53 protein-coding genes, 1 tRNA gene and 1 pseudogene (1 of these 55 cut by a window edge) are annotated in these 55,603 nt (G+C 71.7%); 32 read left to right on the top strand and 23 right to left on the bottom strand.

Translation table 11 applies throughout. From position 1 onward, the window contains the following. The 5 genes in view from AB4091_RS20365 to purF are tightly spaced (at most 26 nt apart) and all read left to right on the top strand, a layout consistent with a single transcriptional unit that may run on beyond the window. Positions 1-52: the end of a sterol carrier family protein gene (locus AB4091_RS20365; protein ID WP_442294439.1), read on the top strand. Its footprint begins 329 nt before the window's first position; 52 of the gene's 381 nt are visible here — the last part of the coding sequence; its start codon lies beyond the left edge, outside the window; it ends in the stop codon at positions 50-52. Next, positions 49-297 (top strand): hypothetical protein, encoded by a 249-nt coding sequence (locus AB4091_RS20360; RefSeq protein WP_442294437.1) that lies wholly within the window; start codon positions 49-51, stop codon positions 295-297. The genes AB4091_RS20365 and AB4091_RS20360 overlap by 4 nt, the downstream gene beginning before the upstream one ends. Continuing rightward, positions 294-1,478: a CaiB/BaiF CoA transferase family protein gene (locus AB4091_RS20355; RefSeq protein WP_442294435.1), complete on the top strand. Its 1,185-nt coding sequence runs from the start codon at positions 294-296 to the stop codon at positions 1,476-1,478. The genes AB4091_RS20360 and AB4091_RS20355 overlap by 4 nt, the downstream gene beginning before the upstream one ends. Further along, positions 1,475-2,062: an RNA 2',3'-cyclic phosphodiesterase gene (gene thpR / locus AB4091_RS20350; protein WP_442294433.1), complete on the top strand. Its 588-nt coding sequence runs from the start codon at positions 1,475-1,477 to the stop codon at positions 2,060-2,062. Before AB4091_RS20355 ends, thpR begins: the two co-directional genes overlap by 4 nt. A 26-nt stretch (positions 2,063-2,088) precedes the next feature. Continuing rightward, the gene (gene purF / locus AB4091_RS20345; RefSeq protein ID WP_442294431.1) at positions 2,089-3,651 is read left to right on the top strand and encodes an amidophosphoribosyltransferase; all 1,563 of its coding nucleotides are present in this window, start codon (positions 2,089-2,091) and stop codon (positions 3,649-3,651) included. A 46-nt stretch (positions 3,652-3,697) separates the two neighbouring features. On the opposite strand, the gene AB4091_RS20340 is transcribed toward purF, so the two are convergent. Continuing rightward, positions 3,698-4,636, bottom strand: coding sequence for a hypothetical protein (locus tag AB4091_RS20340; RefSeq protein ID WP_442294429.1), 939 nt, complete (start codon positions 4,634-4,636; stop codon positions 3,698-3,700). A gap of 206 nt (positions 4,637-4,842) precedes the next feature. Between AB4091_RS20340 and purM the strand changes: the two genes are divergently transcribed. After that, positions 4,843-5,973, top strand: coding sequence for a phosphoribosylformylglycinamidine cyclo-ligase (gene purM / locus AB4091_RS20335; protein ID WP_442294427.1), 1,131 nt, complete (start codon positions 4,843-4,845; stop codon positions 5,971-5,973). Between the two features lie 281 nt (positions 5,974-6,254). Here purM and AB4091_RS20330 read toward each other — a convergent pair whose 3' ends face one another. After that, positions 6,255-6,449 carry a DUF3073 domain-containing protein gene (locus tag AB4091_RS20330; RefSeq protein WP_442294425.1) on the bottom strand — a complete coding sequence of 65 codons (195 nt, stop codon included), beginning with the start codon at positions 6,447-6,449 and terminating at the stop codon, positions 6,255-6,257. 407 nt (positions 6,450-6,856) lie between these two features. Here AB4091_RS20330 and AB4091_RS20325 point away from each other — a divergent pair, with 407 nt between their 5' ends. Beyond that, positions 6,857-7,048, top strand: coding sequence for a BldC family transcriptional regulator (locus AB4091_RS20325; RefSeq protein WP_045191048.1), 192 nt, complete (start codon positions 6,857-6,859; stop codon positions 7,046-7,048). A gap of 105 nt (positions 7,049-7,153) precedes the next feature. After that, positions 7,154-7,594 (top strand): VOC family protein, encoded by a 441-nt coding sequence (locus AB4091_RS20320; RefSeq protein ID WP_442294423.1) that lies wholly within the window; start codon positions 7,154-7,156, stop codon positions 7,592-7,594. Positions 7,595-7,630: 36 nt separating this feature from the next. On the opposite strand, the gene AB4091_RS20315 is transcribed toward AB4091_RS20320, so the two are convergent. Further along, positions 7,631-8,290, bottom strand: a complete 660-nt coding sequence (locus tag AB4091_RS20315; RefSeq protein WP_442294421.1) for a nucleotidyltransferase domain-containing protein — start codon at positions 8,288-8,290, stop codon at positions 7,631-7,633. A gap of 72 nt (positions 8,291-8,362) precedes the next feature. Then, a complete protein-coding gene (locus AB4091_RS20310) occupies positions 8,363-10,045 on the bottom strand; it encodes a PucR family transcriptional regulator (protein ID WP_442294419.1) in 1,683 nt (560 codons plus the stop codon). Between the two features lie 137 nt (positions 10,046-10,182). Between AB4091_RS20310 and AB4091_RS20305 the strand changes: the two genes are divergently transcribed. After that, positions 10,183-11,451: an NAD(P)/FAD-dependent oxidoreductase gene (locus AB4091_RS20305; RefSeq protein WP_442294417.1), complete on the top strand. Its 1,269-nt coding sequence runs from the start codon at positions 10,183-10,185 to the stop codon at positions 11,449-11,451. 216 nt (positions 11,452-11,667) lie between these two features. Here the strand turns inward: AB4091_RS20305 and AB4091_RS20300 are convergent, their stop codons facing one another. Continuing rightward, a complete protein-coding gene (locus AB4091_RS20300; protein WP_442294415.1) occupies positions 11,668-12,432 on the bottom strand; it encodes a hypothetical protein in 765 nt (254 codons plus the stop codon). Beyond that, on the bottom strand, positions 12,429-12,971 hold the full coding sequence (locus AB4091_RS20295; protein ID WP_442294413.1) for a sigma-70 family RNA polymerase sigma factor: 543 nt from the start codon (positions 12,969-12,971) through the stop codon (positions 12,429-12,431). The genes AB4091_RS20300 and AB4091_RS20295 overlap by 4 nt, the downstream gene beginning before the upstream one ends. A 130-nt stretch (positions 12,972-13,101) precedes the next feature. On the opposite strand from AB4091_RS20295, the gene AB4091_RS20290 reads away from it, so the two are divergent. Next, complete coding sequence (locus AB4091_RS20290) at positions 13,102-13,641, top strand: hypothetical protein (RefSeq protein WP_442294411.1); 540 nt, start codon at positions 13,102-13,104, stop codon at positions 13,639-13,641. Between the two features lie 70 nt (positions 13,642-13,711). Here AB4091_RS20290 and AB4091_RS20285 read toward each other — a convergent pair whose 3' ends face one another. From AB4091_RS20285 to AB4091_RS20240, 10 genes are all read right to left on the bottom strand, one after another. Then, entirely contained in the window at positions 13,712-15,481 is a 1,770-nt protein-coding gene (locus AB4091_RS20285) for an alpha-amylase family glycosyl hydrolase (RefSeq protein WP_442294409.1), read from the bottom strand. 83 nt (positions 15,482-15,564) lie between these two features. Further along, positions 15,565-16,512, bottom strand: a complete 948-nt coding sequence (locus AB4091_RS20280; RefSeq protein WP_442294407.1) for an N-acetylglucosamine kinase — start codon at positions 16,510-16,512, stop codon at positions 15,565-15,567. Positions 16,513-16,525: 13 nt separating this feature from the next. Next, positions 16,526-17,434 (bottom strand): carbohydrate ABC transporter permease, encoded by a 909-nt coding sequence (locus tag AB4091_RS20275; protein ID WP_442294405.1) that lies wholly within the window; start codon positions 17,432-17,434, stop codon positions 16,526-16,528. Continuing rightward, entirely contained in the window at positions 17,431-18,330 is a 900-nt protein-coding gene (locus AB4091_RS20270) for a carbohydrate ABC transporter permease (protein ID WP_442294403.1), read from the bottom strand. Before AB4091_RS20270 ends, AB4091_RS20275 begins: the two co-directional genes overlap by 4 nt. A gap of 22 nt (positions 18,331-18,352) precedes the next feature. Further along, positions 18,353-19,678 (bottom strand): ABC transporter substrate-binding protein, encoded by a 1,326-nt coding sequence (locus tag AB4091_RS20265; RefSeq protein ID WP_442294401.1) that lies wholly within the window; start codon positions 19,676-19,678, stop codon positions 18,353-18,355. Between the two features lie 82 nt (positions 19,679-19,760). Beyond that, on the bottom strand, positions 19,761-20,702 hold the full coding sequence (locus AB4091_RS20260) for an N-acetylmuramic acid 6-phosphate etherase (RefSeq protein WP_442294399.1): 942 nt from the start codon (positions 20,700-20,702) through the stop codon (positions 19,761-19,763). Between the two features lie 264 nt (positions 20,703-20,966). Continuing rightward, on the bottom strand, positions 20,967-21,866 hold the full coding sequence (locus AB4091_RS20255) for a MurR/RpiR family transcriptional regulator (RefSeq protein ID WP_442294397.1): 900 nt from the start codon (positions 21,864-21,866) through the stop codon (positions 20,967-20,969). A 4-nt stretch (positions 21,867-21,870) separates the two neighbouring features. Next, positions 21,871-23,613, bottom strand: coding sequence for a serine hydrolase (locus AB4091_RS20250; RefSeq protein WP_442294395.1), 1,743 nt, complete (start codon positions 23,611-23,613; stop codon positions 21,871-21,873). A 36-nt stretch (positions 23,614-23,649) separates the two neighbouring features. Beyond that, a complete protein-coding gene (locus AB4091_RS20245) occupies positions 23,650-24,162 on the bottom strand; it encodes a hypothetical protein (protein WP_442294393.1) in 513 nt (170 codons plus the stop codon). Positions 24,163-24,350: 188 nt separating this feature from the next. After that, positions 24,351-25,928, bottom strand: coding sequence for an ATP-dependent DNA ligase (locus AB4091_RS20240; RefSeq protein ID WP_442294391.1), 1,578 nt, complete (start codon positions 25,926-25,928; stop codon positions 24,351-24,353). Positions 25,929-26,050: 122 nt separating this feature from the next. Here AB4091_RS20240 and AB4091_RS20235 point away from each other — a divergent pair, with 122 nt between their 5' ends. The 9 genes from AB4091_RS20235 (at position 26,051) to AB4091_RS20195 (ending at position 37,347) form a co-directional block, all read left to right on the top strand. Beyond that, on the top strand, positions 26,051-27,058 hold the full coding sequence (locus tag AB4091_RS20235) for an alpha/beta hydrolase (protein WP_442294389.1): 1,008 nt from the start codon (positions 26,051-26,053) through the stop codon (positions 27,056-27,058). Positions 27,059-27,232: 174 nt separating this feature from the next. Next, complete coding sequence (locus AB4091_RS20230; protein ID WP_442294387.1) at positions 27,233-28,030, top strand: SDR family NAD(P)-dependent oxidoreductase; 798 nt, start codon at positions 27,233-27,235, stop codon at positions 28,028-28,030. After that, positions 28,027-28,809, top strand: coding sequence for a 3-oxoacyl-ACP reductase FabG (gene fabG, locus AB4091_RS20225; protein WP_442294385.1), 783 nt, complete (start codon positions 28,027-28,029; stop codon positions 28,807-28,809). The genes AB4091_RS20230 and fabG overlap by 4 nt, the downstream gene beginning before the upstream one ends. Before the next feature lies 1 nt (position 28,810). Continuing rightward, positions 28,811-29,884: a phosphotransferase family protein gene (locus AB4091_RS20220; protein ID WP_442294383.1), complete on the top strand. Its 1,074-nt coding sequence runs from the start codon at positions 28,811-28,813 to the stop codon at positions 29,882-29,884. 5 nt (positions 29,885-29,889) lie between these two features. Then, positions 29,890-31,110: an acyl-CoA dehydrogenase family protein gene (locus tag AB4091_RS20215; RefSeq protein ID WP_442294381.1), complete on the top strand. Its 1,221-nt coding sequence runs from the start codon at positions 29,890-29,892 to the stop codon at positions 31,108-31,110. A 79-nt stretch (positions 31,111-31,189) separates the two neighbouring features. Next, complete coding sequence (locus AB4091_RS20210; protein WP_442294379.1) at positions 31,190-32,359, top strand: acyl-CoA dehydrogenase family protein; 1,170 nt, start codon at positions 31,190-31,192, stop codon at positions 32,357-32,359. Between the two features lie 38 nt (positions 32,360-32,397). Then, a complete protein-coding gene (locus tag AB4091_RS20205; protein ID WP_442294377.1) occupies positions 32,398-32,811 on the top strand; it encodes a nitroreductase family deazaflavin-dependent oxidoreductase in 414 nt (137 codons plus the stop codon). A 197-nt stretch (positions 32,812-33,008) separates the two neighbouring features. Continuing rightward, entirely contained in the window at positions 33,009-35,495 is a 2,487-nt protein-coding gene (locus tag AB4091_RS20200; RefSeq protein ID WP_442294375.1) for an ATP-binding protein, read from the top strand. Positions 35,496-35,541: 46 nt separating this feature from the next. Further along, complete coding sequence (locus tag AB4091_RS20195; RefSeq protein ID WP_442294373.1) at positions 35,542-37,347, top strand: ATP-binding protein; 1,806 nt, start codon at positions 35,542-35,544, stop codon at positions 37,345-37,347. A 30-nt stretch (positions 37,348-37,377) separates the two neighbouring features. On the opposite strand, the gene AB4091_RS20190 is transcribed toward AB4091_RS20195, so the two are convergent. From AB4091_RS20190 to AB4091_RS20180, 3 genes are all read right to left on the bottom strand, one after another. Continuing rightward, positions 37,378-37,794 (bottom strand): hypothetical protein, encoded by a 417-nt coding sequence (locus AB4091_RS20190; protein WP_442294371.1) that lies wholly within the window; start codon positions 37,792-37,794, stop codon positions 37,378-37,380. 138 nt (positions 37,795-37,932) lie between these two features. Next, positions 37,933-39,585 (bottom strand): CDP-alcohol phosphatidyltransferase, encoded by a 1,653-nt coding sequence (locus tag AB4091_RS20185; RefSeq protein ID WP_442294369.1) that lies wholly within the window; start codon positions 39,583-39,585, stop codon positions 37,933-37,935. Continuing rightward, entirely contained in the window at positions 39,582-40,349 is a 768-nt protein-coding gene (locus AB4091_RS20180; RefSeq protein ID WP_442294367.1) for a CDP-alcohol phosphatidyltransferase family protein, read from the bottom strand. Before AB4091_RS20180 ends, AB4091_RS20185 begins: the two co-directional genes overlap by 4 nt. A gap of 84 nt (positions 40,350-40,433) precedes the next feature. Here AB4091_RS20180 and AB4091_RS20175 point away from each other — a divergent pair, with 84 nt between their 5' ends. From AB4091_RS20175 to AB4091_RS20125, 11 genes are all read left to right on the top strand, one after another. Beyond that, the gene (locus AB4091_RS20175) at positions 40,434-41,426 is read left to right on the top strand and encodes a zinc-dependent alcohol dehydrogenase (RefSeq protein WP_442294365.1); all 993 of its coding nucleotides are present in this window, start codon (positions 40,434-40,436) and stop codon (positions 41,424-41,426) included. 55 nt (positions 41,427-41,481) lie between these two features. Next, on the top strand, positions 41,482-41,853 hold the full coding sequence (locus tag AB4091_RS20170; RefSeq protein ID WP_442294363.1) for a 6-pyruvoyl trahydropterin synthase family protein: 372 nt from the start codon (positions 41,482-41,484) through the stop codon (positions 41,851-41,853). Next, positions 41,850-42,902, top strand: a complete 1,053-nt coding sequence (locus AB4091_RS20165; RefSeq protein ID WP_442294361.1) for a glycosyltransferase family 4 protein — start codon at positions 41,850-41,852, stop codon at positions 42,900-42,902. Before AB4091_RS20170 ends, AB4091_RS20165 begins: the two co-directional genes overlap by 4 nt. Before the next feature lie 73 nt (positions 42,903-42,975). Next, positions 42,976-43,995 carry a lysylphosphatidylglycerol synthase transmembrane domain-containing protein gene (locus tag AB4091_RS20160; protein WP_442294359.1) on the top strand — a complete coding sequence of 340 codons (1,020 nt, stop codon included), beginning with the start codon at positions 42,976-42,978 and terminating at the stop codon, positions 43,993-43,995. Then, entirely contained in the window at positions 43,988-44,707 is a 720-nt protein-coding gene (locus AB4091_RS20155) for a RibD family protein (RefSeq protein WP_442294357.1), read from the top strand. The genes AB4091_RS20160 and AB4091_RS20155 overlap by 8 nt, the downstream gene beginning before the upstream one ends. Continuing rightward, positions 44,700-45,395, top strand: coding sequence for a GTP cyclohydrolase II (locus tag AB4091_RS20150; RefSeq protein ID WP_442294355.1), 696 nt, complete (start codon positions 44,700-44,702; stop codon positions 45,393-45,395). Before AB4091_RS20155 ends, AB4091_RS20150 begins: the two co-directional genes overlap by 8 nt. Positions 45,396-45,598: 203 nt before the next feature. After that, positions 45,599-47,017: a 2-oxoadipate dioxygenase/decarboxylase gene (gene hglS, locus AB4091_RS20145; protein ID WP_442294353.1), complete on the top strand. Its 1,419-nt coding sequence runs from the start codon at positions 45,599-45,601 to the stop codon at positions 47,015-47,017. Continuing rightward, on the top strand, positions 47,014-47,253 hold the full coding sequence (locus AB4091_RS20140; RefSeq protein ID WP_442294351.1) for a glutaredoxin domain-containing protein: 240 nt from the start codon (positions 47,014-47,016) through the stop codon (positions 47,251-47,253). The genes hglS and AB4091_RS20140 overlap by 4 nt, the downstream gene beginning before the upstream one ends. Before the next feature lie 114 nt (positions 47,254-47,367). Then, on the top strand, positions 47,368-47,646 hold the full coding sequence (locus tag AB4091_RS20135; RefSeq protein ID WP_442294349.1) for an alpha/beta fold hydrolase: 279 nt from the start codon (positions 47,368-47,370) through the stop codon (positions 47,644-47,646). A gap of 237 nt (positions 47,647-47,883) precedes the next feature. Beyond that, complete coding sequence (locus AB4091_RS20130) at positions 47,884-49,095, top strand: cysteine desulfurase family protein (RefSeq protein ID WP_442294347.1); 1,212 nt, start codon at positions 47,884-47,886, stop codon at positions 49,093-49,095. Positions 49,096-49,636: 541 nt separating this feature from the next. Further along, positions 49,637-49,789, top strand: coding sequence for a hypothetical protein (locus AB4091_RS20125; protein ID WP_442294345.1), 153 nt, complete (start codon positions 49,637-49,639; stop codon positions 49,787-49,789). A 135-nt stretch (positions 49,790-49,924) separates the two neighbouring features. Here the strand turns inward: AB4091_RS20125 and AB4091_RS20120 are convergent. Then, positions 49,925-49,998, bottom strand: a tRNA-Phe gene (locus AB4091_RS20120). A gap of 262 nt (positions 49,999-50,260) precedes the next feature. On the opposite strand from AB4091_RS20120, the gene AB4091_RS20115 reads away from it, so the two are divergent. After that, positions 50,261-50,827, top strand: a complete 567-nt coding sequence (locus AB4091_RS20115; RefSeq protein WP_442294343.1) for a YceI family protein — start codon at positions 50,261-50,263, stop codon at positions 50,825-50,827. Positions 50,828-50,901: 74 nt separating this feature from the next. Here the strand turns inward: AB4091_RS20115 and AB4091_RS20110 are convergent, their stop codons facing one another. Both AB4091_RS20110 and AB4091_RS20105 read right to left on the bottom strand, forming a co-directional pair. After that, complete coding sequence (locus tag AB4091_RS20110; RefSeq protein WP_442294341.1) at positions 50,902-51,423, bottom strand: hypothetical protein; 522 nt, start codon at positions 51,421-51,423, stop codon at positions 50,902-50,904. Positions 51,424-51,545: 122 nt separating this feature from the next. Then, complete coding sequence (locus AB4091_RS20105; protein WP_442294339.1) at positions 51,546-53,696, bottom strand: MMPL family transporter; 2,151 nt, start codon at positions 53,694-53,696, stop codon at positions 51,546-51,548. A gap of 184 nt (positions 53,697-53,880) precedes the next feature. Between AB4091_RS20105 and AB4091_RS20100 the strand changes: the two genes are divergently transcribed. Then, the gene (locus AB4091_RS20100; protein ID WP_442294337.1) at positions 53,881-55,317 is read left to right on the top strand and encodes a GuaB1 family IMP dehydrogenase-related protein; all 1,437 of its coding nucleotides are present in this window, start codon (positions 53,881-53,883) and stop codon (positions 55,315-55,317) included. Positions 55,318-55,357: 40 nt separating this feature from the next. On the opposite strand, the pseudogene AB4091_RS20095 reads toward AB4091_RS20100, so the two are convergent. Continuing rightward, positions 55,358-55,603: pseudogene (locus tag AB4091_RS20095) on the bottom strand (IS110 family transposase); the annotation flags it as partial.

The following is a 55,603-nucleotide window of genomic DNA, read 5'->3' as shown; positions in this document are numbered from 1 at the left end:
GGCCCACCTCGAGGGCCTGCTGCCGATCACCTCGCTTAGGGTGGGCGCGTGAGCCAGAGCCCGCCCCGCGTCCGTCCCGAGCGCCCCCGCATCCCGAACTTCAAGCGGTTCCTGATCACGGGTGCCGTCCTCGGGTTCGTCATCGGCGCCGTGGTCTCGTTGCGGGGGGAGGGGGTCCAGGGCTACTCCGAGACCACCGGTGCCCTCTACATCGGCGCGCTCGGTGCCCTCCTCGGCACCGGCCTGGCCGGCGTCCTCGGCATCCTGCTCGACCGGTCCGGTCGCGACCGGTCGTGACCGACCCGGCCGGTGACCGCGCCCCGAACGACACGCGGCGAACGGGCCCGCTCGCCGGCGTGCGGGTCGTCGAGCTGGCCGGCATCGGCCCCTCACCGTTCGCGGCGATGCTGCTCGCCGACCTCGGGGCCGACGTGATCCGCATCGACCGGCCCGGCAGCCCCGCGCTGCCCGTGCCCCTCGCTCCCGAGTCGGACGTGCTGCGGCGCGGACGCCCGTCGGTGCTGCTCGACCTCAAGCACCCCGACGGCCTGGCCACGGCCCTCGCCCTCGTCGAGAGGGCCGACGTGCTCGTCGAGGGCTACCGGCCCGGGGTCGCCGAGCGGCTCGGGCTCGGCCCCGACGCGTGTCTCGACCGCAACCCGGCGCTCGTCTACGGCCGGATGACCGGCTGGGGCCAGGACGGCCCGCTCGCCCAGTCCGCCGGGCACGACATCGGCTACGTCGCCATCACCGGCGCCCTGCACGCCATCGGCCGTGCCGGGGGACCGCCCCAGGTGCCGGTCAACCTCGTCGGCGACTTCGGCGGCGGGGCGCTCTACCTCGTCGTCGGCGTCCTCGCGGCGCTGCTCGAAGCCCGCACCAGCGGCCGCGGACAGGTCGTCGACGCCGCCATCGTCGACGGCACGGCGCACCTGTCGTCCCTCGTCGTCAGCCTCGTGTCGTCGGGGCTGTGGTCCGACCAGCGCGGCACCAACCTGCTCGACTCGGGCGCCCCGTTCTACGACGTCTACGAGACGAGCGACGGCGGCTGGATGGCCGTGGGCCCGCTCGAGCCGGCCTTCTACGCCGAGTTCCTGCGCCTGCTCGGCCTCGCCCACACGGCCCCCGACCGCCTCGACCCTCGACAATGGCCGGCGCTGCGTGCACTGCTCGGCGACACCTTCCGTGCCCGCACCCGCGACGAGTGGGTGGCGCTGTTCGAGGGCACCGACGCCTGTGTCGAGCCGGTGCTGTCCTACGCCGAGGCGCCCACCCACCCGCACCTCGCGGCCCGCGGCACCTACGTCGAGCACCACGGCGTGGTGCAGCCCGCGCCGGCGCCACGCTTCTCGCGCACGCCGGTCGCCCTGTCGACACCGCCGTCCATGCCTGGGGCTGACACGCGAGCTGCCCTGAGCGCGTGGGGAATCGGCCACGTTGATGACCTGATCGCGTCAGGCGTCGCGACGCAGCCATGAGGCTGTTCGTCGCCGTCGTGCCCCCCGACGAGGTCCTCGACGACCTCGAGGAGCACGTCACGCCACGTCGCGAGGCAGGCCCCGAGATCCGCTGGACCGACCGCCACCAGTGGCACGTCACGCTCGCGTTCCTCGGTTCCGTGCCCGAGGCCCGGCTCGACGACCTCACCGACGCGCTGGCCCGCTCGGCCGGCCGGCGCGACCCCCTGGTGCTGCAGCTCGCGGGCGCCGGCGCCTTTCCCAACCCGTATGCCGCCCGCGTCCTCTGGGCCGGCGTCGAGCAGGTGCGCGGCGACCTCGGTGCGGTCGCACACGGCATACGCAATGCGGCCGGCTCGGCCGGTGCCACCCCCGACGGCATGCGCTTCCACCCGCACCTCACCCTCGGGCGCTTCCACCGGCCGACCGAGGCCACCCGCTGGATCCGTGCGCTGGACCCGTGGGAGGGGCCGGCGTGGCGTGCCACCGCGCTTGCCCTCGTCGAGTCGCACCTCGGGGAGGGCCGTGGGCGGCGGCCGCGTTACGAGGTGCTGGCCGAGCTGCCCCTGCGAGGGCCGGCGGCCGCTGGACCGCGGTCGGACTGACTGCGTCGCTGTGGGACACTGGCGCGGTGGCACGTGGCGACGGTCGACTAGGTCATGACCTCCTCCCCGGCGAGAAGGGCCCGCAGGACGCCTGTGGGGTCTTCGGCGTCTGGGCCCCCGGAGAGGACGTCGCCAAGCTGACGTACTTCGGGCTCTATGCGCTGCAGCACCGCGGGCAGGAGTCGGCCGGCATCGCCACCGGTGACGGCGAGAAGATCCTCGTCTACAAGGACATGGGGCTCGTGTCGCAGGTGTTCGACGAGACCGCGCTGTCGTCCCTGCGCGGTCACATCGCCATCGGGCACACGCGCTACTCGACCACCGGCGGCTCCACGTGGGAGAACGCCCAGCCGACGCTCGGCGGCACCGGCCACAGCACGCTGGCTCTCGCCCACAACGGCAACCTGATCAACACGGTCGAGCTCAAGGCCCTCGTCGACGAGCACTTCGGCGGCGCCCGCGTCACCGGCGAGCTCGCCCGCGGCAACACCTCCGACACCGCCCTCGTGACGACGCTCCTGTCGGCCGACGAGGACAAGACGCCCGAGCAGGCGGCCCTCGAGCTGCTGCCCAAGCTGCGCGGCGCCTTCTCCTTCGTCTTCATGGACGAGACCACCCTGTATGCCGCCCGCGACCCGTGGGGCGTGCGCCCCCTCGCGCTCGGCCGGCTCGAGCGCGGCTGGGTCGTCGCCTCCGAGACCGCCGCACTGCAGACGATCGGCGCCGCTGTCATCCGCGAGGTCGAGCCCGGCGAGCTCATCGTCATCGACGAGGACGGCCTGCGCTCGCACAAGTTCGCCGAGCCCCAGCCCAAGGGCTGCGTCTTCGAGTACGTCTACCTCGCCCGCCCCGACGCCGTCATCCGCGGCCGGGTGGTGCACGAGGCGCGCGTCGAGATGGGGCGCGTCCTCGCCCGCGAGCACGCCGTCGACGCCGACCTCGTCATCGGCGTTCCCGAGTCGGGCGTGCCTGCGGCTGTTGGCTACTCGCAGGAGTCGGGCATCCCCTTCGGCCAGGGCTTCGTCAAGAACGCCTACGTCGGGCGCACCTTCATCCAGCCGTCGCAGACGTTGCGCCAGCTCGGCATCCGGCTCAAGCTCAACCCGCTCGAGCACACCATCCGCGGCAAGCGCCTCGTCGTCGTCGACGACTCCATCGTGCGCGGCAACACCCAGCGCGCGCAGATCCGCATGCTGCGCGAGGCCGGCGCACTCGAGGTGCACGTGCGCATCAGCTCGCCACCCGTGCAGTGGCCGTGCTTCTACGGCATCGACTTCGCGACGCGGGCCGAGCTCATCGCGACCGGTCTCGGGGTCGAGGAGATCCGCGCCTCGATCGGCGCCGACTCCCTCGGCTACATCTCCGAGGAGGGCATGATCGGCGCGACCAACCAGCCCGCCGACGAGCTCTGCTCGGCCTGCTTCACCGGGAAGTACCCCATCGACCTGCCCGAGGACGGCCGCATCGGCAAGCACGTGCTCGAGACGCTGCCGCTTTCGGTCCGCACCGGCCACGACCGGTCGGTCGACGTCGAGGGCGTCAGCCTCGGTGTCGGAGTCGGCGGCGAGAGCGCCCTCCGACACCCCTGACGCCCACGCGTCCCCTACCCTTCCCCCCGTTCGATGTGTTCGACGGTCACCCATGACCGCGCAACACATCGAATCGGCGGTCGAGGTGGCGGTGACCTGCCTCGACCTGGTCCAGAAAGCGCTCCGGCTCGAGACGCAGGCCGATGACGTCGATGCGCAGCACCCGGTCCCCGGTGAGCACGAGGTCGTTCTGGCGCAGGTTGTCGAGCATGACGTTGAGTCCTTCGCGGTGATGGGCGCCGTCGATCTCGACGACGAGGCCGCAGCAGTCCCAACGGACGTCGAGGTAGACCCGGCCGCGTGCTCCGTGCCGCACGACCTGACGGCTCGGCTCCGGTAGCCCGCGCTGCCGGCACCTCAGCGCGAAGTCCAGCTCGCCGAGCGACTCGACCCCGAACGCGATGTCGCGCACGACAGACCGGATGAAGGCACGGCGGGTGCGGCCCCGAACCGACCGTTGCGCGGCGGCCAACAGGCCGGGGGTCGTGAGCTTCTGTTGCACCGTCATGAGCAGGACCAGCGCAGCCTGTCTGTCCGAGACCGCCCAGTGAGCGGCCCGCACCGCGGCCACGGCGGGTCGCACCCGAGGCACGCCGTCGTCCAGGACCTCGCCGGGCACTCGTCGGATCACCTTGTGGATGGTGACTCCAGAGACGGGGGCCGTGTTGTGGTTGTGCTTGACCGACACGTGCACGCGGTCGTCGGCGTAGCCCGTCAGGCCGGCAGCCTGCAGCGCGGTCGCCCCGTCGATGGCCGCGATCGACTCGCCGACCTCCCAGACCGCACGCCACCGGCGAGCCACGAGATCCAGCAGCGCGGTGTGGACCGCCACGGTCTGCCTGCCGTGCATCTGCCACCGGCCCGACTCGACGGCTCGGCGGACGTGGATCTCACTCAGCCCAGCGGCATACAGCTGTCGGCGAGACGCCACGCCGCCCTGCGCGTCGGCGATGGTGCGAGCGGTGACGAGTCGTTGCCGGTCCATGCGTCGAGGCTGGAGGCCGACAGCGGCGCCGTCACCGGGGCAGGTCGCGGCTGTGGATGACCGCAGTGAAGGCCAAAGACCTGTGGATGCCCGCCCCCGGTTCGATGTATTGCGCGGTCACCGGCGACCGCGCAATACATCGAACCGCGGGGAGGTGGGGTGGACGGGCGTCGGGGAGGCGGCGGGGCGCCGGTAGGCTGGGGCGCGTGAGCGACGCCCCCATCACGTATGCCTCGGCCGGAGTCGACGTCGAGGCTGGTGACAAGGCCGTCGAGCTGATGAAGGCGTCGGTGCGCCGCGCGACCCGGCCCGAGGTGGTCGGTGGACTGGGCGGCTTCGCCGGCATGTTCGACGCGAGCGCCATCGCCCGGATGACCCGCCCGATCCTCGCGACGAGCACCGACGGCGTCGGCACCAAGGTCGCGATCGCGCAGGCCCTCGACATCCACGACACGATCGGCTTCGACCTCGTCGGCATGGTCGTCGACGACATCGTCGTCTGCGGGGCCGAGCCGCTCTTCATGACCGACTACATCGCGACCGGCAAGGTCGTGCCCGAGCGCATCGCTGCGATCGTCGGTGGTATCGCCCGCGCGTGTGAGGAGGCCGGCGTCGCCCTCGTCGGCGGTGAGACCGCCGAGCACCCGGGCCTGCTCGAGCCCGACGAGTACGACGTCGCCGGCGCCGCGACCGGAGTCGTGGAGTATGCCGCCGTGCTGGGTCCCCAGCGTGTCGCCGACGGTGACGTCGTGGTGGCCCTCGCGAGCAGCGGCCTGCACAGCAACGGCTACAGCCTGGTTCGCCGTGTCGTCGAGAGCGCCGGCTGGGGCCTCGACCGGCACGTCGACGACTTCGGCCGCACCCTCGGCGAGGAGCTGCTCGAGCCGACCCGCATCTACACCAAGCCACTGCTCGAGCTCATCGGCGACGACGGCCTCGACGTGCACGCCCTGAGCCACGTGACCGGCGGAGGGCTCGCAGCCAACCTGGCCCGCGTGCTGCCGACGGGCACGTTCGCCCGGGTCGACCGCTCCACGTGGACGCCGCCGGCCGTCTTCCGCACGATCCAGGATCTCGGCCGCGTGCCGCAGGCCGACATCGAGCGCACCCTGAACCAGGGCATCGGCTTCGTCGCGGTGCTGCCCGAGGCGCACGCCGACCGCGCGATCGAGCTGAGCGAGGCGCGCGGCATACGTGCGTGGCGCCTGGGAGAGGTCGCCACCGAGGAGCGGGCGCAGGCAGACGGGCTCGTCGCACGCGACGCGGAGGTCGTGCGCGGAGCCAAGGGCGTCGACGGTGGCGCCGTGCAGGTCGTGGGGGAACACCCCACCGCCTGACCCCGTCGTCGCACACGAGCTCACCTGCGAGGGAAGCTTGGGGGCGGGCCGACCTGTCGGCTCGGTGCGCCGCTCGGCAGATGCCGATGTGCCCCTGCCGTCGGCCGAGCCACCTTGGGCCACAACGACGCTCGGGGGCAGCGCGCATCATTCGATGCCGGGTATGGCTGGGCCCGCCCACCGCGTCGGGTGTGCGGGCTCTACCGTGTCAGCGCAGCACCTATCGCGCGCCGGGTGTGAACACCCGACGCACGAGGTGCAGACGGAAGGGGAGGGCGAGCTCAGCGCTCGCCCGAGACCCACTTCCCGTATTCGTCGTACTCGTCGTCGTCGACGGACTGTGGCTGGCTGGAGACGTCGCGTTGCGACGGCCCGTGCAGCTCACGCTCCAGCGCGCTCAAGTCCGTGTCAGGTGTGTAGTACTTGAGCTGCCGTGCGACCTTGGTCTGCTTGGCTTTGGCTCGGCCGCGCCCCATGGCGTGACCCCCTCGTGCGTCGTGCCGGGACGGCATCGCTCCTCGGAGAGCCGGATGGCTCCTCGATGTCTGCGTAGCGGTCCCGGGAATGTGTGTGTTCTCGTGGGGCTAACGCTACATGAGTGAGGCAAATCCTGCGCCCGCCGGACCCCCGCGCCGAGCTCGCGTTGCGGACCGTCGGGGGACACGCCGGCCAAGAGCCCCGCGAGCGTTCGTCGATCCCCCGTCGAGCCCTCCCCGCGCCCTCGGAACCCCATTACACCCCCAGGTGCGAAAGGGGGACGATTTGACTCTTTTCTGTGATTAACCGCCATTGGGCGAGTCCAGACTTTACTCTTGCTTTACCGAGCCCCGCTTGGGGCGATGCGTGTCGCTGCACCTAGCGACAGGGTGGTGGGGATATGACAATGACGACTCAGGACCGACACGAGACCGAGAAGCTGCTGACTCCTGCCGAGGTTGCGGCGCTCTTCAGAGTGGACCCGAAGACGGTCACTCGCTGGGCCAAGGCAGGCAAGCTGACGTCGATCCGGACCCTTGGTGGGCACCGGAGGTACCGCGAGTCGGAGGTGCGCGACCTTCTGGGTGGCGGCCACTGACGGGTACTGCCGCAGACGCTGGTTGGGGGCATCCAGCGCCACGGACAGGGGAGGGGCACCACGGTGTCCCTCCCCTGACTCTTTTCACCTCGTATCGTGACGGGCATGACGACCCGTCCGGACGTGTCCGCCGTCACGCTCGGGGTGCGCGACGTCGAGATCTCGCGCGCCTTCTACGTCGACGGCCTCGGCTTCCGCCAGGTGCTGCACCTGCCCGGTGAGATCAGCTTCGTGCAGGCCGGCCCGGGACTCCTGCTCGCCCTCTGGGACGTGAACCAGATGCCGAGCGAGTACGGCGACGTGGCGCACGGGGCGGCCGCACCGCCGATGTCGCTGGGTCACAACGTCGAGCGCGCCGAGCAGGTCGAGCGGCTGTATGCCGCCGCGCTCGCTGCCGGGGCCACCTCGGTCACCGCCCCCGCTGTACGCGAGTGGGGCGGGTCGAGTGCCTGCGTGGCCGACCCCGACGGCTTCCGATGGGACTTCGTGCACAACCCGAACTTCACCGTCGACGCCGACGGCACCGTGCACCTCGGCGAGGCCTGAGCCGAGGTCGGTGACCGACGACCAGCCACGCGCGCGTCAGGTCGCGGCGTCGAGCCGGGCCCTCCAAGGGTGCTCGGGGGCGTGGGTGCGCACGAAGTCGGCCAGGAAGTCGCGCTGCCGCGGGCTGAGAAGGGGAAGAGCGGCTGCGAGGTCGTCGTCGTCCTTGGGACGTCCGGTGGCCACCTTGTGGCTCAGTGCGAGCTCGGGTGCGAGGTAGCGCACGCCGTCGCGCTCCCAGGTCACGTCCTCGAGCGGTGCGCTGAACGACGGGTCACGTTTCGACTGCCACCTGCCGTCGAGGTCCTGGTTGACGACGAACTCGCAGGACCACGGGGCGAGCGCGTGCTCGCGCACCCAGACCTGGCCCGCGTGCTCGGGCATGGCTCGGCCGGGCGCGAGGTGGAGCAGCCCCTCGTCGCTCGCGGCCCACAGGTGGAAACGCGGCTCGAGGAAGGTGCGCAGGGCGGGGAGGTCCCGACGGAAGACCGACAGGTCGATGTCCTCGTGCGGCCGCGCCACCCCCGTGAACGCCTCGATGGCCCAGCCGCCGGCCACCCACCAGGGCACGTCGATCCCGTCGAGGACGTCGCGCGCCTGCGCCGGGGTCCACGGCCGCACCGGCCCGTAGATGCGCTCGAACTCCGACCCCGTCACCCAGGTGCGGGTATCGGGTCGCGACGTCGCCTGCTCGCCCATGACGGCCACGCTATCGGGGGTCCGACGATCAGACAGCCCGATGGTCCGAGCCGACTCCGTCGCCCTGCTGCCTCAGTGCCCGAGGGCGCGGAGCTGGAGTCTCAGGGCCAGACGGGTCTCCGGGTCGTGCAGGTCGAGGTCGACGACGTCGGAGAGACGCTGCATGCGGTAGCGCAGGGTGTTGGGGTGCACGTGCAGCCGTGCCGCGGCCTCACGCGGGTCGCCGGGGTGGTCGAGCCAGGCGGCCACGGTCTCGAGGTATGCCGTCTGGTGCGACTCGTCGTGGTCGCGGATCGTGCCCACCGGGCCGAGCAGCTCCTCGGTCCAGATGCCGCCGAGGGCGCGTGCGTTGGTGACGGCCGCCCAGGCCTCCTCCACGGTGGTCGTCGTGCCGGTGACGCGCCCGATGTCGCGCAGGCGCTGCACCTCGGTGGCCTCTCGGCGCGACCGGTCGAGTTCGACTGGGCGAGAGACTCGCCCGCCGGCGCTGGCCGTGGCGCTCGCCGTGACGCCGGCGACCTCCTCGACGACAGCGTGCAGCCACTCCCACGTGCCGGGTGAGGCATCGCCCGGGGCATCGCGCACCAGGGCCAGGGCGACTCCGTCGAAGATGGCGAGCAGCGGCTGGCGCCACGAACGGCGACGCGCGACCGACTCCCAGACGTCGAGCTCGCGCTCGGCGTCCCGAGGTGCTGCGGCGTCGCGGGCGCGGCCCCCGCCGGACTCCCGGGACGACGCCGACCGGCGCACGGGACCTGTGTCACCGTCGGTGCCGTGCGCACCGGAGAGCACCACGACGCGCCACGGGGCGGCCGGGAGCCAGCCCTCCGCGTCGAGGGTGTCACCGCTCAGCAGGGCACGCAGCCGGTCGGCGGAGACCCGGCGGGCCAGGTCGGCCTGCGACCTCATGCGGAGCAGGTGGAGGGCGACGACCGACGCCGTCTGCGCCAGTGAGCCCATGACGCGCTCGTCCGGCTCGTCGTCGACGACGGCCCAGATCGAGCCGAGCCACTCCGTGCCCGCCCGCACCGGCACGACGACGCGGGCCCGCAGCCCCCGCCCCGCCGGGACGAAGAACGGCTCGTCGGACCTGGCCAACCGCCTGAAGACGCCGCGTCCGCGGAGGTTGGCGATGACCTCGTCGGGCACGCGACGCCCGACGATCGTCGACACGCGCGCGGGGTCGGCGACGTCCTGGGTGGAGGAGTAGGCGAGCACCCGGGACTGGGTGTCCTCGATGGTGATCGGGGCGTCGACGAGGGCGGCGCAGGCGTCGGCGAGGGCGAAGAGCTCATCGAGCACCGGCCCCTCGGCGCGGACGGCCGGTCCGCTCGCCGCGCGGTCGAGCACGCCCCGCAGCAGCCAGACGACGTGGGCCCACGAGGCGTGGTCGGCCAGCTCGACGAGGCTGACCCCGAAGCGGGCTGCCGCGGCCCTGACCTGCTGGTGGCGCGCGGCGGCACGGCGCAGCACCACCGCGCCGGTGTCGACGGCGGCGGCGCCCTCGAGCAACGCCGCAGCCTCGGCCGGCCGCTCGACGCCCACCCCGAGGAGCAGGTCGCCGGCCTGACCGAAGACGCCGGAAGCCGGCTCGGCCAGGGTCACGTCGTCGACGGGCGGCCCGCCGGCGTCGACGACGACGGTCAGCAGACCGCCGCCGAGAGCCCCCACCAGCCGGCCGACCGGGAGGCCGACGGGGGTCGTCGACGACGTACGCGTGGCGCTGGCGCGAGAGCGTCGGGGGGCTGACGGCATACCTCATGATGACGCACCTGACTGTGCTGTGCGCACAATCAGGGTGAACAACTCTGTCATCGCGGCACCACGGGGTCGGGCGCCTCGGACGCCACCATGGTCGGAAGGCACCCACCCACCCACAGGAGTCGATCCGCATGCCTGCCGTGAACACCGCTGGTACCCCGGTCCCCGAGCGCATCGCCGTCGTCGGAGCGGGCATGGTCGGTCTCGCGACCGCCTGGTTCCTCCAGGAGCGTGGCGTCGAGGTCACCGTCATCGACCGCGACGGTGTCGCCGCCGGCGCCTCGTGGGGCAACGCGGGCTGGCTGACGCCGGGCATCGCGACGCCGCTGCCCGAGCCGGCCGTGCTCAAGTACGGCCTGCGCGCCGTGCTCAGCCCGAGCTCGCCCGTCTACGTGCCGCCGAGCGCCCGCCCCGACTTCCTGCGCTTCGTCACCGGCTTCACGCGCCACAGCACGATGAAGGCCTGGAAGAAGGCCATGGGCGCTCTCGTGCCCGTCAACGACCTGTCGCTGCAGAGCTTCGACCTGCTCAAGGCCGGCGGCGTCGACGCCGACACCTACGAGGCCAAGTCGTTCACGGCCGCCTACCGCACCGCCGAGGAGCGGACGACGCTGCTCGAGGAGATCGAGCACATCCGCGCGCAGGGCGGCGACATCACCTTCGACGTCCTCTCCGGTGACGACGCTCGCGCCATCGAGCCGGCCCTGTCCGACGAGATCGGCGCCGCGATCGTGCTGCACGGCCAGCGCTTCATCAACCCGGGCGCCTACGTCGCCGCGCTCGCCGACTCGGTCACCGCCCGCGGCGGCAAGATCGTCACAGGCAGCGCCGTCTCGCGCATCACCGACACCCCCACCGGCGTGCTCGTGACGAACGACTTCGGCCAGGCCGAGCACTACGACGCCGTCGTGGTCGCGACCGGTGCGTGGCTCGGCAAGCTGGCACGCGACTTCGGCGTCAAGCGCGTGGTCCAGGCCGGCCGCGGCTACTCCTTCTCGGTCGAGGTCGAGGACCTGCCCAACGGCCCGGTCTACTTCCCGGCCGCCCGCGTCGCCTGCACGCCGGTCGGTGACCGTCTGCGCGTCGCCGGCATGATGGAGTTCCGCCAGCCCGAGGCTGCCCTCGACCGCCGTCGCATCAAGGCCATCGTCGAGTCGGCACGCCCGCTGCTCAAGGGCGCCGACCTCGACCACCGCCAGGACGAGTGGGTCGGCTCGCGCCCCTGCACCATCGACGGTCTTCCGCTCATCGGCGCCTCGAAGAACCCCAAGGTGTTCGTCGCCGGCGGCCACGGCATGTGGGGCATCACGCTCGGCCCCGTCACCGGTCGCCTGCTCGCCGAGCAGATCGTCACCGGCACCGCCCCGGCGCAGCTGAGCCCGTTCGACCCGCTTCGCTGAGCCGCACGGCAACGCACGGAAAGGGCCCGTCCAACAGATGTTGGACGGGCCCTTTCGTGCTGTCCCCCAGTGCAGCCGGGCACTCATGCGCCCGAACCACGTGACGGCTGTCGGCGGACCCCTCAGTGCGGCGACGGCCGTCCCCAGGTGTTCGATGCCGTCCCACGTTCGGATGGGGGCCTCCGCTGGTCGTCGAGGAGGTGCGCCGCGTCGCGCTCAGCCGTCGTCGCCGGGCGGAGCCTCGGCGCGCGGGGCCTCCTCGGCGCTCGGCGGCGAGGGCGTGCCGTCCTTGGTGTTGTCGCTGCCGGAGCCCTCGCCGACGGACTTCTCGTCGGTCGTCTCGGACTTCGGCTCGTCCTCGTCGGTGGCGGTCGGCGTCGGGCTGGGGGTGCTGGTCTCCTCGTCCCGGCCGTCGAGCCCACGGCCCGACTCCGTGAGGGCGGTCTCGGCGCTCAGCAGCGACTGCTCGACCTCGTCGCGCTCCACCGGCTGACCCTCCTGGTTCTGCCGGGCACGATCCAGCTCGGTCCGAGCCTGGGTGAGCAGGGCCCGGGCCCGGGCCCGGTCGCCGGGTGTCACGAGCGACCCCGCCGGGCCGAGGATGCTCCCGGCCTCGGCGATCAGCGTGCTCGCGCGGGACAGTGAGACCGGGGAGACCTGAACCGTGGTGCCCGGTCGCGGGCTCGACTGCGGTGCGACCGTGCCGAGAGCCACGGCGACGACGGCGGCGGCCGCGGCTGCTGCGGCCCACGCGAGCGACGGCCGAGTGCCTCGCGGCGGGGTCGCGGCGGCACCGAGGCGGCCGCCCCAAGCCGGCTGGAGCCCAAGACCGGGCGAGCTGGCATCGGCGACGACGGCGAGGTCGGCCAGCAGGCGCACGGCACCGTCGGAACCGACGGGGGGTTCCTCACGCCGGGCAAGCGAGTCGAGGAGGGCATCGTCGACGCGGACACCTCGCGCGGTCGGGCCGAAACGGGTCATGCGCCGGTCACCCCCATGGTGAGCCGCAGGGCGCGCAGGGCCCGGTGCTGGGCGACCCGCACGGCACCCGGGGTCATGCCGAGCACCGCCGCCACCTCGTCAGCCGACAGCTGGTCGACCACGCGCAGCAGGAGGATCTCGCGCTGGCGCTCGGGCAGGGTGGCCAGGGGCGCGAGCAGGCGCTGCAGGCCGTCGCTGCTCACGGCGCGTTCCTCGGGCGACGGTTCGGGGGACTCGCGGTCGGGGACGCCGTGGACCTCGCGGGACCGCGCGAGCGACCGCCGCGCCATCGCCACCTTGTTGGCGGCGATGCCGAAGACGAAGCTCGTGAACGGCACGCCGCGCTCCTCGTAGCGGGGCATTGCTGCCGCCAGCGCCACGCAGGTCTCCTGGGTCACGTCCTCTGCCACCTCCTGGCCGAGCCGGGTCACGCAGTACCTGCGGATCCGGGGGCGAAACTCCCTGATGAGCGACTCGATCGCTGCGGCGTCACCGGCCTGGCCCCGGCGAACGAGGTCGCGCAGCTGCGACTCGTCCATCACTGGTGAATTCCCGTCGGAGGTTCTCGCGTTACGCGTGTAACGGACCGTGTGGTCGCGGCAATCCACGGTCGTAGGTGCGGTAGGTCGGCATCCATCGGAAGGGGACCTCCAGATGAGTCTCAAGCCCGTGAATCGTAGCGTTGCGTTCGCCGTCGGCGCAGCGGTTGCGGTGGCAGCCGCAGGCATCGGCGTCGCCGCCGCGTCGCCCGGTCAGCCGTCCCTCCCGCCGTCGGTGGTGGGCACCTCAAGCGCGTCGCCAAAGACCGGAGCCCCCGGGGTCGCGACGCCCGAGGTCGGCGAGCCATCCCCCTCGAAGACGATGTCTTCGGGCGCGCCGACCACCACCGACGGGCCCGACGAGCCGGGCGAGGTCGAGGACCAGTCGAAGGCTGACGCGCCGGAGGCCAGCGAGGCCAGCGAGGCCAGCGAGGCCGGCGAGGCCGGGGACCAGTCGAAGGCTGACGCGCCGGAGGCCAACGAGGCCAACGAGGCCAACGAGGCCAGCGAGGCCGGGGAACAGTCGAAGGCTGACGCGCCGGAGGCCAACGAAGCCAACGAGGCCAACGAGGCCAAGGACGGGTCGAAGGCAGATTCGGCCGACCATGATGGCACCGGTGAGACCGCCGAGCCGGCCGAGAGCCAGGACGACTCCGGCACTGACGGCTGACGCCGGCCCCCGCCCCCGCCTGGGTCGAACGGTGGACGATCCCCCACGGACCCTGCAGGCGGTCTGGCGGTCAGGCAGGCGTCAGGACGACCAGGCTGTACGCGCCCACCGAGACGGTGCCGCTCGCCGGGTGGTCGTCGAGGGGCTCGTCCACCGCTTCGACGTCATGGGTCTCGTGGCCCGCGAAGAGCGCGCTGTAGGTGCCCGCGTCGGAGTTGAAGCGCACCGCCCACGGCCCGGCGGACGGCATACCCGTCGTGATGTCGCGAGCCTCGGCACTCGCGTTGACGACCACGACGGCTGCCTCGTCGCCGGAACGGCGCTCCCAGGCGACCGCCTTGGCCTCGTCGTCGAGGTGGAGCACCTCGAAGCCGTCGCCGCGCAGGCCGGGTGAGACGCCGTCGACGTCGCGGCGCAGGTGGATGAGGTCGCGCCCGAGCCGGACGATGTCGCGGAACTGCTCGGCCCGCTCCCAGTCGAGCGGCACGTCGTCGCGGAACCACTCGTCCTCGAGGAACTCCTGGCCCTGGAAGAGCATCGGGATGCCGGGCGAGGTCAGCGCGATGGCCAGCCCCAGCGTCGCCCGTTTCTGGGCGGCCCAGCCGCTGGGGTCGTCACCGTCGATCTCGTGGGGCACGCGCAGCTTGCCGTTGGCGACCTCGTCGTGGCTCTCGGTGTAGACGATCCGCCGGAAGGGCTCGTCGGTGCCGCGCACCGCTTCGACGAGCTCGGTCATCGAGCGGTCGGCATCGTCGACGGCCGTGAGCACGCGCCGCACGGGGTGCACGAAGCCGGCATCCCACTGAGCGTGGAAGCCGGCGCCGCCGTCCTCCGCGGACGTGATGGCAGGGTCGCCCTGGAGGTCCTCGGCGATCAGGATCTTGTCGGGGTGCCGCTCGTGGATGGTGTTCGTGATGGAGCGCAGGACGTCCCAGCCCTCCGGGAGGTCGCCGGTGCCGACGCCGTCGATCGTGCGGACGTAGAGCGTCGCGTCGAAGCGCAGCCCGTCGAGGTGGAACTCCTCGAGCCACATGAGGGCGTTGTCGTGGAGGAAGGCGCGCACCTCCTCGCGGCCGTAGTCGGGCCGGGTGTCGCCCCACGGCGTGGCCGAGCGCTCGTCGTTGTAGAAGTAGATCCCGCCCTTGCCGTCCTCGCTCCAGCCGTCGAACTGCCAGAGGGCGAGGTCGCTCGGGCCGTAGTGGTTGACGACGACGTCGAGGATCACGGCGATGCCGTGGCTGTGGGCCTCCTTGACGAACGACTTGAGGGCATCGGCGCCGCCGTAGCCGCTCTCGACCGCGAAGGGGTTCGACGGGTTGTAGCCCCACGAGTAGTCGCCGGCGAACTCCGCGACGGGCATGAGCTCGATCGCGTTGATGCCGAGCTGGTGCAGGTACTCGAGCTTGCCCGAGAGCCCGGTGAGGTCGCCGGCGTCGCCCTCGCTCGCGACGTAGGAGCCGATGTGGGTCTCGTAGATGACCAGCTCGTCGTGCGGGGGACAGCCGAACGTGTCGCCGCCCCAGTCGAAGGCGTCGCGGTCGTAGACGACGGCGTTGCCCGACGAGTTCGTGACGACCCGGGCGCGGGGGTCGATGCGCATGAGGCGCTGGTCGCCGTTGGTGATGACGAACTGGTACTCGTCGCCGGGGCGCACGCCGTCGACGTCGGCGTACCAGTGCCCGCTCTCCTCGGGGACCATCGCGTGACCGTCGCCGGACCAGTCGGTGAAGCTGCCGGTGACCGCGACGGCGTCGGCGTGCGGCGCCCACACGCGGAACGCGGTGCCCGTCTCGTGGGGCATGGACCCGAGTCCGGGGCGGTGGTCGTCGTGCTCGGACATGCGGGCTCCAGTCGGCTCGTTGAGGTGTCCCGAGCGTAGACGGGCTGCTGGGACCGATCAGGGACGTACCCGATCGGGCCGGCTCAGCGGACGAGGAGGTATGCCGGGTGCGCGGGGACCTGACCCGTCTCGAGCAGGTGCCGGGCGAGCAGCAGGGCGCCGTCGAGCGCGCCGCCGAGTGCCGGGGAGCGGGTGGCTCCCGCGCGGGCGAGGGCCTCGTCGAGCGCGCTCGCGACCGGGGCCGCGGACAGCAGGCCACCCGTCGCCGTCAGGGTCGGCGTCGGAAGGCCCTCGGCAGCGCGGAGCAGGGCTTGGGCGAGCGCGGATCCCGTTCTGGCGCAGAGCTCTCGAGCGACTGGGTCGTCGACGGCGGCGACCGTGACGATCGGGGCCACGGCTGCGAGACGCTCGGGGGCGTCGGGCGTCGTCATGACCTGGCGCGGCCACGTCTCGGGTGGTCCGATCAGAGCGGTTGCCGCCTCGAGGAGGGCAGGCGACCCGTCAGGCAGGCCGTCGTGGGCCCGGAGGGCGGCGCGCAGCCCCTCCATGCCGAGCACGGCGGCCGAGCCGGCGTCGCCGAGGACGTGGCCCCAGCCGTCGACCCGCCGCCACTGGCCGGCGAAGTCGGTGCCGAAGGCCACCGCTCCGGTGCCGGCGGCGACCACGGCACCGGGGCCGATGCGGCCGGTCGCGCCCACGAGGTTGGCGACGGCATCGCTGACCACGACGGTGCGGCGCGCACCCAGCCCGGCAGCGACCGTGCGCAGCACCTCGGCACGGTCGGCGAGGAAGAGCAGCCCGCGCATCGACCACACGACGACTTCGGGGGTCTCGGGCTGCCCTGCCGCAGTGGCCTTCTCGTCGGCATCGAGCAACGCCCGAGCATCGGCGACGAGGGATGCCAGGTCGATCCCGCCGACCCCGACCCGGGCCCCGGCGGCGGTGCGCACGGGACCGCGCCCGGCGGCATACGTGGTCAGGCGAAGGCCGGAGCCACCGACGTCGACGGCGACCACCGTGCGCTCGCTCACGCGAGCGAGCCGATCACTTCGCCATGCCGGCCGTCAACCCGGCGACGATCTGCTTCGTCGCGACGAGGAACAGCACGATGAGCGGGACCGTCGTGATGACGAGCCCGGCGAAGACCGCCGAGTAGTTCGTCGCGTTCTCGCCGAAGAAGGTCGTGAGGCCCACAGGGAGGGTGTACTTCTCCTCGCGGCGCAGCAGCACGAGCGGGAAGAGGAAGTCGTTCCAGATCGGCACGAAGCGGAAGACGGCCACGGTCGCGAGGGCGGGTCGCACGAGCGGCACCATGATCCGCCAGAACGTCTGCCAGCTCGTCGCGCCGTCGAGGGCCGCCGCCTCCTCCAGCTCCTCGGGCAGCTGCCGGAAGAACGTCGTGAGCACGAAGATCGAGAACGGGATGCCCGATGCGGCATACATGAGCATGAGGCCGAGCCGGGAGTCGACCAGCCCGAGCCCGTCGAAGAGGTAGAAGATCGGCAGGATCGCGAGGTGGATCGGCAGCATCAGGCCCGAGAGGAAGAGCGACTCGAGCCAGCGGAAGATCCTGGAGCGACCGCGAGCCAGGGCGTACGCGGCCATCGTCGCCACCGACGTCGAGATCGCCACCGCTCCGACCGTGACGGCCAGCGAGTTGCCGAAGTACGTCGCGAAGCTGCCGGTCGTCCACGCCTCGACGTAGCTCGCCGTCGTGGGCGGGGAGGGCAGGCCGAGCGGTTCGGTGATGAGGTCGGCGTTGCTGCGGAAGCTGTTGCTGACCATGAGCAGCAGTGGCACGAGCGCCAGAGCGGCATACCCCCAGAGCAGCACCCCGGCGCCCGCTCCGCCGACGGGACGGTTGGGCCGCGGCGGGCGGCGCCGGCTGGGCGGTGGGGTCGACGTGCCGGCCTGCTGCGGCGGCGCCTCGGTCGTGACGACGGCGGTGGTCATGCGGTGATCCTCCGCTCGTGTCGGCGCAGCACGGCGGTGGCGGCGTAGGCCCCGCCGAAGATGATGAGGAAGAGCACGGTCGCCAGAGCCGACGAGCTGCCGATCGCGTCGGTCGCGCCCGAGTCGAAGGCAGTGCGATAGAAGAGCAGCGAGACGAAGTCGGTTGCGCCGGCAGGGTTTCCGGTCGACCCGCCGAACGCGTACGGGAGGGCGAAGGCCTCCATGGCGAAGATGAACGTGAGCACCGACACGGTGCCGATGGCCGGCACCAGCAGCGGCAGGGTGATCCGGAAGAACGCCTGGCGGTTGCTCGCCCCGTCGACGCGGGCCGCCTCGGTGAGCTCCTCGGGCACCCCGCCGAGGGCCGCCCCGTAGAGCAGCACCGGGAAGCCGATCCACTGCCACACGCTGACGAGGATGACGACCCACAGGGCCGTCTTGGGATCGCCGAGCCAGGGCAGCGCCCACGACTCGAGGCCGATCCTCGTCAGCAGCGTGTTCAGGGGCCCGAAGGTCGGCGAGAGAAGGAGCGTCCACAGGTAGCCGATGACGATCGGGCTCACGAGGTAGGGCATCGCGTACAGCGTCTGGAGCGCCCGGCGGCTGCGCGGGCGGCTGTGCAGCAGATACGCGATGGTGAGCCCGAAGGTGTTCTGGATGAGCATCGTGCCGACGAAGAAGAGCACGTTGTGCAGCAGCGCCTGGGGCAGGTCGGTCGTGAACGGCGCCTTCGTGAAGAGCGTCGTGAAGTTCGCGACCCCGGCGAACTCCCCGCGGTTCGTGCCCTGCCAGTGGAAGAAGGCGTACGAGAACGCCGTCACCATCGGGTAGAGCACGAACACCGCGAAGAGCCCGAGCGCCGGGGCGACGAAGAGCAGGCCGGTGCGGCGCTTCATGCCATGCCTCTCGGGTCGAGCGTCACGCGCTCGGCTTGAACCAGGTCTTGATGCCGGTGTCGAGCTCCTTGCTCACCGTGGCGGCGTCCTTCGACCCGAGCAGCATCTCCTGGATGCCCTTGCCGAGCAGCTCGGTGCCCGACGGGGCGCCGTAGCGGAAGTCCGTGAGCAGCAGGTAGGGCGAGCCCGACTTCGAGTAGTTGTCGCTCATCTGCTTGAGCAGCGGGTCGGTCGGCTCGACACCGGGCACCGCCGAGAGCTGCTTGATGTCGTCGTTGACCATCTGGCCGAACTCCTTGGAGGTCATCCACGTGACGAGCTCGGTGGCCTCGGCAGGGTGCTTCGACCGGGCGGAGACGGCGAAGTTGCCATCGGCCCATCCTGCCGTCGTCGCGGTGGAACCGCTCGGCGAGCCGGGGGCGGGTGGCACCTGGAAGATGCCGATCTTCATGGCCGGGTTGGCCTTCTGGAAGACGGACAGGTCGAAGCTGCCGCCGGGGATCATCGCGGCCTTCTCGGCCGAGAACAGCGTCTGGGCATCCGTCTGGGCGACACCGGTGACGTTCTTCGGCATGTACTCGGCCAGGTCGGCGACGACCTTGACCGAACCCACCCAGTCGGGGTCGGTGAAGGACTTCTTGCCCGACTGCACCTCGCTCTGGAAGGCCTTGCCGCCGAAGCGGGAGCCGGCGAGCACCTCGTGGACGATCGGCAGGGTCCAGTCGTCCTTGGCGCCGACGGCGATCGGCGTGACCCCGGCGGCCATCAGCTTGTCGTTGGCGGCGACGAACCCGTCCCACGTGGTCGGTGCCGCGATGCCGTTCTTGTCGAACAGGCCCTGGTTGTAGAACATCTGGACCGTCTGGCGCGCGAGCGGGACGGAGTAGGTCTTGCCGTCCTCCTTGCCCTTGGTGCTCGCGACGACGTTCTCGTCCCAGCCGGACAGGTCGATCTTGCCGTCGAGCGGCAGCAGCGACTTGCTCGCGACGGTGCCCTGCAGCTGGCCGTACGAGCGGACCTGCGGCACGTCGGGACCGTTGGCGCCGGCGAGCCCGGTCGCGAGGATCTTGTTGTACTCCGTCGCCTTGAAGGCCTTGAACTCGATGTTCACGTTCGGGTGGGACTTCTCGTACGCGTCGAAGATCTTCTTGTACGCCGCCTCGTCCTCCACGCGCCACGACCACACGGTGAGGGTGGTCTTGCCGTCGGCGCCGGCATCGGCCCCGCCCGAGCTGTCCGACGAGGACGGCGAGCAGGCCGTCACGGCCAGGGCCCCGGAGAGGGCGGCGACCGTGAGGATGGTGCGGCGGACCCGCGACGAGCCGGCGAGGCGTGGGGCGAACGTCATTGTTGTGCTCCTGTCGGGTTCTGCGTGGTGCCGGGGGACACCGTTGATGGGGAGAGGGCGGTGCGGGAGTTCGGTGGTGAGGTCAGTTCTCGGGCGTGGTGCGCGTGGTGCCCCGGGGCGGACCGCCGAGCGCGAGCAGGGCCCTGGCGACCGACCCCTCGTGCTCGGCCATGGCACGTCGAGCTGTGCTGGCGTCGACGCCCGCGAGCATCGACAGCAGCGCCGGCTTCAGCTCGCCGTCGGCGTCGTCGAGGGCGGCGCGGGCCTGCGCGGCATCGGCGCCGGTGGCCTCCTGCAGGATGCGGAGCACGCGGCCGCGAAGCTTCGCGTTGGTGGCGACGACGTCGACCATGAGGTTGCTCCACGTGTGGCCGAGCCGGATCATCACGGCCGTCGAGAACGAGTTGAGGACCAGCTTCTGCGCAGTGCCGGCCTTGAGCCGGGTCGAGCCGGTCAGCGCCTCGGGGCCGGTGCGGGCGGCGAGCAGGTGGTCGGCGTGCTCGGCGATCTCGGCGTTCGGGTTGGCGGTGACGAGGCCGGTGACGGCGCCGCGCTCGCGGGCACGTTCGAGCGCGCCGGCCACGAACGGCGTACGCCCTGAGGCCGTGAGGCCGATCGCGATGTCACCTGGGCGGAGCGGGTCGGCCTCGGAGCGGCCGAGGTCGGCGTCGTCCTCGACGTTCTCGATGGCGCGCAGCAGCGCCTGGGGGCCGCCCGCGTGGTGCGCGACGAAGAGGCCGGCAGGGACGTTGAACGTCGGGAGCAGCTCGGCGGCGTCGAGCACGGCCAGGCGACCGGAGGTGCCGGCGCCGAAGTAGTGGACGGTGCCACCGGAGCGCAGCGAGTCGACGGCCCGGTCGACGAGGCGAGCCAGCTCAGGCAGCACCTCGCTGACGGCAGCGGCGACGGTCGCGTCCTCTGCGTTGAGCGTGCGCAGGATGTCGAGGGAGGTGTGGGTGTCGATGGACGTCGTCCCCGGATGGCGCTCCTCGGTGGGGGCGTCCACGGTCACCTCGCTGCTCACTCGTTGGAGGTTAGTTTCCTACGCGTATGCCGTCAATGCCGTAAATGAGTGACGTTCTCGTCACGACACCTCCAGACTCCCAGGGCGCAACCGGGTCACGCGTGTCGAGCGCTCCCTGCCCAGACGGTCCTCCCCGAGTCGAGTGCCCATTTACCGACGGCCCGCTCGGGTCGAGTGCTCATTTCCTGACCCAGAACACACGAAAATGGGCACTCGATGTGTCGGGAAGTGGGCAGTCGATGAAGGGACGGGAGCGTGATCGGCCTAGTCGGTGACGTGGTGGCCGGCGACGGCCTCGCGCGTGTCGACGACGGCCTTGCGGGCCCGGCGCAGGTTGCGTTGGGCCACGGCGATGTAGAGGCAGTCGACCACGGTCAGGGCCGCGATGCGGCTGGCTGTCGCGCCAGAACGCAGGCTGGTCTCGCGTGCCGCCGTGGTGAGCAGGAAGTCGACGCCGGAAGCGAGCCGCGAGAGCGGGAAGTTCGTGATCGCGACGGTCTTGGCTCCGGTGGAGCGAGCGGCCGCCAGTGCCTCGATCGTCTCGGTGGTGGTGCCTGAGTGCGAGATGCCGACGGCGACGTCGCCAGGCCCGAGCAGCGTGGCGCTCGTCAGGGCGATGTGCGGGTCGTTCCACGAGAAGGCCACGATGCCGATGCGGTGGAGCTTCTGCTGTAGGTCGGTGCCGACGATCGAGCTGGCGCCGATGCCGTAGATGTCGACGCGTCCGGCCTTGGCGATGGTGGCCGCCGCCGTGGCCATCGCCTCGCGGTCGAGCTGTTGCGCCGTCTCCTCGACGGCGCTCGCGTCGGTGAACGCGACCTTCGCGATGATGTCGTCGATCGAGTCCTTGGCGCTGATGTCGGTGCCGTTGTTGCTCATCGTGCGCGGCTGGGCGGACTCCTCGGCGAGGGTCAGGCGCAGCTGGGGGTAGCCGGGCAGGCCGAGCCTCCGGCAGAACCGGAGCACCGTCGTCTCCGACGTGCGCGCCGCAGTGGCCAGCTCGCTGATGGTGAGCCCGGCCGCGCGTCGGGCGTCGGCCAGCACGATGTCGGCCACGCGGTCCTCGGCGGGCGAGAGGGACGGCTTGATCCCCCGCAGGCGGATGAGCAGCGATGTGCTCGTCGCACCTGCGGGGGACGAGGTCCCGTCGTCGGTCCTGGGCATGGGCCTACGCTACGGCTTCGCGGCCCTGCAGCCGCCACCCGTCGGCCGTGAACGCGCCGGGTGTCTTCTCGCCGTCGAGCAGGATGCCGCCTGGCCCGTTGACGAGCACGTCGTCGACCGCGATGCCGCGCCCGAGGTAGCCGCCGTCGGTGGTGTGCCGCCAGCGCAGCTGCTGCGCGCCCGCCAGCAGGTCTGCACGGACCTGCACCCACCGTCGCGTGCCGGAACCCGAGACGACCCCGTCTGCGGCCTCGGTCTCGCCACGGTCGGTGACCTCGAACGACAGCGCCGTCCACGTGGCCCCGCCGTCGGTCGAGCGCTCGAGGTGCAGCAGGTCGGTCTCCTCGGTGTCGGCGAAGAGGTCGAAGCCGAGCCGGGCGCCGCGCGGGTCGACGGTCAGCGTGGGCGTCGTCAGGGTGGTCGTCGCGGCGTTGTCGGAGCCGGTGAACCAGGCCGAGTCGCCATGGCGGGGCCGGATGCCCATCGACGCGGCGATCCCATGGGCCCACTCTCGGCGGGCGAGGTTGATCGAGCCCCAGTTTCGCGACGGGTGCACGCGGTTGGTGAGCAGGATCGCGAACGAGCGCGACGTGAAGTCGATGACGATGGAGGTGCCGGTGTAGCCCGTGTGGCCGGCGGTGCGCGGGCCGGACAGGGCGTCCATGTACCAGCGCTGGTCGAGCTCGAAGCCGAGCCCGTGGCTGTCGCCGGGGCAGTCGCTGTTGAAGTCCGTGACGAGCTGCTCGACGCTCTTGCGGCTGAGGATGCGGTGCCCGTCGTAGGTGCCGCCGTTGAGCAGCGCCTGGGACAGGACGGCGAGGTCGTCCGCGGTCGAGAAGACGCCCGCGTGGCCGGCCACCCCACCCAGCGACCACGCGTTCTCGTCGTGCACCTCGCCACGGACCATCCCGCGCGGCGGGGCGGTCTGGAACTCCGCCGCCGCCGTGCGGGCCTTGTCGGTCGGGTTGTAGCCGGTGTCCTCCATGCCGATCGGCGCGGTGATGCGGTCGTGCACGACGGTGTCGAGCGGCGCGCCCCGCAGCTTCTCGACCATGACGCCGAGCGTGATGAGGTTGAGGTCGCTGTAGAGGTAGGTCGAGCCGGCCGGGTTGGTGAGCGGCTGGTCCATGACGGCCTTGATGCGCGAGGCCTTGTCGGGCCACTTGCTCCAGAGCGGCAGCCACGACGTGAAGCCCGAGGTGTGCGTGAGCAGCTGGCGCACCGTCACGGCGCCCTTGCCGTTGGCCGCGAACTCCGGGAGGTACGCCGCCGCGGGGCTCTCGAGCCTCACGCGACCTTCTTCGATGAGCTGCACGACGGCGATGGAGGTGAAGAGCTTCGACACCGACGCCAGGTCGAAGATCGTGTCGGTGCGCATCGGCTCCCACTGGTCACGCGGGAGCTCGGTCGTCGCGTCGGCGTAGCGCAGGGCCCATCCGCTCGCGTCGCGCTCGACGACGTGGCCCTCGTGCCCCATGATCCCGACCGCCCCGGCGAAGAGCGGGTGGCCTGAGGCGTCGACCTGTTCGTGGCCGTGGATCTGGGCGACCGACTCGGCGATGGGGGCCGGGTCGAGCCCGAGCGAGGCCGGGCTCGCGTCGGAGAGCACGGTGTTGGGCGGGGCGAAGCCGCGGTCGGGCTTGCTGAAGTCGTCCGCCGTGGCCGACCCGGCTGGCCCCGCGGTCACGAGGCTTCCCGCCAGGGCGAGGCTGCCGAGGGCGGCCGGGACGAGGGTGCGCAGGCGCATGTCACTCCTTGATCGTGCAGCAGTCTGGACGGCCGGTCAGTTCGCCGGGCCGGTGTAGAGGAGGTACTGCTGACGCCGGGCGTCGAAGGCCGCGAGCTCGTCCCGCCACGAACCGACGACCTCGGCGGTGGGTGCGCCGGCAGAGATCTGGGTGCGCAGCCGTTGCGAGCCGGTCAGCTTGTCGATCCAGTAGGGCCGCGCCGGGTCGTAGGAGTCGTAGCGCCAGGCGACGTCGCTGTAGATCCCCTTCGCCGCCACGAGCATCTCGACCGTCGAGCGGATCGGGTCGAACCGCGAGGGGTCGGTGACGTGGACCTGCACGCCGCCGCAGACGAGACCGACGTGCTTGTCGAAGGTCGGCGTGAAGTCGGCCTCGCGGAACCCGACACCCGGAAGGTCAAGGGCCGCAAGGCGTTCGGCCCACCGGTAGTCCACGTAGGGTGCGCCGATGAGCTCGAACGGACGGGTCGTGCCTCGCCCTTCGGAGAGGTTCGTGCCCTCGAACATGCCCGTGCCCGGGTAGACGAGGGCTGTGTCGGGGGTCGGCATGTTGGGACTCGGCATGACCCACGGGAGCCGGTGACGGCATACGGCACGTCTCGGCGCCACCCCTTCACCTGGATCACGGACAGCTCCGACAGGCGACCACCCGCGTCGGCCGGGAGGAACTCGGCGTCGAAGTAGCGGCAACAGGTAGCGGCGCGGCCCTCACGGGACGCGCCGCTCGGACTCGCAGCTCACCAGCCCGCGAGCGACCTCACGGTCTGCACCGTGTCGATCTCGGAGACCGGCTTGTCGTCGCGGTAGCGCAGCACCCTGGCGAAGCGCAGCGCCATGCCGCCGGGGTAGCGGCTCGACCGCTGCACGCCGTCGAAGGCGATCTCGACGACCTGCTCGGGTCGCAGCGGCACGACACCCCACTGCTGGCCCGACCGGCCGGCCTCGACATCTGCCGGGTCGACCGCGAGCTCGCCGAACCGCTCGGTCTGCCAGACGAGCATCTCGTCGGTCATGCCCTTGAAGGTCTTGCCGAGCATGACGAGCTCACCTGAGTCGGCATCGCGTGCGCCGAGGTGGATGTTGGACAGCCAACCGCGGCGGCGCCCGCTGCCCCACTCGACGGCGAGCACGACGAGGTCGAGGGTGTGCCGCGGCTTGACCTTGACCCACCCCGGACCGCGCCTCCCGGCGGCATACGGCAGCGCCGGGTCCTTGACGACGACGCCCTCGTGACCCGCCGCGACGAGGTCGGCGAAGAACTCCTGCGCGGTTCCCGCGTCGTCGGTGAGCTCACGCGGCACCAGCCACGCCGGAGGAACGGTCTCGGCGAGCGTGGCCCAGCGCGTGGCTGCCGGCTCGTCGAGCAGGTCGTCACCGTCGAGGTGGAGCAGGTCGAAGAAGAAGGGGGTGAGCGGCACCTCCTCGCGCAGCCGCTCGACGTCGGCAGTGCTCGCCGTTCGCGCCCCGGTGACCTGGAACGGCTGCGGCCGACCACCCGCGGAGAGGGCGATGACCTCGCCGTCGAGCACGAGGGTCTCGACGTCGAGCGCGGCCAGCGCCTCGGTGATCTCGGGCATGCGGTCGGTCACCTCGTCGAGCGTGCGGGTGAAGAGGCGTACGGACCCCGGGCTGGTGCGGTTGTCGACGTGCGCCTGCAGCCGTATGCCGTCGAGCTTGGCCTCGACCACGACCCCGCCTCCCAGCGTGGCGAGGGCGGCCGCGACGTCGGGAGCCGAGCCGGCGAGCATCGGCCGCAGCGGCCGGCCGACCTCGAGGGTGAGTGCCTCGAGCGCCTGGACTCCACCGGTGAGGGCGGCGCTCGCGACCGGACCGGCGAACCCGGCGAGCATGACGGCGCGACGGACCGCGGCGTCGGGCACGCCCGCCGCCTTGGCCACGGCCTGGAGCATGACGCCGTCGCCTGCGCCCTGCCTCGTCTCGCCCGTGATGAGGCCGCGGAGCCACTGCTGCTCGTCGGCGGTTGCGCGCCCGAAGAGGTCGCGGACGGCGGCCGTGCGCGCCACGGCGGAGCCCGAGCCGCCGATGGCGGCGATGGCGGTCGCGGCGGCGTCGACCTCCTGCACCGTGAGGGTGCTCGTCTCGGCCGGCTCGGGCAGTCCCTGCAGCCCGCGCCAGCTGACGCCGATGCGCCGCTGCGGCAATGCGCCGGAGAGGTGCGCGGTGACGACCTCGACGGTGGCCGGGCCGTCGGCCGCGGCGCGGGCGAGGCAGGCGGCGAGGGCCTCGACCTTCGCGGTGCGCGACGACGTCGCGGCGACGGCGTGGGAGGTGGCGACGACGTCGGAGAGCTCCATGCCCAGATCCTGCCCGCTCCCACCCACACCCCAACCCTCTCCCAACCGTCGAGAGGCCAAAGTTCGCGGCCTCCCAACCGTCGAGAGGTCACGCGCGTCGGCGTCGGGTCTAGATTCGACCCATGCGCGGCACCGGGCTCCGGACGCGCGCCCTGGCCCGGACCGCCGCGCGGGGTGCGACGGCAGCCGCAGGCCTGCTCGCCGTGGCAACCCGGGTGACGCCGTGGCCGTCCGCACTCGCCATCCGGGCGATCTTCGACCGAGTGGCGGCTCGCGCCAGCTCGGCGCTCGAGCGGCATGTTCCCGCCGGCCTCGTCGAGGACGTCGACGAGGCGTACGACATCTCCTCGCCCGACGGGCGGCTCGACGTCTTCCGCCCGGAGCGCGATGGCCCGTTGCCGGCGGTCGTCTGGGTGCACGGCGGCGCCTTCGTGAGCGGCTCCAAGGGGGACGTGGCCAACTACCTGCGGGTGCTCGCCGGCAGGGGTTTCGCGACCGTCGGGGTCGACTACTCGATCGCGCCGGGTTCGCGCTACCCGAAGCCGGTGGGGCAGGTGGCGGCCGCCCTCGCGCACCTCGTCGACCATGCCGACCGCCTCGGCATCGATCCCACGCGGATCGTCCTGGCGGGGGACTCGGCCGGTGCCCAGATCGCCGCGCAGGTCGCGCTGCTCGCCACCGACGAGGCGTACGCGCGCGGCGTGGGGATCGCGCTGGACGTGCCGCCGGACGCGCTGCGGGGTGTCGTGCTCTTCTGTGGCGCCTACGACTTCACGCTGGCCCGTGGGTCGACCCGGCTCGGCAGCTGGCTCGTCGACACGGCGATCTGGTCGTACCTCGGACCGCAGCGGCACGACGAACGGGTCACCCTTCAGGGCTCGATCCCCCCGAACCTCACGCCCGCCTTCCCTCCCGCTTTCGTCTCGGCAGGCAACGGCGACCCGCTGCTCCCGCACACGCTGGGTCTGGTGGAGTCGCTCGAGTCGCACGGGGTCGAGCACGAGACGCTGCTCTTCGCCGACGACCACGAGCCGCGTCTCGGCCACGAGTACCAGCTCGACCTCGACACGGCCGCGGGGCGCGAGGCCCTGGACCGGTCGGTCGCGTTCATCCAGCGCGTCACCTCCTGAGACGGCCAGCAGTGACCCCTCGACCGGTAGGCGCCCGCCAGCTTTGGCCTCTCGACGGGTGCGAGGCCGCGAAGTTTGGCCTCTCGACGGGTGGAGAGGGGGGTGGGTCACTTGACGGGGAGGGGCTGTTGTCGTCAAGGTAAGCAAGCGCTTAGTCCACTCGCGAGGAGCAGCATGCCCGACACCGCCGTCGTCACCGGAGCCGCCCGGGGCATCGGGCGAGCCATCGCCACCCGCCTCGCGCGTGAGGGATGGCAGGTCGTCGTCGCCGACCTCGACGCCGACGAGCTCGCCGCGGTCGCCGCCGACACCGGAGCGCTCGCCGTTCCCGGCGACACCTCGACCGACGCAGGCGTACGCCACCTCGTCGACACGGCATACGGGCACCTCGGGCACGTCGACGTCTACTTCGCCAACGCCGGCATCGGCACGCTCGAGGGGCTCGACGCCTCGGACGCCGAGTGGGCCCGCACCCTCGAGACCAATGTGCTCGCCCACGTGCGCGCCGCCCGGCTGCTCGTGCCCTGCTGGCTCGAGGCAGGCGGCGGCCGCCTCGTCGTGACCGCCTCTGCTGCAGGCCTGCTCACGATGCTCGGCGACGCGCCCTACTCGGTGAGCAAGCACGCGGCCGTCGCCTTCGCCGAGTGGCTCAGCGCGACCTACCGGCACCGCGGCATCGTGGTCCAGGCCATCTGCCCGCAGGGCGTGCAGACCCGGATGCTGGATGGCTCGGGACCGCTCAAGGACCTCCTCACCCTCGACGCGACCCTGACGGCCGACGAGGTCGCCGAGGCCGCGTGGGGGGCCCTCGCGACCGACAACTTCTACGTGCTCCCGCACCCGGAGGTGCGCGACTACTACGCGCAGCGTGCCGCCCACCCCGACGCCTGGCTCGCCGGCATGAACCGGCTCCAGCAGAAGCTCGACCACCAGACCCAGACCTCCACCACCCCCACCCAGGAGCACGCATGACCGACCAGCCCACCACAGCCGACACGACCACCCAGCGCACCGCCATCGTCACGGGCGCCGCCCGCGGCATCGGCGCGGCCGTCGCCCAGCGCCTCGCCGCCGACGGGTTCGCCGTGGCTGTGCTCGACCTCGACGAGTCCGCCTGTGCTGCAGTGGTTTCGCAGGTCGAGGCGGCGGGAGGTAAGGGTCTGGCCGTCGGGGTCGACGTGTCCGACGAGGAGGGCGTGCAGGCAGCCGTCGACCGCGTCGCCGCCGAGCTCGGCGCACCGACGGTGCTCGTCAACAACGCAGGCATCATCCGCGACAACATGCTCTTCAAGATGACCGCCGGCGACTGGGACGCCGTGATGAACGTCCACCTGCGCGGCTCGTTCCTCATGACGCGGGCCACCCAGAAGCACATGATCGACGCCAAGTGGGGCCGCGTCGTCAACCTCAGCTCGACCTCCGCCCTCGGCAACCGCGGCCAGGCCAACTACTCCGCCGCCAAGGCCGGCCTGCAGGGCTTCACCAAGACGCTCGCCATCGAGCTCGGCAAGTTCGGCGTCACGGCCAACGCCATCGCCCCGGGCTTCATCGCCACCGACATGACGCGCCAGACCGCAGAGCGCATGGGCATCACCTTCGAGCAGTTCCTCGAGGGCGCGGCCAAGGAGATCCCCGTCGGCCGCGTCGGCCAGCCCGACGACATCGCCGCCACCGCGTCGTTCCTCGTCAGCGAGGGAGCCGGGTTCGTGTCGGGCCAGGTCATCTACGTGGCCGGCGGCCCGAAGGACTGACGTGACCGGACCCGATGAGCGCGGCCGCACCACCGGGCCCGAGCGACCGCTCGAGGACCCGCCCGGACTCCCACTCGCGCGTCTGGCGGACTGGCTCGGCAGCGCCGCACCCGGGTTGCTGGACGACCCGCTCACCGGGCGGGTCGTGGCCGGCGGCAAGTCCAACCTCACCTACGAGGTCGGTGACGGCGCCACCACGGTCATCGTGCGGCGGCCGCCGCTCGGGCACGTCCTGGCGACCGCGCACGACATGGGGCGCGAGCACCGCGTCATCACCGCGCTGCGCGACACCGCCGTGCCGGTCCCGACGACGTATGCCGTGTGCGACGACCCCGACGTCATCGGCGCGCCCTTCTACGTCATGGAGCGCGTGGCAGGCACGCCGTACCGGTTCGCCGCGCAGCTCGGCCCGGTCGGTTCCGGGCGGGTGAGGGCCATCAGCGAGCGCATGGTCGACACCCTCGTCGCGCTCCATGCCGTCGACCCTGAGGCCGTCGGTCTGGGTGACTTCGGGCGGCCCGAGGGGTTCCTCGAGCGGCAGGTGCGGCGGTGGAAGCAGCAGCTCGACGCCTCGCGCAGCCGCGACCTGCCGGGTATCGACGAGCTGCACGACCGTCTGACGAAGTCGGTTCCGGCGCAAGGTGATCCGGCGATCGTCCACGGCGACTTCCGGCTCGACAACCTGCTCGTCACCGACGACGACCACGTGTCGGCCGTGCTCGACTGGGAGATGGCGACCATCGGCGACCCGCTCACTGACGTCGCGCTGCTCGAGGCGTACCAGACGCTCCCGCGCATGATGGACAGCGTCGCCGTGTCCGACGTGTCGCGCACGCCCGGCTTCATCACCGGGCCGGAGCTGCGCCAGAGGTATGCCGCCGCGAGCGGGCGAGACCTCACGCACCTCTCGTTCCACCTCGGGCTCGCCTACTTCAAGCTCGCGGTGATCCTCGAGGGCATCCACTACCGCTACACCCAGGGCCAGACCGTCGGCTCGGGCTTCGCGCGCATCGGGGAGGCCACCGGGCCCCTCGTCGCAGCGGGGCTCCGGGCCGTCGACACCGAGGAGGACTGAGGCACATGGACTTCGGATTCGACGCCAGGACCGAGGAGCTGCGCCAGGAGCTGCTCGGCTTCATGGACGAGCGCATCGTGCCGTCGCTGCCCGTCTTCGACGAGCAGGTCGCGGACCTCGACGACCGCTGGGCGTGGAGCACGGCGCCGGTGCTCCAGACGCTCCGCGCAGAGGCCCGCGACCTCGGCCTCTGGAACGTCTTCCTCCCCGGGGATCGCGGGCCAGGGCTGACCAACCTCCAGTACGCCCCGCTCGCCGAGATCACCGGTCGCTGCATCCGCCTCGCTCCGGCGGTGCTCAACTGTGCCGCGCCCGACACCGGCAACATGGAGGTGCTCACCCAGTTCGGCACCGAGGACCAGCAGTCCGAATGGCTGGAACCCCTGCTGCGTGGGGAGATCCGTTCTGCTTTCGCCATGACGGAGCCCGGCGTCGCCAGCAGCGACGCCACCAACATCGAGCTCTCGATCCGCCGCGAGGGCGACGACTACGTCATCAACGGCCGCAAGTGGTGGATCACCGGCGCGATGAACCCCGAGTGCGAGATCTTCATCGTCATGGGCAAGACCGACCCCACCGCCGACCGGCACCGGCAGCAGTCGATGGTCCTCGTCCCGCGCGACGCCCCCGGCCTCGAAATCGTGCGCGGCATGGAGGTCTTCGGCTACGACGACCACGACCACGGTGGCCACGCCGAGCTGCGGTTCACCGACGTCCGCGTTCCCGCCTCCAACCTCATCGGTGAGGAGGGCACCGGCTTCGCCATCGCCCAGGCCCGGCTCGGCCCAGGCCGCATCCACCACTGCCTGCGCTCGATCGGCCTCGCCGAGGTCGCCATCGAGGCGATGTGCCGCCGTGCGTCCGAGCGCGTCGCGTTCGGCCGGCCGATCGCCGACCAAGGCGTGGTGCGCGACTGGATCGCCGAGTCGCGTGTGCGCATCGAGCAGCTGCGCCTGCTCGTGCTCAAGACCGCCTGGCTGATGGACACCGTCGGCAACAAGGGCGCGCACACCGAGATCCAGGCCATCAAGATCGCGACGCCCAAGACGGTCGAGTGGATCCTCGACAAGGCCATCCAGACCCACGGCGCCGCCGGCCTGAGCCAGGACACCGAGCTCGCCGCGGCCTTCGCCGGCATCCGCACGCTGCGCTTTGCCGACGGCCCCGACGAGGTGCACAAGAACGCCCTCGCCAAGGCCGAGCTGCGGAGGTATGCCGCCCGCTGAGCGCGGGTGCGTGACCGCGGCATCCGGCATACGCATCGAACCGAGAGACCGAGCGACAGACCGACGAAGGGATCGCACCATGGACTTCGACCTCAGCGCCGAGGAGCGCGAGATCCGCGACTGGGTGCGCACCTTCGTGCGCAAGGAGGTCATGCCGCTCGAGCAGCAGGTGCTCGAGCGCGAGCGGCGCCATGAGCGCGGCATCACGGCCGATGAGCTGAAAGCCTTGCAGGACAAGGCGAAAGCGTCCGGCTTCTTCGGCATCCAGACCCCCGAGAGCCACGGCGGCATGGGCCAGGGCGCTGTGGTCGCCGCCCTCATCGAGATCGAGCTCGGCCGCTCGTTCGTGCAGTTCAAGTTCGGCGGCGAGGCCGACAACATCCTCTTCAGCGCCACCGAGGAGCAGCAGGAGCGCTACCTCGTGCCGACGATCCAAGGCACGCGCACGTCGTGCTTCGCGATCACCGAGCCCGGGGCCGGCTCCGACGCCCGCGCCATCCGCACAGGTGCCCGCCGCGAGGGCGACGAGTGGGTCATCAACGGCGAGAAGACCTTCATCACCGGCGGCCACGAGGCCGACTTCGTCATGGTCTTCGCGGTCACCGACAAGGAGAAGGGCGCCGACGGCGGCGTCACGTGCTTCCTCGTCGACCGCGAGCTCGGCTGGCGCAGCGAGCCCATCGACACCATGGGCGAGTGGGGCCCGGCCGCCCTCGTCTTCGAGGACGTGCGGGTGCCCCACTCAGCCATCCTCGGCGAGGAGGGCAAGGGCTTCGAGCTCGCCATGCGGTGGATCGGCAAGGGCCGTTACATGCTGCCGGCCCGCGCGCTCGGCGCCTGCGAGCGGCTCGTCGAGATGGGGATGGAGCACGCGCGCAACCGCGTCACCTTCGGCGAGCCGATCGCGAGCCGGCAGGCCATCCAGTGGATGGTCGCCGACTCAGCCGTCGAGATCGAGGCGCTGCGCTGGCTCGTGCTCACCTCCGCGTGGCAGGTCGACCGAGGCATCGACTCGCGCCAGTCGCAGTCGATGGCCAAGCTCTTCGGCGGGGTCAAGGCCAACGAGATCGTCGACCGGGTGCTCCAGATGCACGGCGGCATGGGCTACACGCGCGAGCTGCCCGTCGAGCGCTGGTACCGGGAGCTGCGGCTGCTGCGGATCTACGAGGGCACCGACGAGATCCAGCGACGCACGATCGCCCGAAACCTGCTCAGGGGTCATGCCTCCGTGCGGGGCCACCTCGGCTGAGCCTTCCGCAAGCCCACGGCCGGGCGCATGCTTGACGCATGACCGGGCCTCCCGCAAGCGCGAAGCAGTTCAACAAGGTCGCGGTGCGCCTCGCGGGGCACCGATTCCTCCCTCTCTGGGCGGTGCTCCGGCACACGGGCCGCAAGAGCGGAAGGCCCTACGAGACCCCGATCGCTGTGGTGCCCACGGACACGACCTTCCTCATCGCGCTGCCGTGGGGAAAGGGCACCGACTGGGCGCGCAACGTGCAGCACGCCGGTGGGTGCACGATTCGCTGGAAGGGCCGGGAGTTCATCTGCGCGGAGCCGACCTTCGTCGGCAAGGAGGTCGCCCTCGAGGCGGCCACCGGTATGCTCCGGCGTGGCATCGAGCGGCAGGACCTGCCCCACGGCTTCCTGCAGCTCACCCGTGAACCGGCGCCCCAGCGTTCGGCCATGCAGTCGGGCTGGTGACCCCCGGGCCCACGCCGCCACATCTCACGCCACATCTCACAACGCCACGTCCCAAGCTGCCACGTCCCACGACACGGTGTGGCATACGCCCTTTTTGTCGGATTGTCAGCCCGTCTGCGACATCATGGGTAGATGACGTGCGCGCCCAGCACTGCGGCCGGCTCCACGCCGCGGCACGCCCCGTCAGGGGTGGCCGCGTGACGCGGCCCGTCCTCTCGCGCTGGAACTGGTGGGTCTGGGCGCTGCTCGCGCTCGTCGGCGTCTTCGTGCTGGGCGTCACCGCGGTGCGCTTCGCCCCGCCCGGGTCGACGGTGGCGGTCTGGTGGCCGGCGGCAGGACTTGCCGTCTCGTTCCTGCTCGCCACCGGCCGTGACCGTCGGGCCTATCTTTTCCTGGTCGGGGTGCTCCTCTCCAGCGGGGCGGCCAACTACTACGGGGGAAGACCGTCGGTCGTCGCCCTCTGTTTCGGCGTTGCGAACGCGGCCGAGGCGGCCGTCGTCCACGGCCTGCTCACGCGTGGCGTCCGCCGACCCACCCTGGCCTCGATGGAGGACCTCTGGCGGCTGCTCGCGGCCACCCTCGCCGGGGCTCTGGTGTTCGGGGTGCTCGCCGGGCTCACGGTGCGCTTCGGACTGGACGGGCCGTTCCTCGCGACGATGTCGGCCGTGACGGCGTCGCACGCCGCCGCGGTGCTGGTGCTCGCTCCGATGGGTCTCGCGGCGCGGGTCCTGCGCGCTCAGCCGCTCGGGCTCGAGGACCTCGTCCAGTGGGTCGCGGTCGTGGGGGTGACCGTCTGGGTCTTCCACGCCGGCCAGCTGCTGCCCCTGGCGTTCCTGCCCATCCCGGTGCTCGTCTGGGGGGCGCTGCGCCTCGGTCAGCGCACCGTCGCCGTGCAGCTGCTCGTCGTCGGGGTGACCGCGGTCGTCATGACGAGTCGCGGGGGTGGCCCGTTCGCGTCGGCGGCCCTCACCGGTGGCATCCGGCCCGAGACCGTCGGGGCCCTGACACAGGCCTTCCTCGCCACCGCGGCCGTCACGGCCCTGTCGCTCGCCGTCGCCACGACCCAGCGCCGCACCGCCCTGTCCGAGCTGCGCGACGAGGTGGAGCTCAGCGGTGTCGTGCTCGACACCGCCGCGAGCGCCATCGTCGTGGTCGACCGCGACGGCACGATCGCGCGTCTCAACGCCACAGCCGCCCGGCTCATCGGTGACACGGAGGAGGCGATCGTCGGACGGCTCGCCGCCGACGCCTTCCCCGCGGCCGACCGCGAGCGCGTCGTCGCGACGATGGCCGGGATCGCCCGCGGCACCTCCCCGCTCACCGAGGAGCACGACTGGCACGTGAAGGGTCTGGGCGTGCGCCGGATGGTGTGGACCAACGCCTACCTCACCGACGACGACGGCCGCCGCACCCACCTCGTCAAGACCGGTGTCGACGTGACCGACGAACGCGCCGCGCGCACCTTCGTCGAGGCGGTGCTCGAGGCGGCGACCGCCACGGCCATCATCGGCATGGACCTCGAGGGTGTCGTCACCCTCTTCAACCGAGGTGCCGAGAACGTCATCGGCTGGCAGGCGTCCGACGTCGTGGGGCGGCACGACTGGCCGCTGCTCCACGACCCCGCCGAGATCGCCACCCGAGCGGCCGAGCTCGGCGTCGAGCCCGGCTTCGACGTGCTGGTCCACCTGGTCAGGGAGGGGGCGCCCGCCGAGACCCGCGACTGGACCTGCGTGCGCCGGGACGGCACGCGGCGCACCGTGTCGCTGACGATGAGCGGCATCCGGGACCAGTCCGGGAGCCTCACCGGCTACCTAGCCGTCGCCGAGGACGTGACCCGGCGTCGCCAGGCCGAGATCGCGCTGCAGGTCGCCCTCGACCGGGAGCGGCAGGCCGTCGAGGAGCTGACCGCGCTCGACCGCACGAAGTCCGACTTCGTCTCGACCGTGAGCCACGAGCTGCGGACGCCCCTGGCGAGTGTCCTCGGCTACGCCGAGATGCTCGAGGACGGCGCCGCCGGCCCGCTGACCGACCGTCAGGTCGAGCTCGTCTCACGTGTCGACCGCAACGGGCGGCGCCTGCTGTCGCTCATCGAGGACCTGCTGCTCAACTCCCGCATCGAGGCCGGCCGCCTCCAGCTCGACCTGCGGCGGTGCGACCTGACCGATGTCGTGGCGAGCGCGTGGTCGTCCGTGAACACGGTGACGGCCCAGCGTGACCTCGACCGTCGGGTGGAGCTCGGGGAGCGTCCCCTGTGGGTCGAGGGCGATCCCGTGGCCCTCGAGCGGATGGTGACCAACCTGTTCTCCAACGCCGTGAAGTTCACGCCCGACGGCGGCCGGGTCAGCCTCGGGCTGCGGGTCGACGAGCAGGAGCCGAGCACGGTGCACCTCGTCGTCGCCGACTCCGGCATGGGCATCCCGGCCGCCGACCACGAGCGGGTCTTCGCGCGGTTCTTCCGGTCCAACGCCGCCAACGAGAGGGCGATCCAGGGCTCGGGGCTCGGGCTGTCGATCGTGCGGGCCATCGCCGAGGGCCACGGCGGCACCGTCTCGGTCGAGTCCGAGCCCGAGCAGGGTGCGACGTTCACGGTGTCGCTGCCCCGGACGCTCGCCGAGGCCAATTCCGACGGACCGGCCCTCTTGCGCGCCGGTCGGACATATCGTGACCAGAAGGACGATTCGTAGCGCGGTGCGAAGGCGCCGACACGAGCGAGAGGCCAGGGGAGCAGGGGTGCGCGACGGCGTGACGTGGGAGGTGCGGGCGCTCGGGCGCCTCACCGAGCTGATGAACCGGGTCAGCGCGCAGGACGACCTCGAGAGCCTCTTCGAGATGGTCGTCGACGGTGCGGCCGACGTCGTCGGCTTCAAGGTCGCCGCGATCAGCCTCGTCATCCCGTCGGGGGACGTGGAGGTCGTCGCGGTCGCGGGCGACGACGACGCGCGCAGCGAGCTGATGGGGCGGCGCACTCCCCGGATCAATCTCGAGGCTGAGTTCGCGGTGGCCGAGCGATGGGGCGGCCTACGGTTCGTGCCGGCCGGTCAGCTGCCTGCCGGCTCCGAGGACGGCTGGGTCGCCTCCGACTGGACGGCGCCGGCCGACGATCCTGACGCGTGGAACCCCGAGGACACCTTGATCGCGCCGTTCTTCGACGCCGTCGGCAACCTTCTGGGCATCCTGTCGGTCGACCTGCCGCTCAGCGGCCGCCGCCCCGACCTCACCCAGCGCGCCGTGCTCGAGCTGTTCGCCCACCAGACCGGCATCGCGATCTCCGCGGCTCGCCAGCGCAACGCGCTCTCCGAACGGGTCCGGCTCGTCGAGGCGGTGCAGACCGTCGCCCGCATAGCGCAGGAGGACCTCGACCCGGCGAAGGTGCTCGACGTTGCCTCCGAGCCGATCGCGGCAGGACTGGCCACCTCGGGCCTCTGGATGCGCGCCTTCGCCGGTGAGGACGACGACGAGCGCGAGAGTGTCGCGGCCCGCAGCGGCGGGCCGGTCCGCACGCCCGTCTCGCTCGTCGCGATCGCCCGTGACGTCGCGACCCGCCGCTGGCGTACGGGCGGGGTCGCCGTCGTCGACCAGGACAGCGGCGGCGACGCCGACCTGATGTGGCGGGCCGACGAGCTCGCCGAGGTGCGGCAGTTCCTCGGCGACGCGCGGGCCCGCTCGATCCTCGTCGCGCCGATCGGGTCGGGGTCGGCCTGCTTCGGCTACATCGCGTGCACGCGCAGCCCCGGCGACCCCGAGTGGACCGAGGCCGAGGCGGCCGCGGCGCTCGAGATCGGCCGTGACCTCGGCCGCGCCATCCGCAACGCCCGTCTGTATGCCGCCGAGCGCCGGGTCGCTGCCGAGCTGCGTGAGTCCGACCGCAGCAAGACCCAGCTCTTCTCGACCGTGTCGCACGAGCTGAAGAATCCCCTCGCCTCCATCGTCGGGCACGTCGAGCTGCTGCGGCAGGAGCCCGACAGCAACCCGGACTGGTCGCTGGGGGTCATCGAACGCAACACCGAGAGGCTGCAGAGCCTCGTCGACGACCTGCTGACGCTGTCGCGGGTCAGCGACCCCGACCGGGCCATGCCCCAGGCCGACGTAGACCTCGGCACGGTGTCGCGCGAGGTGGTCGACATGTTCCGCCCGCGGGCCGACCACCAGGACGTGACGCTCACCTTCGACCTCGAGCCCGAGCTGCCCCTCGTGCGCGGCAGCGCCGGCGACCTCGAGCGCGTGGTTCAGAACCTCGTGAGCAACGCCGTGAAGTTCACGCCGGCGGGTGGCTCGGTGGCCGTGTCGGTCGCCAGCCGGCGCGACCGCGTCGTGCTCGAGTGCGCCGACGACGGGCTGGGCATCTCGCCGGAGGACCAGGTGGGCCTGTTCACCGAGTTCTTCCGCGGCACCAACCCTGCCAGCCTCAAGGTCCCGGGCACCGGCCTGGGCCTGAGCATCGCCCAGCGCGTGGTGACGCGACACGGTGGTCGCATCCACGTCGACTCCGAGCTGGGGCGCGGCACGAGCGTCCGGCTGCTGCTGCCGGCTCTCTGACCGGCAGGGCAGCCGTCGAGAGACCGGGCTTCAGGACGCGTGGCGACCGCGCGTCGCCGGCGTCGCCGGCGTCGCCCCTGTCGGGGACAGGTGGGTCGAGAACGACCGGGCCCGCAGCAGCAGGGTGGCGCCGACGACGATGCAGACGATCTCGGCGGCCGCCGCCAGGAAGACGGCGAGGCCCGACCACTGGCTCTTGATGCCGAGCAGGCCCACGGTGGTGGAGATGATGAACGCGCCGAGCGTCGCCCCGCCGAAGCCGAGGGTGAGGAACGCCGGGACCCAGTGCTCCCAGCGCAGCAGCATGACCGCGATGACCACGCCCGCCACGACGTTGACGAGGAACATCGGCCCGACCGACTGGTTGCGCACGCCGTCGAACCACAGGTAGCCGTGCACCGCGGCGGAGACGATCAACGCCGCCGCACCCAAGATCCGGAGTCTCATCAGGTCTCTCCTGTCGCCGGTGTCGCGCCGCGGCGTCAGGTTTGGCGTCGTGGTGTTGGACTCTTGCCCACGAAGACGAGCGAGCGCATACCGCGGTTCACCCGGCGCCTCTGGACGCGGGGTCGTGCCGACCGGCGGTCAGCCGTCGTGACCGGGGCCGTAGGCGGTGAGGAACCGGTCACGGAAGCGGTCCATCGGCCAGGTCGGCGCGTTCGCGGCCGGCCGCAGCCCGTCCTGCCAGCCCCAGCTGCGGATGCGCTCGAGCACCGCCTTGTCGCGCGTGACGAGGCTGACGGGCACGTCATGGCTCGCGTTCTCGCCGGAGACGACGCTGACGGGCTGGTGGTCGCCGAGCACGAGCACGACGAGGTTGTCGTCCTTCGTGCCCTCGAGGAACGACACGACGCTGTCGAGGGAGTACGCGACGGTCTGGCCGTATGCCGTCTTGATCCGGTCGGTGCTGCGCCACACGACGTCGCGGGTGGGCGCCTTGCCGGCGTCGGCGAGGAACACCGAGCCGTCGCCGACGGCTGACCAGTCAACGAGGCGCGGCAGGGGTGCCCACGGCACGTGGCTCGTGACGAGGTCGACCTCGGCCATGATGCGTGGCCGGTCGGGGCGGGCGAGCTCGAGACGGTCGAACGCTGACAGGGTGTACTGGTCGGGCATCGGGGCGTAGCCGTAGCCGGGGCCGGCGTAGCCCAGCGTGCGGGCGTCGTAGATGTGGTCGTAGCCGTAGAAGGCCCGGCCCTCGGGCCAGTCGCGCCAGTCGGCGGGGATGACGTCGACGGTCCGCCAGCCGGCCTCCGAGAACGCCCGGGCGAGGGTGAGGCGTCGCGTCTCGAGCAGCTGGTCGTAGCGCTGCTGGCTGCTCACCCAGAGGCCCGACTGGAGGGTCGAGTGGGCGAGCCAGCTGATGCCGCCGAAGGTCGGGGAGGTGAGCCACGCGCTGCGGGTCGACCAGCCGTCGGCCTGCAGGCTGCTCGTTCCCTTCGCCAGCGCCGTGGCGACGTCGGGGCTCCGCTCGACCGCCACCCTGCCGTAGCTCTCGACGAACACGACGACGACGTCTTTGCCGCGCAGCGCCGTCAGCAGCCGGTCGGGCCGCGCGTCGGCGAACGCGTCGACGGGGATCTGGGTCGCGAAGGAGGCGCGGTCCTCAGACGCGTCGCGGACCGTCGTGACCTCGTGGGCGGTGAGGGCTGCGGTGGTCGCTGACGCGACGGGCAGGTCAGGGCCGACGCTGAGCCCGAGCGGTGCGCAGACGAGCCACGCGACCGCGCCGGCGAGCGCGACCCGCCACGCCGCTGAGCGGTGGCGCTCGACGAGGCTGCCGACCCGGAGCACGGCCCACGGGGCGACGGCGACCAGGCCCAGGAGGAGCAGCACGGCGCCGGCGACGACGAGCAGCGCGACGGTCGGGCCCACCGCGTCGCCGACCAGGTCGTGCGCGGAGCCGACGTAGCGCCAGTCGGTCAGCGCGTTGAAGGGCCGGTAGAGGGCGGCGACGAAGACGGCGTCGAGCACCCGGAGGGCGAACAGGGCGCCCAGGAGCACGCCGACGACGACGGCCAGCCACCGGCGTACGCGGCCGCGGAGCACGAGCAGGGCCGCCACGAGCACGACTCCCTCCAGCGGCACCCGCAGGAGGGCCAGCGGTGTGGGGTACCAGCCGATGGCCGGGACCGGGGCAAGCAGCGCGACCCAGAGCACCACCAGGGCGACCGCCGTCGCGACGTGCCCGACGACCGGACGCGTGCGCGTACGCGCAGGTCGGGTGGTAGCGGTCACCGGACCGCTCGGGCCACGGTCGCGTCGAACGGGACCGGGTGGGGGACCGCGCCGCCGAACGGGCGCAGGGCCTGCCGCCGGAGGGCGGCGACCTCGGTGCCGAAGGAGACGAGCAGAAGCCCGAGTCCTGCCGCGACGACCGCCGTCACGAGCGGCGGCGCCAGTGCCTGCGCCGCGGCCACCGTCAGGGCGATCCCCTGGTATGCCGCCACGACCTTGCGCCACCGACGGGCCGGCACCTGCCCCCGCAGCCAGGGGGCCCAGCGCCCGGCCGCGCCGACCGCGAGCAGCACGTAGCGAGCCGCGCCGATGCCGAGCACCCACCAGCCGAGGTCGCGCGCGACCTGAACGCTGAGCACGAGGATGAGGAACGCGTCGGTCTCCATGTCGAACCGGGCGCCCATCGGGCTGGCCGTGCCCGTGCGACGCGCCACCCAGCCGTCGACCGCGTCGAGCACCAGGGCGACGGCCGAGAGGGCGACCAAAAGGTCGACGGCGACCGGGCTGGCGTCAGGGTCCGCCACGAGAGCCGCCACCCCACAGGCCAGCACGGCGCGGGTGAGGGTCACGCGGTCGGCGGGCAGCAGGGAGCGCCGGGCGAGGCGCACCAGCCCGTGGGCCAGCGCCGTCGCGAGGACGACACCGCTCGCCAGGCCGGCGACCCACCCCCGTGGGCCCAGGTCGGCGGCGTCGTGCAGCGCGGTGAGCAGGCCCAGCACGCCGACGAACCCGATGACCGGTCCGGGGGGAATCACCTGACGCACGCGCCTCCACCTCATCGAAAGGGGTTTTGTACCAAGGACGACGTGGCCGCCTATGGAGTTCAGGGTCGGCTCTAGTCTGGTCGCGTGTCCAGCGACGCGCAGGCCTTTTGGGTCGCCGAGCCCGGCCGGGGCGAGCTCCGGCCCGTCGCGCTGCCCCCGGTCGGGCCCGGCGACGTGCTGGTGCGCGCCCTGCACTCCGGGGTGAGCCGGGGCACCGAGACGCTCGTCTTCCGCGGCGCCGTGCCGGCCGACCAGCACGAAGTGATGCGCGCCCCGCACCAGGAGGGAGACTTCCCCGGGCCGGTCAAGTACGGCTACCTCAGTGTGGGCGTCGTGGAGCAGGGCGCGCCGGCGCTGCTCGGGCGCACGGTCTTCTGCCTCCACCCGCACCAGACGGCATACGTCGTGCCCGCGGAGACCGTGGTGGTGGTGCCTGACGACGTGCCGCCCCGACGGGCGGTGCTCGCGGGCACCGTCGAGACCGCCGTCAACGCGCTCTGGGACGCGGCCCCGCTCGTCGGTGACCGCGTGGCCGTCGTCGGTGCCGGCATGGTGGGGTGCTGCGTCGCCCGGCTGCTCGCGCGCATCCCCGGCACGCAGGTCACCCTCGTCGACGTCGACGGGTCGCGGGCCGACGTCGCGGCGGGCCTGGGAGTCGGCTTCGCGCGGCCTGACGACGTCGAGAAGGACGACCGCGGGCACGACCTCGTCGTCCACACGAGCGCCACCGGCGCAGGCCTCCAGCTGTCTCTCGAGCTGCTCGCACCGGAGGCCACGGTGCTCGAGCTCAGCTGGTACGGCGACTCCAAGGTCGAGCTCACCCTCGGTGGCACGTTCCACTCCTCGCGTCTCGGCATCCGCGCGAGCCAGGTGGGTTCCGTTGCGGCAGTGAGGCGCTCGCGCTACACGTACGCGCAACGGCTGGAGCTCGCGCTCGGCCTCCTCCGCGACCCGGCGTTCGACGTGCTGCTCACTGGGGAGTCGCCCTTCACGGACCTGCCCAACGTGCTGCCCCGCCTCGCGGACGGCAGCCTCGCCGCCATCTGCCACACCATCGCGTACGACTCCACCCACTGACCCAGCCACCTACTGATCGGGGAGCCCGTTGTTCAGTGTCACCGTCCGGGACCACATGATGGTCGCGCACAGCTTCCGCGGCGAGGTCTTCGGGCCGGCGCAGCAGCTCCACGGTGCGACCTTCGTGGTCGACGTGACCTTCCGGGGGCCGGCCCTCGACGACGACGACATCCTCGTCGACATCGGGCTCGCCACGCAGCAGGTCCACGACGTCGTCGGCGAGCTCACCTACCGCAACCTCGATGACGACCCGGCTTTCGAGGGCGTCAACACCTCGACCGAGGTGCTGGCGCGCGCCGTCGCCGACCGTGTCTGCGAGCGGGTGCGCTCGGGCGGTCTCGGCGCCGCCGCCGAGCAGGTGACCGGCCTCGCCGTCACGCTGCACGAGTCGCACGTCGCGTGGGCCACCTACGAGCGCGACGTGTGACGCGCCTCCACGCCGTCGTGCCCGCCGGCATCGACGATGCCGCGCGCCCGAGCGGAGGCAACGCGTACGACCGGCGGGTGCTGGACGGGCTGCGGGCGGCGGGATGGGTGGTCGACGAGCACCCTGTCCCGGGCACCTGGCCACACCCGCACGCGTCGGCGCTCGCTGACCTGTCTGCCGTGGTTGCCGGAATCGCAACGGGCTCAGTGCTGCTCGTCGACGGGCTGATCGCCTCGAGCTCTGCGGACGTTCTCGTCGAGGAGTCGGCGCGAGTGCGTCTGGTCATCCTCGTGCACATGCCGCTCGTGACCACCGACGCCACAGCCGGGCCCGGCGAGGGTGGGGTGCTCAGGGCCGCGAGGGCGGTGGTGGCGACGAGCGAGTGGACGCGCCGCCTGCTCGTCGACGCGTACGCGCTCGGCGAGGACTCGGTGCACGTTGCCCACCCGGGGGTGGACGACGCGCCCCTTGCGCCCGGCACCTCGACCGGCGGCTCCCTGCTCTGCGTCGCCGCCGTGTCGCCGCACAAGGGCCAGGCCGACCTCGCCGACGCGCTCGGGCGAGTGGCCGACCTGCCGTGGCGCTGCTCGCTGGCGGGCTCGCTCGACGTCGCCCCCGAGTACGTCGGTGCGGTGCGGCGAACGCTCGCCACCGCCGGTGTCGCCGACCGCGTGACCCTGGTCGGGCCGCTCGGCGCGGACGCGCTCGAGCGGGCGTATGCCGCCGCCGACCTCGTCGTGGTCCCCTCGCGCGCGGAGACGTACGGGATGGTCGTGACCGAGGCGCTGGCGCGCGGACTGCCCGTCGTCGCGACCCGCGTCGGAGGTGTGCCGGAGGCCATGGGCGCCAGCGAGCCCGACCTGCCGGGTCTGCTCGTCGCGCCGGACGGGGTGGATCCACTCGCCGCTGCGCTGCGCGCGTGGCTCGTCGACGCGGACCTCCGATCCCGATTGCGGGCTCACGCGATACGGCGGCGTGCCACGCTGAGGCCCTGGTCGAGCACGGTCGCCGACGTCGCTCGTGTGCTGGAGGGGGTGGGCCGTGACTGAACCCGCCGTCTTCCCTCGACGTCGTCCGGAGGGAGACCCGCAGCGGGACTCGTCACGGAGAGGCCGGTGGACCATGCGCAGGAGCCCGCGCTGGCTGCGGCCCGTCGGGGGCGTGCTGATCCTCGGCATCGCCCTCTGGCGCTTCGGCACGGACACGGTCGTCGACGCCCTCCGTGGCATCGACGGGTCGGCGCTGCTAGCGGCAGCCGCGCTCGCGGCGCTGACGACGCTGTGCGGGGCGTGGCGGTGGGTGCTGGTGGCCAGGGGCCTGGGCGCCGACCTGTCGCTGCGCTCCGCCGTGGCCGAGTCCTACCGGTCCCAGTTCCTCAACGTGACCGTTCCCGGTGGCGTCGTCGGAGACGTGCGGCGCGGTGTGCGCCACGGCCGCGCGGCGGGCGACGTGGGACGGGGGCTGCGTGCGGTCGTGTGGGAGCGCACTGCGGGGCAGGTCGTCCTCGGGACGCTCGCGTTGGGGGCGAGCCTGTTGCTGCCGTGGCCGTTCCGGTCGGGAGGCCGGACTGCCGTCGGCGGCGGCACCGTCGTCGTGGGCGTCCTCGTGGCCCTCGCAGTCGTCGCCGTCAGTGGATGGGTCGTCAGCCGTGGTCGAGGGCGGTTCGGCCGAGTGGTCCGAGCCGTCGTCGGCGACCTGCGGGCCGGCGTGCTGGGGCGCCGGACGTGGCCGGGTGTCCTCGCTGCCTCGGTGCTCGTCGTCGCCGGGCACGTGGCGACCTTCGTCGTCGCCGCCCGCAGCGCCGGCGTCACGGCGTCGCCGGTCAGTCTGCTGCCGCTCGCCCTGCTCGTGCTCGTCGCCATGGGCGTGCCCCTCAACGTGGCCGGCTGGGGCCCGCGGGAGGGCGCCGCGGCATGGCTGTTCGGTGCCGCGGGGCTGGGGACGACCGCCGGAATGGGTACGGCAGTGGTGTACGGGGTGCTGGTGCTCGTCGCCAGCCTCCCGGGTGCGGCGTTGCTGCTCGTGTCCCACCGCAGCGGTCAGGGCGATGGGCTCTCCGAGCAGCACGTCGCACCAGCCGAACCTGTTGTGGACGTCGACGCACGCGTCGGCGTGGATGTCGAAGGAGCCGCCCGTGGCTGACCGGCCCTACACCCTGCTCAGCTGCGGGATGTCCCTCGACGGCTACCTCGGCTCGGGCACCACGACCCGCCTCGTGCTGTCCAACGACGCCGACTTCGACCGGGTCGACGGCGAGCGCGCCGCGAGCGACGCGATCCTGGTCGGGGCGGGCACGATCCGCAAGGACAACCCGCGCCTGCTCGTGCGCTCGGCCGACCGGCGCGCCGCCCGGGTCGCCAGGGGGCTGGCCCCGTCGCCCACGAAGGTGACCGTGACCCGCCGGGCCGAGCTCGACCGCGAGGCCAGCTTCTTCGCGGCCGACGGCGCCGAGAAGCTCGTCTACTGCCCGAGCGACACGGTCGACGCGGCCCGGGGCCGCATCGGTTCGGCGGCGGCCGTCGTCGATGCCGGACGACCCGTGACGATGAGCCGCGTCTGCGACGACCTCGGCGATCGTGGCGTGCGGCGCCTCATGGTCGAGGGCGGCGGCACCCTGCACACGCAGCTGCTCACCGCCGGCCTGGCCGACGAGCTCCAGCTCGTCGTCGCCCCGTTCTTCGTCGGCGACTCGTCGGCCTGCCGCTTCGTCGGAGACGGTCGCTTTCCGTGGAACCCCGACCGGCGGGCGACGCTCGCCGAGGTGCGCCAGATCGGCGACGTCGTGCTCCTCAGGTATGCGTTGTCGCCGCGTTTCGAGGCAGAGGGCGCTGCCGTCGGGAGCCACGATGAGTGAGCCGGCTGCGGCCTCGATCCGCACCCAGGTGGTCGTCCCGCTCACCTTCGGCGACGGTTACACCACGACGGCCCGCGTCTTCACCTTCGATGGCCTCGTCGACGGGCTCGAGCACGTCGCGCTCGGCCTCGGCGACCGGGCCGCCCCGTTGGAGGGCGGCTCCGTCATCGCCGGCCCCACCCTGACCCGGCTGCACAGTGAGTGCCTCACGGGAGACGTGTTCGGCAGCCGGCGCTGCGACTGCGGGCCACAGCTGCGCGAGTCGGTCGAGCGACTCGCGACCATCGGCGGCTTCCTGCTCTACCTGCGGCAGGAGGGCCGGGGCATCGGGCTCTACGCCAAGCTGGACGCGTACGTCCTGCAGGATCGCGGCCTCGACACCTACGAGGCCAACGAGGCCCTCGGCTACGGCGCCGACGAGCGCGACTACACCGCCGCTGCGCAGATGCTGGGCGCGCTCGGCGTGAGTCGGGTCGCACTGCTGAGCAACAACCCCGACAAGGCCGACCAGCTGCGCAGCCTCAGCATCAGCGTCGAGCGCCAGGTGCGGACGGGTGTGCACCTGTCCGACGCCAACGCGCACTACCTGTCGACCAAGGCCCGCTTCGGGGCGCACACCATCGACCTCGGCCTCGACGTGGCCACCGAGCTCGAGGTCCGGCGCGACAGGCGGCGTGGCACGGCCTGACGATGGCACGCGGCCGCAGGCCCGCGGGCGCCCAACGGTGTCAAGCAGACTCGTCCAAGACGCTGAGGTCGACGGTGAGCGCAGGCCCCGTGTCTCGAGGGCGGTGGCTCCACGGGGCGGTGTCCTCCTCCAGTGGACGCGGCATCATGGACTGGCGACCGCGCGTCCGAGGGCGCACCCACTCGTCGAGAGGAGCCGTGGCGATGACCGTGGTGGAGACCCTGGAGCTTCGGGCTCGCTTCGCCCGCAGCCTGTCCGACCTGTACGGCACCGAGGTGCCCGCGTACACAACCCTCCTCGAGGTGGCCGAAGCGGTCAACGACGAGCTGCTCGCGCGGCTCGGCGCCGACGCCGAGCGGCTCGGCAGCATCGAGCGCGTCACCGCGGAACGTCACGGCGCCATCCGTGTCGGCACCCCGCGCGAGCTGGCGCAGGTGGCGCGCATCTTCGGCGCCCTCGGCATGTACCCGACCGGGTTCTACGACCTGCGCGACGCGGCGCCGGCGCCGATCCCGGTCGTGTCCACCGCCTTCAGGCCGCACGACCCGAACCAGCTGTCGCGCAACCCGTTCCGGGTGTTCGTGTCCATGTTGGTGCCCGAGGACGAGCGCTTCTTCGACGCCGACCTCTCCCGACGGCTGCTCGACTTCCTCGGCTCGCGCACCCTGTTCCCCGACGAGCTGCTCTCCCTCGCCGACACGGCCGAGCGGGACGACGGCCTCGAGGTGGCGGCCGCCGACCGGTTCCTCGAGCTCGCGACGGCGGCGTTCGCCCTCTCGCCCGACCCGGTCGACCGCGACTGGTACGACGAGCTCGAGCGCGTCTCGAGCGTCGCCGCCGACATCGGCGGGGTGACGAGCACGCACATCAACCACCTCACCCCACGCCTGCTCGACATCGACGAGCTCTACCGCCGCATGGCCGCGCACGGCATCGCGATGATCGACCAGATCCAGGGACCGCCGCGCTGGGACGGGCCCGACATCCTGCTCCGCCAGACCTCCTTCCGGGCGCTGGCCGAGCCGCGGCTCTTCCGGGAGGCGGACGGGCGGATCGTCCGTGGTGACCTGCGCGTCAGGTTCGGCGAGGTCGAAGCCCGTGGCGTCGCCCCGACTCTCGCCGGTCGGCAGCTCTACGACCGCATGCTCGCCGAGGCAGACGCCCGGAGCCGCAACGCGCCTGACCTGCCCCGCGACCAGGTGCTCCGCGCGGTCTGGGAAGAGAACCTGCCCCGCACCGACGTCGATCTGGCCCGGCGCGACCTCGGCTACTACACGTTCGCCGTCCGGTCGGATCGACCCGAGGGCGTTCCGCCGGGCGACCTGGTGACGCTCCTCGACGACGGCTGGGTCGAGGCCACGCCGATCGTCTACGAGGACTTCCTGCCCCGGTCTGCGGCCGGGATCTTCGCCTCGAACCTGAGCGGACAAGGTTCTGCCGACGCATCCCGCACCAGTGCGCCACGGGACCGTGCCTGGTTGGCCAAGGCCATCGGGCGGCCGGTCATCGACCCGGACGATCTGTATGCACACCAGCGAGCCGAGTCGCTCGAGGCTGTCGCCGCCGCCCTCGGTCTCGACCACATCGACGTCGTGAGCAGCGCGAAAGGAGATACATCATGAGCAGTACCGTCGTCATCTACTACAAGCCGGGGTGTCCCTTCGCGCTCAGACTTCGCACTGCGCTGACGATGCATCGTGTGCCGTTCACGTCAATCCGCTTCAGAGATGATGAGGAGGGAGCAGCTCACGTGCGTGCGGTGAATGACGGGAACGAGATATCCCCTACGGTGAACGTGAACGGTCGCTGGCTCACGAACCCGAGCTGGCAGGACGTCGTAGCGGCCCGACAGAAGTAGAAGTTCTCGCCCTGTTCAGTCCGGCAGGCCAATGCGACCATGCCATCGTCTCCGAGGGCCCTGCGTGGCCGCGGCGGCGCGCGTCGCTTCAGGCTCCGGTCTCCGGGTTCAGGCTTGGGCGGCGAGGAGAAGGTCGACGTCGATGTCGATCCACCGGCCGATCACGAACCTCGGCACCCGCATTCGCAGGCCCTTCCGATCGAAGCGCCGACCCTGCTCACCTTCGGCGAGCACGACCAATGCACCTCGACCCGGTTCGCGAGCCCAATCACGTCGCGTATCCCTGACGCCGAGCTCGTCGTCTTCGACGGATGTGCGCACGCACCGATCTACCAGGACGTCGAGGGCTTCAACTCCCGGACCCTCGCGTTCCTGCGGCAGCACTACCTCTGACCTGCTCCGCGTCCTGGCAGCGACCCTCACGGCAGTGACGCAGCCCCAGGACGTGCTCATCTGCCTGCACAGGGCCAGTCAACTGCGGCCGAAAGGCGCGCGTCAGTCAGAGGCCCCGCCCAGCGGTCACCTCTCCGGGCCGCTGGCCGGCGTCGTTGCGGTGCAGTTGGGAGCGGGGCTCACGGGTCACGTTCCCTGGGCGGGTAGTTGGAGCGGCATACGTCAAATTCTGAACTGATGGTTGAGTTGTTGCGCTGTTCGACGGAAGAGCCGCGGGGTTTGCTTCGCCGGCCGGCCTACCTCGACTACAACGCAACGACGCCGGTGGATCCACGAGTCGCCGATGCAGCCCTGCGGTACCTGACGGGGTGCTTCGGTAACCCATCGAGTTCGCACGTCTACGGAGTGGAGCCGCGGGAGGCCATCGAGGAAGCCCGGGACGATGCACTGGGTCTACTCGGCGGACGCCGCGCCGGGGACGTGGTGTTCACCGGTTCAGGTTCCGAGGCGAACTTGCTGGCCCTGCGCGGGAGCGTCTTGGCGCCGAGCCGGGCTCGTTCACATATTGTCACCCAGGCCACCGAGCACCCCGCTGTCTTGGCCTCTTGTGCGGCGCTGGCACGACACCACGGCACCCGGGTCACTATCCTGCCCGTCGACGAGGCCGGCCTCCTCGACCCGGTGCTACTGGAGCGGGTGCTCCGGCACCCCGACTCGGCGGAGACACACGGCGAGCGCACGATCGTCTCGGTGATGATGGCCAATAACGAGACCGGGGCGATCCAGCCGATCGCACAGTTGACCGCCATCGCCCACGCCTTCGGCGCCCTGATGCACTCGGATGCTGCGCAGGCAGCTGGGAAGATCCCGCTCGACGTCACTGCGCTCGAGGTCGACCTGCTCACGATCGTGGGTCACAAGATGTATGCCCCGAAGGGGATTGCGGCGCTCTTTGTGCGCTCGGGGCTCGGTCTCGAACCCGTGGTGTACGGCGGCGGACAAGAGCGCGGGCGGCGAGCGGGCACGGAGAACGTTGCCCTCATCGCGGCGCTGGGCGCGGCGGCCCGCCTAGCTGCCGATGACCTGGCTGGCGGCGCCGAACACCGGCTTGTCGCGCTTCGCGACAAACTTCACGGCGACCTCGAACGCTGCCTGCCTGGACGTGTCCAGCTCAACGGTCCGCTCGCCCCGCGCCTACCCAACACGCTCAACGTGAGCATCACGGGCGTCCTAGCGCACGAACTTCTCCCGGCAATGGCGGCCCTCGCGGCCTCAGCGGGCTCGGCGTGTCACAGCGGCCTGCACACCCCCTCGCCCGTGTTGACCGCCATGGGTCTCGATCGTGAACGGGCGCTGGGCGCCGTACGGCTCTCCCTCGGCCGCTGGACGACCACGGATGATGTCGATCTCGCAGTCCACGAGATAGTCCGAGCCGTATTCACGGACTAGGTGGGCGCTGATCTCGGACTGGATGAGATCCGGTGGCCCATTCATCTGGGCATGATGTGGGTGAGACGTCAGCGCCCGACAGGCGGCGCTGTGATGCTGCCGCATGGGACCCGTCGGCTGCAGAAATCCGCGCATGGTGAACGGCCCTCGCTCCGTAGGTCGTCGCCTCCATCTTGGGCTCCGTCGAGGAGAGTTGCTCGGGCTGCAGTGGCAGGAAGTCGACCTCGAGGCAGAGGCCCTACAAGTGGTGCAGCGCGTCCAGGGGTCGGTGCTAGCTCCAGCTCAGCGCACCCGAGACCCGCAAGTCCAGACGCACGGTGCCTCTGCCGCGCCCGGTCGTCGCCGCTCTCAGGGCGCACAAGATTGCCGAGGGAAAGGAGTGCTTGGCGGCCGGTGCGGGCGGGGCACGACACTGACATGGCGTTCGCCTCGGCGGTCAGCACTCCGATGCAGCCGGACAACCCTGCGGCGCAGCTGGGGGTACCGGGTGCGCACGGTCCTGCACGGGCCGCTGCCGCGTTCTCGATTTGAGCACACCTGCGTGACGCTCTTGCTGACCGAGGGAGTCGCGCCGCACATCGTCCAGGAGATCGTCGGCCACAGCGCGATCGACGTGACGATAACGATCTACGCCCACACCTCGCTGGACGAGAAGCGGAAGGCTCTCCAGCTGCTGGGGGAGCGGCTCGCCTGATGCGCGTTGCTATCACCGTTGCTATCAACCGGCCGCAAAGCGCACAAACGGGGCGGCAGCAGCCGGCCTGCTCAGAGGTGCCGGGAACGACGAAGCCGCAGGTCAGAGTGATCTGAACCTGCGGCTCCGGTGTTGTGGCCAGGGGCGGGGTCGAACCGCCGACCTTCCGATTTTCAGTCGGACGCTCGTACCAACTGAGCTACCTGGCCGGGACAACGTGACGAACTATAGCCGACCCCTCACCCCATCTCGCAAACCGCCCGCGATGGTCCGCGGGGTCGCCGCTCCGTGCGTCGACGGGGCCCGGGGCAGGGGTATGGGTAGGGTCGTCAGGTCGGGGGATCCGGACGCGATCGCGGCGGGCGACAACCAGACGGTTTGCCGTCCACGCCGGCGATCGTGAACCATTCAATGACCTGGGGTCGTGAGAGAGCATTCCGCGACCCGTCCTTCGTCCACTGGGGAGAGACCATGACCGACAACGCAGCCGCGCTGAGCGGGGACTGGGACTTCGACCCGGCCCACACCCGCATCGGCTTCTCCGCTCGTCACGCCATGGTGACGACGGTCCGTGGCTCGTTCAACGACGTGACCGGCCGGTTCTATGCCGACCTCGACGACATGTCGAAGTCCTACGCAGAGGTGACGCTCAAGGCCGCGAGCGTCGACACCCGCAACCAGCAGCGCGACGACCACCTGCGCAGCGGCGACTTCTTCGACGTCGAGAGGTGGCCCGACATCCGCTTCGAGAGCACCCAGATCGAGGAGATCGAGGAGAACGCCTACCTGGTGGCCGGGCACCTCACGATCCGCGACATCACCAAGCCGGTCTCGATCCCGCTCGAGCTCATGGGTGTGCAGACCGACGCGTACGGTGCTCTCCGTGCCGGCTTCGAGGGCTCGCGCCGCATCAACCGCCGCGACTTCGGCCTCGAGTGGAACATGCCGCTCGACGCCGGCGGAGTGCTCGTGTCCGAGAAGATCTCGCTCGAGTTCGAGATCTCCGCAGTCAAGCGCACCAACGGCGACCAGGGCTGACGCCGGCTCGAGGTGACGTGCCTCGCCCGAGCGCGACGCTCCACCTCGAACCAGGAACCTCCGAAGGGTCTCGCCTACGCAGCGGGGCCCTTCGTGCGCACGTCGGCGACGTGCGACATCGCCTCGCGCAGCTCGCCGAGCCAGTCGCTCTCGTGCTGGGCGACGAGCTTGACGCACCAGGCGAGCGCCTCGGCGCGTGACCGGGCGACGCCGGCGTCGACGAGGGTGTCGAGCACGAGTCGCTCGGGCTGGCGGAGCCGCGTCATCGCGGGGGCGGCGACGTGCGTGAACAGCTCGGTGCGGTCGCCGACGCGCACCGCCCACGACACCTTGCGCTCGAAGCGGTGCTCGGCCTCGCGCGCGATCTCGATGCGCCGACCGCGGGTGTCCTCGCGGAAGGCCTTGGTGCGGCCGGCGCGCGCCTCGCCGCGCTCGGCGTCGCTCGATCCGTCGGGCAGGTCGACGTCGCCGATCGTGAGGACGACGGTGATCTCCTCGCGGTCGACGGTGATCTCTGGTGGCGTCGAGCGCCACTCCTCGGGCAGGCGGCCGACGAACCAGCCGCGCACCCGCTCCTGTGCTTCGTTCGTAATCATGTAATCAGGATTACTCCATTACCAACTCGGGTCAATGGGTTACGCCTGTGGCAGAGCCGAGGACGTATGCCGCCCGGCTCGGCCCGGCGGCATACGTCCTCTGTCGGGGGGTGGCCTCGGCGTCAGGGCGTGCGGGCCAGCTCCGGCTCGGACTCGGACGAACGCTCCGCCGAGCCGGCCCGTTCGCTGAGGGCCCGGTCGTCGCGAGCGAGCTTGCTGGGCCACCACATCCGCCCACCGATGTCGAGGTTGAGCGCGGTCACGAGCACCGAACGTACGACCAGGGTGTCGAGCAGCACTCCGAGCGCCACTGCGAAACCGATCTCGGCGAAGGCGACGATCGGCATCGTCGCGAGCACGGCGAACGTGCCTGCGAGAACGAGCCCGGCCGACGTGATGACGCCTCCGGTGGCGGCGAGACCGATGAGCGCGCCACGCCTCGTCCCGACCTGCTTCGCCTCCTCGTGGACACGGGTCATGAGGAAGATGTTGTAGTCGATGCCGAGCGCGACGAGGAAGACGAAGACGAAGAGGGGCAGCGACGAGTCGGCTCCGGCGAAGCCGAGGATGTGCCGAAACACCAACGCGGACAAGCCGATTGCGGCTCCGAACGACAGGACGACCGTCCCGATGAGCACCAGTGGTGCCGTCACCGCCCGCAGCAGCAGGATGAGGATGAGGAGAACGACGCCCAGGATCACCGGGATGATCCGCAAGTTGTCGTCGGCGCTCGCCCGCAGCGTGTCGGCCCGGGTGGCCGTGTCGCCGCCGGCGATGGCGTTCGCTCCGGGCACGCCCTTGATCGCGGCACGGATGCGGTCGAGGGTGGCCGTCGCGGCGTCGGAGTCGGGTGCGGCGGTCAGGGTCGCCTGGATGAGCGAGCGGCCGTTCTTCGAGACGGCCGGGGTGACGGTGTCGACACCCGCGACCCCCTTGACCGCGGTCTCGACGGCACCCGCCTTCGCCTCGTCGGCGAGCACGAGAACCGGGGAACCCGCTCCGGCGGGGAAGTGCCTCGCCGCGATCTGCTCGCCGATGACCGAGGGCGGCGCCGTGTAGTAGGAGTCCTTGTTGGACAGCCCGGACGCGTTCAGCTGGAGGACGCCGAGGGCGGCGATGGCGAGCAGCAGGGACGTCACGACCCAGGTGCGTCGCGGAGCACGGGCGATGCGGGCGCCGATGCGCGCCCAGATGCCGTCGCGCGTGTGGTCGACGGAGCCGAAGGTCGGTCGCACCGGCCAGAAGACCCATCGGCCGAGCACGACGAGCAGGGCCGGCAGCAGGGTGAGCATGACGAGCAGGGCGACGGCGATGCCGATGGCCGCGACCGGCCCGAGCCCCTTCGTCGAGCTCATCGTCGCGAAGAGCAGGCAGAGCATGCCGGCGATGACGGTGGCCCCGGAGGCGATGATCGCGGGACCGGCCCGGTGCAGCGCGACGGCCATGGCCTCGTGGCGGTCCTCGTGCCGGCGCAGCTCCTCGCGGTAGCGCGCGACGAGGAGCAGCGCGTAGTCGGTCCCGGCGCCGAAGACGATCACGGTGAGGATGCCCGAGCTCTGCGCGTTGACGGTCAGGGCGTTGCCGTCGGCGAGGAAGTAGATGACGCCCTGGGCGACGAAGAGGGCCGTGCCTGCCGACAGGACGGGGACGAGCCACAGGACCGGGCTGCGGTAGGTGACGAGCAGGATGGCGATGACGACGGCCATGGCGCTGTAGAGCAGCTTGCCGTCGATGCCGGAGAAGGCCTCCGACGAGTCCGCGGCGTAGCCGACCGGTCCGGTGATGTGCATCGAGAGGCCGGCCGGCGTGTCCTTCGCGGCGTCCCGCATCTTCGTCACGGTGGCGCCGAGGGAGTCCCAGCCGGCGTCGCCGGCGTCGACCGGCACGATGACCTGGAGCGCCTGCTTGTCTGCGGACGGGATCGGGCCGATGGAGTCCCGCCGGACCGTGTCGATCGCGTTGAACTTCGCGACCTGCGCCGTGACCGTCGCGAGATCGGCCGGGGTGACGCCCGCCGGGCGCTCGTAGACGACGACGGCGGGGAACTCGTTCTTGCTCTGGAAGTCGGCGATCTGGGCGACCACCTGGGTCGACTGAGCGTCCTGCGGCAGCCAGGACGCGGCCTCGTTGTTGAGGGCGTCAGGGAGCTTCGAGGCCGGCCCGAACATGAGGCCGAGGACGAGCATCCAGAAGCCGACGACGACCCACTTCGTCACCCGGGTCGACGGGATCCTCGCGAAGCGTCCGATCTCACCGGTTTTGTTCTCTTGCATGGTGATTGCCCCTCTGCCGGAGTGGGGTCGCACGCCAGCGGCCCGCATCCACGCTAGGACGGTTCCTCGGCCACGCACAGGGGTAGCGCGCGGAATGGGGGTCTGCCTCAGGGGCCACTCCGGGTAGACCCTGACAGGCGGCCGTGGACCCCGCAGCGCTGCGCGCCGCCTAGCATGGTTGCTCGTGCAGTTCCTCAACGGCCTCCAGCCCCAGCTCGACCTCACCTACGACGACGTCTTCATGGTGCCGAGCCGCTCGTCGGTGACGAGCCGTCTCGACGTCGACCTGTCGTCCGTCGACGGGTCGGGCACGACCGTCCCGCTCGTCGTGGCAAACATGACGGCCATTGCCGGACGTCGCATGGCCGAGACGGTGGCCCGTCGCGGCGCCATGGCGGTCATCCCGCAGGACATCCCCGTCGACGTCGTGCGCGAGGTCGTGGGCTGGGTCAAGCAGCGGGGCCTCGTGCACGACACCGCGATCACGCTCGAACGACAGATGACCGCGGGCGAGGCGCTGGTCCTCATCGGCAAGCGCGCCCACGGGGCCGCGGTCGTCGTCGACGGCCCCAAGCCGGTCGGCATCGTCACCGAGAAGGACCTGACCGGCGTCGATCGCTACACCCAGGTGCACGACGTCATGCACGAGGACATGGTCGTGCTTCCCGACAGCATCGACCCGCAGGAGGCGTTCGAACGACTCTCCGCCGCCCGCCGCAAGGTTGCTCCGGTCGTCTCCGACCACGGCGAGCTCGTCGGCATCCTCACCCGAGGTGGGGCCGTCCGCGCAGGTCTCTACCAGCCGGCCGTCGATGCGGACGGCCGCCTCCGGGTCGCGGCCGCGGTCGGCATCAACGGCGACGTCGCCGCCAAGGCGTCCGAGGTGCTCGCCGCCGGCGCGGACGTCCTCGTGATCGACACGGCTCACGGCCACCAGGACAAGATGATCGAGGCGCTCCGGGCCGTCCGGGCCCTCGACCCCGGCGTGCCCGTGGTCGCCGGCAACGTCGTGTCCGCCGCCGGCACGCGTGAGCTCATCGAGGCAGGGGCCGACATCGTCAAGGTCGGTGTGGGTCCGGGCGCCATGTGCACCACTCGCATGATGACCGCGGTCGGTCGGCCGCAGTTCTCCGCAGTGCTCGAATGTGCCACGGCCGCAAGGGATCTCGGCAAGCACGTGTGGGCCGACGGCGGGGTGCGCCACCCACGTGACGTCGCGCTCGCGCTCGCGGCCGGCGCTTCGAACGTGATGATCGGCTCCTGGTTCGCCGGCACGCTCGAGTCGCCCGGTGACCTGTACACCGACAACGACGGTCGTCAGTACAAGGAGTCGTTCGGCATGGCGAGCTCACGCGCGGTGCGCAACCGCACGGCCACCGACTCCGACTACGACCGCGCCCGCAAGTCCCTCTTCGAGGAGGGCATCAGCTCGGCGCGGATGTACATCGACCCGGCCCGCCCGTCCGTCGAGGACGTGATCGACCAGATCGTCGCGGGGCTGCGCAGCAGCTGCACGTATGCCGGTGCGCGCAGTATCGAGGAGTTCCACGAGCGGGCGGTCGTCGGCCTCCAGAGCACGGCCGGCTTCGCGGAGGGCCGCCCCCTCCACACCTCCTGGTGACGCCCGCGCCTGTCGGAAACTGAAGCTCCTATGTCAATGGTCAGGCGGCGGCTGCTGGTTTCAGGGGGTGGTCGGGGTTGGCGTGATGGCGGACGTGGTCCTCTGTCATGGCGTGGAAGATGACGTCGATGAGGTGRCGTTTCAGGACCCGGAGGGCGCCTTTGCGGGTGTCGTTACCGGCGCGGCGCCGCGCGAGGAGCTGTTGCGCGGGTGGGTGCATCCGCGCCTGGGTGACCGCGACGCGATGAACGGCGGCGTTGATCTGCCGGTTGCCGCCACGGTTGAG

It is taken from the genome of Terrabacter sp. 2RAF25, from assembly GCF_052115265.1.
Classification (GTDB): domain Bacteria; phylum Actinomycetota; class Actinomycetes; order Actinomycetales; family Dermatophilaceae; genus Terrabacter.
This window is presented reverse-complemented; position numbering and strand designations above follow the sequence as displayed.

What these genes read in the sequence shown, in the direction of transcription:
- thpR (WP_442294433.1), top strand. Translation starts at nt 1,475, where the DNA reads ATGAGGCTGTTCGTCGCCGTCGTGCCCCCCGACGAGGTCCTCGACGAC.
- AB4091_RS20340 (WP_442294429.1), bottom strand. Translation starts at nt 4,636, where the DNA reads ATGGACCGGCAACGACTCGTCACCGCTCGCACCATCGCCGACGCGCAG.
- AB4091_RS20330 (WP_442294425.1), bottom strand. Translation starts at nt 6,449, where the DNA reads ATGGGGCGCGGCCGAGCCAAAGCCAAGCAGACCAAGGTCGCACGGCAG.
- AB4091_RS20325 (WP_045191048.1), top strand. Translation starts at nt 6,857, where the DNA reads ATGACGACTCAGGACCGACACGAGACCGAGAAGCTGCTGACTCCTGCC.
- AB4091_RS20320 (WP_442294423.1), top strand. Translation starts at nt 7,154, where the DNA reads ATGACGACCCGTCCGGACGTGTCCGCCGTCACGCTCGGGGTGCGCGAC.
- AB4091_RS20315 (WP_442294421.1), bottom strand. Translation starts at nt 8,290, where the DNA reads ATGGGCGAGCAGGCGACGTCGCGACCCGATACCCGCACCTGGGTGACG.
- AB4091_RS20310 (WP_442294419.1), bottom strand. Translation starts at nt 10,045, where the DNA reads ATGCCGTCAGCCCCCCGACGCTCTCGCGCCAGCGCCACGCGTACGTCG.
- AB4091_RS20305 (WP_442294417.1), top strand. Translation starts at nt 10,183, where the DNA reads ATGCCTGCCGTGAACACCGCTGGTACCCCGGTCCCCGAGCGCATCGCC.
- AB4091_RS20300 (WP_442294415.1), bottom strand. Translation starts at nt 12,432, where the DNA reads ATGACCCGTTTCGGCCCGACCGCGCGAGGTGTCCGCGTCGACGATGCC.
- AB4091_RS20295 (WP_442294413.1), bottom strand. Translation starts at nt 12,971, where the DNA reads ATGGACGAGTCGCAGCTGCGCGACCTCGTTCGCCGGGGCCAGGCCGGT.
- AB4091_RS20285 (WP_442294409.1), bottom strand. Translation starts at nt 15,481, where the DNA reads ATGTCCGAGCACGACGACCACCGCCCCGGACTCGGGTCCATGCCCCAC.
- AB4091_RS20275 (WP_442294405.1), bottom strand. Translation starts at nt 17,434, where the DNA reads ATGACCACCGCCGTCGTCACGACCGAGGCGCCGCCGCAGCAGGCCGGC.
- AB4091_RS20270 (WP_442294403.1), bottom strand. Translation starts at nt 18,330, where the DNA reads ATGAAGCGCCGCACCGGCCTGCTCTTCGTCGCCCCGGCGCTCGGGCTC.
- AB4091_RS20265 (WP_442294401.1), bottom strand. Translation starts at nt 19,678, where the DNA reads ATGACGTTCGCCCCACGCCTCGCCGGCTCGTCGCGGGTCCGCCGCACC.
- AB4091_RS20255 (WP_442294397.1), bottom strand. Translation starts at nt 21,866, where the DNA reads ATGCCCAGGACCGACGACGGGACCTCGTCCCCCGCAGGTGCGACGAGC.
- AB4091_RS20250 (WP_442294395.1), bottom strand. Translation starts at nt 23,613, where the DNA reads ATGCGCCTGCGCACCCTCGTCCCGGCCGCCCTCGGCAGCCTCGCCCTG.
- AB4091_RS20245 (WP_442294393.1), bottom strand. Translation starts at nt 24,162, where the DNA reads ATGCCGACCCCCGACACAGCCCTCGTCTACCCGGGCACGGGCATGTTC.
- AB4091_RS20240 (WP_442294391.1), bottom strand. Translation starts at nt 25,928, where the DNA reads ATGGAGCTCTCCGACGTCGTCGCCACCTCCCACGCCGTCGCCGCGACG.
- AB4091_RS20235 (WP_442294389.1), top strand. Translation starts at nt 26,051, where the DNA reads ATGCGCGGCACCGGGCTCCGGACGCGCGCCCTGGCCCGGACCGCCGCG.
- AB4091_RS20230 (WP_442294387.1), top strand. Translation starts at nt 27,233, where the DNA reads ATGCCCGACACCGCCGTCGTCACCGGAGCCGCCCGGGGCATCGGGCGA.
- fabG (WP_442294385.1), top strand. Translation starts at nt 28,027, where the DNA reads ATGACCGACCAGCCCACCACAGCCGACACGACCACCCAGCGCACCGCC.
- AB4091_RS20215 (WP_442294381.1), top strand. Translation starts at nt 29,890, where the DNA reads ATGGACTTCGGATTCGACGCCAGGACCGAGGAGCTGCGCCAGGAGCTG.
- AB4091_RS20210 (WP_442294379.1), top strand. Translation starts at nt 31,190, where the DNA reads ATGGACTTCGACCTCAGCGCCGAGGAGCGCGAGATCCGCGACTGGGTG.
- AB4091_RS20205 (WP_442294377.1), top strand. Translation starts at nt 32,398, where the DNA reads ATGACCGGGCCTCCCGCAAGCGCGAAGCAGTTCAACAAGGTCGCGGTG.
- AB4091_RS20190 (WP_442294371.1), bottom strand. Translation starts at nt 37,794, where the DNA reads ATGAGACTCCGGATCTTGGGTGCGGCGGCGTTGATCGTCTCCGCCGCG.
- AB4091_RS20170 (WP_442294363.1), top strand. Translation starts at nt 41,482, where the DNA reads ATGATGGTCGCGCACAGCTTCCGCGGCGAGGTCTTCGGGCCGGCGCAG.
- AB4091_RS20160 (WP_442294359.1), top strand. Translation starts at nt 42,976, where the DNA reads ATGCGCAGGAGCCCGCGCTGGCTGCGGCCCGTCGGGGGCGTGCTGATC.
- AB4091_RS20150 (WP_442294355.1), top strand. Translation starts at nt 44,700, where the DNA reads ATGAGTGAGCCGGCTGCGGCCTCGATCCGCACCCAGGTGGTCGTCCCG.
- hglS (WP_442294353.1), top strand. Translation starts at nt 45,599, where the DNA reads ATGACCGTGGTGGAGACCCTGGAGCTTCGGGCTCGCTTCGCCCGCAGC.
- AB4091_RS20140 (WP_442294351.1), top strand. Translation starts at nt 47,014, where the DNA reads ATGAGCAGTACCGTCGTCATCTACTACAAGCCGGGGTGTCCCTTCGCG.
- AB4091_RS20130 (WP_442294347.1), top strand. Translation starts at nt 47,884, where the DNA reads ATGGTTGAGTTGTTGCGCTGTTCGACGGAAGAGCCGCGGGGTTTGCTT.
- AB4091_RS20115 (WP_442294343.1), top strand. Translation starts at nt 50,261, where the DNA reads ATGACCGACAACGCAGCCGCGCTGAGCGGGGACTGGGACTTCGACCCG.
- AB4091_RS20110 (WP_442294341.1), bottom strand. Translation starts at nt 51,423, where the DNA reads ATGATTACGAACGAAGCACAGGAGCGGGTGCGCGGCTGGTTCGTCGGC.
- AB4091_RS20105 (WP_442294339.1), bottom strand. Translation starts at nt 53,696, where the DNA reads ATGCAAGAGAACAAAACCGGTGAGATCGGACGCTTCGCGAGGATCCCG.